Raw genomic sequence first — 57,671 nt, 5'->3', positions numbered from 1 at the left:
TGTTTCCTAAAGGATTCAGAAGCGTAATTTTATTTTCCAGCCCCGCTTTTTTTATACAGTCCTTCAGATGGTTCCGGTAATCCTGACGGGTCGGCCCGAACATTGTTAAACGGACTTTCTGATTTTGTTTTATAGCTTCAGAAACAGCGGATAATAATAGTTCGACTCCGTTACTTTTATTCAATGTCCCTGCATACCCTACAACCAATTCTGCATCTTTTTGTTTCTTTTCGGGCTCTTTTGCTCCAGAGGCAATTTCCATCAGCATGGAAATCACGACATGTTTACACTTAGAGGAGGTATATTTTTGGTAATATTTCCGGTGTTCGGATGAAATCACAATTAGCACTGAGGCTGATTTCAATATCAGTAAGTCAAAAAATTTCCCAATATTGAAATACACTTTCTTTTTAAAAGTATCCAGTATAGAGGTTCCTTTCAAAAATTCATTGTATTGTATAATATATTTTTTCCTTCTCAATTTAACGGCCAACAGAAAGGGCAGGACATAGTAATGGGGTAATTTATCGCACAAGATACAATCGTAATAAGCTGCCCGCGATAAGACGGTTTTGAAAAACAAGAATGTATAGATAATTGGGGTCAGAAATCGTAATTTCTTCCGGTATGATAGCATATAACTGACAGTTTTGCAGTCTTCATTCTTTCTGTCAGGGGTATTTTTATCAATGTAATAAGAGAATACGGATAACTGGTGACCTTTTTCTTCCAGCCCGCGAATAATAAACCTTGTACGGATAATTTCTGCCTGCCCTAGATCAGAGTGACAAGGTAATTTACCTATGATCATTATTTTCTTCATTCCTGTAATGGAATTAATTTCCTTCCCTGTTTATCCGATGCACTTATACAGAAAGCCGTTTTTTTCCATTTCTTTCCGATCGTAAATATTGCGCCCGTCAATAATGATATGTTGTTTCATGGCCTTTTTTATTACTCCCCAGCTCGGAATCCGGAATTCTTTCCATTCTGTAACAAGTAATAAGGCATCCGCATCCAGTACGGCTTCGTACATATCCTGGGTATAGGAAATACAATCGCCGATACGGCGTTTACATTCCGGAATAGCGATCGGGTCATAAGCGACGACTTCAGCCCCGCTTTCCAGTAAACGTTTAATGAGTACCAGGGCTGTAGCTTCCCGCATATCGTCTGTTTCCGGTTTGAAGGCCAGACCCCATAAAGCAATTTTTTTATTTTTTAAGTCTCCCTGGAAAATTTTGTTCAGCTTCTCGAAGAGTATACTTTTTTGCTTTTCATTGACATCTTCCACAGCTTTAAGCACTTTCATCTCATAGCCTTTTTTTTCTGCCGTTTTTATCAGAGCTTTTACATCTTTAGGAAAACAACTTCCTCCGTAACCGCAGCCGGGATACAAAAATTTACTGCCGATACGACTGTCTGAACCTATACCTTTGCGTACCATATTTACGTCAGCTCCTACCAATTCACACAGATTGGCAATATCATTCATAAAACTAATACGGGTAGCTAACATCGAATTTGCAGCATATTTGATCATTTCAGCCGAAGGTATGTCTGTGAAAATCAGACGGTAATTGTTCATCATAAACGGTTTGTAAAGCCGTTCCATCACTTCTTTTGCCTGCTCTGATTCCACACCCACCACCACCCTGTCCGGCTTCATAAAATCTTCCACAGCATTCCCTTCTTTTAAAAATTCAGGATTTGAAGCCACATCAAACGGTATATTCAGATTTCGTTTGTTCAATTCTTCTTGTATTGTTGCTTTTACTTTCTGAGCCGTACCGACAGGTACGGTGCTCTTGGTGACAACCAATACATAGTGATTTATATTTTGACCGATGGTTCTTGCAACTTCCAGCACATATTTCAAATCAGCACTGCCGTCTTCATCCGGAGGAGTTCCTACTGCACTGAAAACGACTTCGACTTCGTCCAGGCAAGACGTTAGGTCAGTTGTAAATTTCAACCGCTCGGCATGATAGTTTCGTAATACCATTTCTTCCAGTCCCGGTTCATAGATCGGAATAATACCCGCTTTCAGATTTTTGATTTTTTCTTCATTGACATCTACACAAGTGACATCTATTCCCATTTCGGAAAAACAGGTTCCTGTAACTAAGCCGACATAGCCAGTACCGATTATTGCAATTTTCATATTATTCGTTGATATTATAAAATTTTTTAAACCAATTCAAATATTTCCGGATGCCGTCATTTAAACTTGTTGAAGGTTTAAAATGTATTTCCTGTTGTAACGCTGTGGTATCGGCATGGGTCTGAAAGACATCTCCGGCTTGCATGGGTAAAAACTCTTTTTCTGCTTTTTTTCCACAATTTTTTTCAATCGTTTCAATAAAATCCATCAAAGGGACGGGAGCCGAATGACCTATGTTGTAAATCCGATAGGCACAGTTAGAAGAGGATGGATCAGGCCGAGTGGCATCCCATGATGGATCGGGTGCCGGAATATGCTCTATAATTCGTACCACACCCTCTGTAATATCATCGATATACGTGAAATCACGTAACATATTGCCATTATTGAATACTTTAATCGGACGCCCGCTTAAAATGGCATCTGTAAATAAGAAGGGACTCATATCGGGTCTTCCCCAGGGACCGTATACGGTGAAAAAGCGTAAACCAGTCGACGGGATTGAATAAAGATGACTGTAGACATGAGCCATAAGCTCATTTGCTTTTTTGGTTGCTGCATACAAACTGGTCGGATGAGCAATTCCCGCTTTTTCTGAAAAAGGAACATTTCCATTTAATCCATAGACACTGCTGGAACTCGCATAAACTAAATGTTTTATTGCATTATTGCGACATCCTTCGATAATGTGGAGAAACCCCTCAATATTAGAATGAATATAAGCTTCCGGATTTTCTATAGAATACCTGACTCCCGCCTGGGCTGCTAAATGACAGACAACATCAAAGCTTTCATTGGCAAACAACATTTGCATTGCCTGCTTATCCTCAATGTGCATCCGGATAAAACGATAGTGAGGATATTTTTCACTTTGAATAAACTTGTACCACGTAATTGAATCTTTTTTTATACCGCAATTTTCCAGACGAGCATATTTCAGTGTTGTATCATAATAGTCATTGATATTATCTAATCCAACCACCTCATTCCCTTTCCGAGATAAAGCCTGAACTACGGAATATCCAATAAAACCTGCGGCTCCGGTAACTAATATTTTCATTTTCTAAAAGAGAAAGTCCGTTGATTTATTTAATATTTTCGTAGGCTTTTTACATACAGATACTTAAAGTATTGAAATGTATAATTAATTTTGAATAACCACTTATAAACTGATATAGGTTTATACATTATAAATATCTGCCTTGTATTTTTTTAAATTTTCCTGATTTAAAAACCATTCGATCGTTTCCTTAAGTCCTCGTTCGATCGAATACGAAGGCACAAAACCAGTAAGATTTTTTATTTTGGTATTGTCTCCCCATAAACGGAATACCTCCGAGTTTTTAGGCCGTACCCGCTGTTGATCTTCTATAAATTTCACATCGGAATGCATGAGTTTTGCAATAAGTTCCAGTGTATCGCGCATGGATATTTCGTAGTTACTGCATACATTTACCTCTTGACCTACAGCGGCATCACATTGCGATAATTCAATAAAGCCCTTACAGGTATCTTTTACATAATTGAAATCCCGAGTCGGTGTTAGATCTCCCAGCAGGATTTCTTTTTTTCCACTAGCGATCTGGGTAATGATAGTGGGTATGATAGCCCGGGCAGATTGACGGGGACCATAGGTATTGAAAGGACGTATGATAACAACTGGTAATTCAAAAGCATTATAAAAACTCATAGCCATAGCATCTGCTCCGATTTTTGTAGCTGAATAAGGCGACTGCGGCTGTTTGGGATGCTTTTCGTCAATTGGTACATATTTTGCAGTACCGTAGACCTCTGAAGTCGAAGTCACCAAAATTCTTTTTACACTGTTCTCTTTAGCTGCTTGGCAGATATTCAGAGTTCCTTTAATATTAGTATCAACATAACTATCCGGAGCGACATAAGAATAAGGGATAGCAATCAATGCTGCCAAATGAAAAATAATATCAATATCCTCAGTTATATGTTTGCAAAAATACGGATCTCGTATATCTCCAGTAACAACTTCAAGATGCGGGTGTTTTATATCATCAAGCCATCCCCAATAATTGAACGAATTATAATAAGACAAAGCTCGCACCTTATTCCCTTTTTTCAATAACATTTCTGTTAAATGAGAACCGACAAAACCATCAGCTCCTGTAACCAATACTTTTTGCATAGATTCTATTCGTATTGAATTTATAATATAAGCTTTTAAACACTGTTATTTGAAATGCCTACAACGTAAAAATATTTCTAATTTTAAAGCGTAAAATTCTGTTTTTTTTTACAATATAACAAGTAAAAAGCAAATTTCTCTAACCACATAAGCGATCTTCATACATCCATTTTTGTATCGACACAATCTCATTAATCTCTCGTGCATTTTTCTAAAATAACGGCTTGTAAAATGTACATGAAATTACTGCACCATACCTAATTCTGACAAATTCCAAAAAAACAATAAATTTAGCCTGTTGCGTTTAATCCTAATACTTCATCCTTAAATAATCTAGAAAGATTTTCCTTGAAAAAATGAAGTATCAAATTTATAAAATGTAATGACAAAGCGCCCTTTGTATTTTTGATTTTTTTTAGGCACTCATAATTCTGAATTCTCCTCCATATTTTTATACAACTTATAAACAACGAGGAATATATTTTACTCATCTTGTTAATTAACCTCTAATAAAGAAAACTCTCGAACTGCTAATAAATCAAAATATCGTACCTCAAAAACAATATCATCATTTTTTTCACCATTCTCCATCCGAATCAACTCTTCATCAAGATACTTTTCCCATTCTTTAGATGTACAAAAACAATTTGATTCATCTACTGTACTTTGATAAAGTCTCATAGCCAAAAACAACACCCATTTACTCTCACTATTCGATTCATTTATATGATCTTTTAATTTCCAAACAATCTCTTTCGCCAACTCCGCACATTTCTCCTCGTTCGTAAAATAGTAACAACCGCATAACAATCGGTAAGCTTCTGGTGTGTAACAAGGTATTTCCATTTTATTCTCTCCCTGTGGAATAAGTATTTCATAAGTTACTTCCAAAGCCAGCTCTAACGATTCTATGTCTGAATACATTAAGTAAGTATCCATTAGATCCGCCACGTATCCGACTCGTTCTTCCACGGGAAGAGAGTGATCTTTGACAAGAATGGCCAATATTTCTGCAATTTCCCGTATTCGATTATAAATTTTCCACTGATTATCATACGCTCCTTCCAACCATGGGTGTACTCGCACCATGAAATAAACGGAAAGATAACCATGCAATAAACCGGATAAGACTGATGGGGGAAAATCTGTTATCCGCATACTCGACACTTGTTTGTACAAGTCATTAAACTTTTTTGTCTCCATCACTATCTTATTTTTTCTAAGAAAGAACCGGGGATATATGACGTGGCAATAGAAACCACGCCTTCCAGTTTCACGATCACTCGTTTATGTCCTTTAATCCGAATTAATTCGCCCTCAAGACCGCTCAACGGGCCTTTGATTACTCGTACTCGGTCACCACGCTTCAATTCTTTATTGATTACCTCAACTGTACTATCCGAGAAATCGAGCAGAAACATGAAATCCCGCATTTGTTTATCGGGAACAACCAATAAATGACGAGTTGCCAAATCTTTTAAATATACAACATTTATACCTTGCTCGTTCACTAAGGAATAAGCGGTCACTTTATCGGTTTTGATAAAAATCAAATGAGGAATAAGTAGCACTCGCACATGCTTTTTCCCAGAAGGAGTTTCTCGTACTTCGTCCCGCATGGCCAAGTAGTTCTCCACTCCCATCCCGTCTAATCGTTTCTTGATTGTCATCTCCTGGTTGATTTTGGTGTACGCCGCAAACCAGTACAACTTTCTTTCTACACTTGACATGCTTAAAGTTTATCGTTTTCGGTTATTTCTCGTGATTGGTTACAAAAAGAAAATAGGAAAAACGTCCGGACACACTTCGTGCATTGACCTTTTTACATTAGGAATTTACGTTTTTACCATATGCCCCACTTATCATCCTTAAACAGGTACAACTTGTGAGAACTGTCTTTTCTCGGGGAAACCGATCCTTTCAATTATTTGTCACAAATGAACACACGCCAATTTGTTTCAAAAATTGCAATCAATCCGAAAAACTATCCGATTAATGCGTTGCAAATATACCAAATTTTCGGATTACGCAAATTCAAGAGCAATTATTTTTCTTTTTATAGAATCGCTCTAAAATATATTTCAACTATAAAAAAGGAGCAGTCCCAAAAGTAATCTTTGGGACTGCTCCTTTCTAACGATATCGAAATCTAGTATAATTCTTGGAATAATTCAAAGAATGCCTGCGGATGCAAACAAGCGGGACATACTTTCGGGGCTGTTGGTCCCTCGTGGATATAACCGCATTTGCGACAATACCATCTCACGGTTTGCGGACGTTCGAATACCAAATTTTCTTGCAGATTGGATAACAATTTACGGTATCTTGTCTCGTGATTTTTTTCGGCCTCGATGATCATTCTGTACATCACGGAGATATCCTTGAATCCTTCCTCTTCCGCGACTTTGGCAAATTCGGGATACAAGTGATGCCATTCGTCATATTCTCCCTCGGCAGCTTCAATCAAATTAGAAGCCGTGTCGGCAATAATACCCGCGGGATAAGCCGCCGTAATCTCTAACATACCACCTTCCAAACGACAGAAGAAGCGTTTAGCATGAGTTTCTTCCTGCAATGCCGTCTCGTAGAAAATACCGGCGATCTGTTCGTAACCTTCTTTCTTGGCTACTTCGGAGAAAAACGTGTAACGATTTTTTGCCTGTGACTCCCCGGCAAATGATTTCAATAAATTGGCTTCCGTCATGGAACCTTTAACATTTTTTGCCATAGCTTTTTCCTTTTCTATACGAAAAGAAAAAGTTGCAAGTTACAGGTTGACAGGTTGCAAGTTCAAATATAGTTTGTTTCTAAATAACCTGCAACCCGCTAATTTGCAACATATCACCGGAAAGGTATTTCCCGGTGGTATAAATACCATTCACATTTACGCATTTTCATCCTTTAGTTCTCGTTCATTAAAATATAATTTTGTAACCATAGAAATTTATGGAGAATAAATTTTCACACAACAATTAGATATGTCTGAGATATTAAACAAATTACGTGAAGATATTCACTTCATCGAGGGGATGAACAGCTGTATGAATTGCGGGGTATGCACCGCCATTTGTCCGGCCGCGGAATTCTATAATTACGATCCCCGGGTGATCGTGGAAACCGTACAAAGAGGAAACGAGGAAGAGATTGAGGAATTACTGAAAGGAGAAACTATCTGGTATTGCGGGGAATGTATGTCATGCAAAACACGTTGTCCTCGTTGTAATACTCCCGGACTGATTATCATGGCGTTGCGTAAGGCTTCGCAGGAACTGGGCTATTTCGTTTACTCTGAAAAAGGACGCCAGCAATACGCTTTAAAGCACGTGATCGGGGAATCCATTCTGGCTAGGGGCTACTGCGTGACACCCGACCTCGTGAAGCCGGAGATGCATCCGGAACAGGGGCCGGTGTGGGAATGGATTTACGAACATCTGGACGACGTGTACGAACGCATGCACTCGAATTATCGCAAACCGGGAGCGGGCGCCCTTCGGGAAGTAGATAATGAAAGCATGGAAGAGTTAAGAAAGATTTTCGACGTTACCGGCGGTACGGACTTTCTGAACAATATAGACCAATGTTCTCAACGCGAGGCAAACAAAGAAAAGGTTGATTTGGAAGAAGCCTATTTCTTGAAAACATACATGGAGAACACGGGAGAACATCAATAATGCAATTGAAAATTGAAAATGCAAAATTGAAAATGAATCCCCAATTTAAAATCTAAAATTTAAAATCTAAAATTGGAAGATGAATTTAGAGGGAAAACAACAGATATGGAATGATTATCAGAAAGAGATCGCGGATGATCATTATTTCTACGCGAGGAGTTGTATCCGGCAGACGTTCTTCCCGGGTTCGGAATGGGCGTATTTGGACATCATGAAGAACAGACTGGGTAAAGATATCATTGATGACCCGCGCCACACGACATGTACCGGGATCGGGTATCATTCCGATATTGTTCCGGCGGAAACAATCATGACCGTTGTGGCACGCCACTTCGCGCTGATGACAGAGGCGGGATACGAGAACATGACCCCCTCGTGCATTACCTCTTTCGGGATATATACAGAGATTCTGGAAACGTGGGAACACCATCCGGAAATTGAAGAAAAGATCCGCGAATACTTGTGGAAAGCCACGAAACGGGAATTCAAGAAACCGAAAAATCTGGCACACACCTCGGATATCGTCTACAAATTCAGAAACGAAATTGCCGCACAGTCTAAATATAAACTGGTGGACGTCCACACGGGAAGACCGCTAAGAGGAGTCGACCACATCGGGTGCCACTACTCCAAAATGTTCCCCACGAAAGGGATCGGGGGAGCTGAATTTCCCGCCGTACTTTCCGGGTTAATCTACGCGTGGGGCGGCGACGTGATTGATTACCCGGAAAGAAGACACTGTTGCGGGTTCGGTTTCCGCCAATACCTTGTTATGGCAAACCGGGGATACTCGGTAGCGAACTCGAAAAAGAAATTCGAATCCATGCAACCGTATCAACCCGACTTTATCGTGAACAATTGTCCGGGATGCGCCATGTTTATGGATAAATGGCAATACACTATCAGTGAAATGGAAGGAACCACCTACGGGCAGGACGGGTACGGCATTCCCGTGCTGACCTACGAGGAACTTGCCGCGTTGGTATTGGGTTACGATCCGTGGGAAATCGGCTTGCAGATGCACCAAGTATCCGTGGAACCCTTGTTAGACAAGATGGGAATCCCTTACGATCCGGACGCGAAATACAAAAACGTGCGAGGTGAAAACATAGGCACCCCGAAATGTCCCACGTACTTGAGAGTTGCAAATTTATAATGTTAAACCGCGAAATTGAAAAAAGAACCATGAAGTCATTCATTTTCAATTTTCAATTTTCAATTTTCAATTGAATACATGGCAAAAGTCATCATCATCGGTGGAGGTCCGGCAGGCTGCGAGGCAGCACACCAATTGGCAAATCAAGGTGTCGAAGTAGAGTTGGTCGAGAAAAACAACGAAACAGGTGGCAACTTGAATAATTGGTATCAATTGTTCCCTGACCGCAAATACGCTAAAGATTTAAACACGATACTAAAAGGACACTTGGAACACCCGAATATCCGGCTTCATCTCGGGATGGAACCGACCAATATCGAGAAAGATAAAAACGGGAAATTCAATGTTCCCTTGTCAGACGGAAGCCTCTTGGAAGGTGACTCGCTTTTGGTCGCTACCGGATTCAAGATATTCGATGCCCGGCGGAAAGAAGAGTATGGATACGGGATATACGAGAACGTCATCACTTCCGTGGAATTGGAAAACATGTTCTACAATCACGCCATCACGATGGCTGACGGACACACCCCGAAACGGGTTGGAATCATCCATTGCGTGGGTTCCCGTGACGAAAAGGTATGCAATTACCACTGTTCCAAACTCTGCTGTATCACGGGAGTGAAACAAGCTATCGAAATACGGGAGTTGTTACCTGAAGCAGAAATCCTCTGTTTCTACATGGACATGCGTATGTTCGGTCCGGGATACGAGGAAATGTACCGCGATGCCCAAGAGAAACACAACATCAAGTTTATCCGCGGGCGATTGTCCGAGGCCGCCGAGAATATGCAAAAACAACTGCAAATCAAGGTAGAAGATACACTTGTCGGAAAACCGTTACGGATGGCGTTGGACATGATGATATTGTTGGTCGGCATGGAATCCTCGGAAGGCACCCGTCAGACCGCAGAAAAATTAGGTTTGAATCTAGCTCCAAACGGATTTATCCAGTCACAAGACCCGCACTACCGGAATAACTTCACCAACATGGAAGGCGTGTTCGTGGCAGGATGCGGAAGTGCCCCGATGAACCTGACCGATACGCTGGCAGATGCCCGCTCTGCCGCAAGTTCAATAACACAATACTTAAATAATTTATGATTTAGAATTAAAAACGCAAAAAGCGTCAGCCCGTGCGGTTGGAATCTTAAATCTAAAATCTAAAATCTAAAATTTAAAAAGTATGATAAATTTCTGGGGATATAGCATATCGGAAACGAGGAGTATCAATTACGACAGAAACGACAAGGCGATGACAGAATACATTGCCAAGACCGTCCCGAGCAGCAAACTCTGCATCGGTTGCGGGGGATGTACTGCCGGTTGCACTGCCGGGAATCTCACGGACTTCAACATCCGTAAAGTGCAGATGCTCATGAAACGGGGTGAAACGAAAGACGCCAAAGAGCAACTGCAAAAATGTATGCTGTGCGGGAAGTGTATGCTGGTATGTCCAAGAGGCGTGGAAACCCGAAAAATGATACTGGAAATGCTGAATTTCATAAGAAATAACCATAAACTAGAAGATTGAAGCTATGTACTACGACCATTTTGTCCTACCTTTCACGATTGGGCTTATAACGCTACTGGTCTACTTGTGTATCAAATACTACAAGTGGATCAAGAGTTTCCCCAAGGAGGAACGCAAGAAAATCCGTAAAGGGTTATTCTCCTTGCAAACGATTCGTTCCGGGTGGGAAATATTCCGGGAGAGTTTATTACATCACAATATATTCAAAACCAACCCGATGTTAGGTTACATGCACATGACCTTCGCTTTCGGTTGGTTTCTGCTGATAGTTGTCGGGAAAATCGAGTCCATGATATACCATACCAGTGCATTTAATCCCCCCTATTTTGCTATCTTTTTCCGGTATTTCCACCCGGCTAATGAAACCTTCCCTTACAGCGAAACTTTTGCATTCTTGATGGATTTAATCCTGCTATTCTTGTTAATCGGCATAGGATTAGCTGTTACCAAGCGATTCTATTCCCGCCTTTTCGGGATGAAGAAAACAACCAAACAGAGAGCGTACGACTTATTGATACTGACCGTACTCTGGTTGATTTTCCCGGTACGATTTCTGGCAGAAAGTTTCACGAGCGGTTTGAATGGCGGGGGAAGTTTTCTCACGTATAACGCGGGAAACTTCTTTAGCGGTTTCCTCCCGTTGGAACACCTATCCTATCCGGCATGGTGGGTTTATTCATCCCTTCTCGGGTTATTTTTCTTGTTATTACCCTTTTCGCGTTATATGCACATTCCCACGGAAATGGTATATATTTTCTTGAAGAACTGGGGAGTAAAACAAGGTAGAGAATACAACGGGTTCAGTGAAATACAAGTCAACTCCTGCTCCCGTTGCGGAATCTGTATCAACACGTGTCAATTGAACAGCTCATGTGGTATTAATGACACGCAACCGGTCTATTTCTTACGCCGTATTCGTAATCACGAACCACTCTCTCAACAAGCCGAAGATTGCTTGATGTGCGGTCGTTGCGAAGAATCATGCCCCGTGGGTATCAATTTGAACGCCATTCGGCAAAGCCAACGCCCGGATACCATTCGTGTGACGAAAGACACGTACACTTACGTGCCACAACCGCAAGTACAACCGGCGAAAGTAGCTTACTTTGCCGGTTGTATGAGTCACCTCACTCCCGGAATTATCAAATCCATGCAGCAGATATTCGCGAAAGCTAATGTCGATTACTCGTTTATTGACGAAAAAGCCGGAGTCTGTTGCGGACGTCCGTTAGCTCTTTCTGGAAATTGGCAAGCGGCTCAAGTTGTTATGGACAAAAATCAGGAAATGATTGAGGCGTCAAACGCCGATATACTTGTCACCTCCTGCCCGATATGCTACAAAACCTTCAAAGAGGATTATACCCTGAAGGCAAAAGTGATGCATCACACGGAATACATCGAAATGCTACTTCGGGACGGACAACTAAAGGTCAACAACATGGATCTGAAAACCGTGTTCCACAATCCTTGCGAATTGGGACGAGGAAGCCGGATCGTGAGTGCCCCGGAGAACGTGTTGAATCAAGTAAGTTACAAGATAACAACCGTGTACGACGGCAAAAAATCACTTTGTTGTGGTGGTAGTCTGGCAAACACGGCTATTGATTCCAAACAAAAAACAAAAATCAGCGGGGACACGGTAAAAGCTTACGCCGCTTATCATCCGGACGTAATCGTAACGGCATGCCCGCTATGCAAGAAAACATTAAGCAAAACTTCAACCGAGATTCCGGTTCGAGATATAGCGGAACTGGTCGCAGAAGCATGAAAAAAGCCGCAATTGCGGCTTTTTTTATACTCTAATCATCAAGTTCAACCCTCACTCCTTCAATCTGTTCAACATTCAAATCACTCTCGTTACTATTCGATGAGATATCATAATGCGGAAGAGGATTTTTCTGTAACTCGATATTCTGTTCCCGGTGTACAAACACATCCATTGCCAGATAAAGAGCGTTACGCATTCCTTGCTCATCACCTATATTCTGTCCCACGATATCATAACCGGGCTCCGTCAAGGAGGTAGAACAAATCACGGGAAGTCCGGCTACATAACAAGCGGCACTTTCTTCATCTATTGCCTTAAACGCTGCCACTCCTTGATCGTAATACATCGCGAGAACGGCATCAAACTTCTCGTACATCTTCTCGGAGAAGAACCGCTCGGCAGAGAATGGGCCTATTGCCATGATTCCCTCTTGCCGAGCCTGCTCGATAGCCGGCACGATAACATCTACCTCTTCATCACCATTCTGTCCGCAATTCACTTGAGGATTCAAACCCAACACGGCAATTTTAGGTTTTGATATCGTGAAATCAATTCTCAATGTATCATCCAACAACATCAATTTTTTCAAGATATTCTTCCGTGTAATCTGGTGGGGTACATCACGTAATTTTGAATATTCCGTCACGAATCCCATTTTCATCTTCTCGCTCACGAAAAGTGACATGGTCTCGGAAGTATTATAACGTTTTGACAAATATTCTGCCAAAGAATTTGCCTCTTCCTTTAAAAAGCTTTCCGGTCCTTGAGGAGCCAACGTCAACACGTCAATCTCGTTACGCTCCAACTGATCCAGAGCGTATTTTAAAGCAATCATCGAGGCTTGATCTGAATCAGGAGTCTCCTTACCTAAATCCACTTTCACGTTGTCATCCACACAATTGATAATATTAGATCTTTTCCCGTTCGCCTCTCTAGGTTCCCGAATCGTGTTCAAATTAAAATTCTCCACGTTTAATACCTTCCGGTAGTAGGCTGCCACTTTGGGCGACCCGTATAGAATAGGGACACACAACTCACAAATCCGGTTCTCCGCCAACAGTTTTATGATCAATTCATAAGATATTCCGTTTACATCTCCATGCGTGATACCTACATTTAATCTATTTTCCATATTATACAATATTTCATTCGCACAAAGATAAGAAAATAAGTCAAAAGTCCATAAGCACAAACTTTTCTCGTCAAATTAGATGACAACATCCGCAAAAGTTGTTTCTATTAATGTAATTGCTCCTTCTTTCATAAGGGTACAATCAATAATCCATACACACTTCTCCTTCCAAAATTTTTCGCGAAATAGCTCTATTTCCGTCTTATTTTTCATCTTCGCATGCCATTCATTCAAATCGATAACACTTACTTTAGATAAAAATATTTTAGGTAATGTACAAATTACTTGCGTGGGGATAGGTATTATCTTTTCTTTTTGACTATTACTACACATTCTTTCCTCCTTAAAATTAGAATGGTTGAATACGAAATGATAATCATTCACTTCTATGTAATAAGAAATCATGGGAGTGTTCATTTGTATTGTATCGAACCATGCAACACGATAAATTCCCTTTTCTTTTGTTTTAGGGGCTATAAGAAGAAAAATATCATTTACATCTGGAGATTTCACATTATCTCTCGTTTCCTTAACATATTCCCATAAACAAATTGGAATTTGGCACGAATCATTACATATTGAATCTTGCACAGGAGATCCAAAGAAAATCGTAATAAAAGTAAGTAACTTAATCATAGTTTCTATTTCATTATGTTATAATCCTTTTTAATCCATTCTATTAGCTTTTTCTCGCTTTCATGTAATGCTTTATACATATCAGAATCCTCTAATCCTATATAAACAAAGTATTTAGCCAAATATTCATCACATCCAAAAACTTCCTGTATCCATCGATGATACAATGGATCTTCTAGCATTTGTTTATGTTCATCCTCATTTGTACCTTTTTTGGCCAGTACTAAATGATACCATTCATGTAATGCAATTAGACAATATCCATTCCAACTATATTTGCGAATTTCTTCTTTCTTTACAAATATTCTTACCAAAGAGTTTTGTCTATAAACAACTACCGGAAATTCTTGTACCATTAAACTTTCATATATCTTGATCTGAAAAGTTACTTCTAAATTAAATTTTATTTGTATGCCTTCAAATGCCATTTCGAATGAATCTCGAAAATTACCTCCAGCTGGAGCCAATATATTGGCACGCCCTTGTAAGGGAGCCACTTTTTGCTCACTTTCATATTCAATATTATCAGGAATACTTGTACATTTCCAAATTAAATTAATTGATAAAATGAACATCATTATCGGTACACATTGTTTCATAATACCAGTCAATTTACATCTTCCATTTCCGTTATTACTGTCCTCTCACAAAATTAAAGAAAAAATAATATAAATCAAAATCTATTTTCAACTTAGAGTTGAAGGGAATTATATAAAAAACGAAAGGGGCTTAACGCCCCTTTCTATCTATTCTCTATCTCTTCTTTCCGGTCTCGGACCTCTGTCATGGCGAGGACCTCTATCCTGTCTTGGGCCGCGGTCTTGACGATCTCCGCGATCCTGACGATCACCACGGGGACGATCGTTTTGTTGCTCCATCCCTTCGGGTTTCGGAAGCAACACTTTCCGGGAAAGTTTGAACTTACCGGTTTTAGGATCTATATCGATCAATTTCACGCGAACTTTATCACCTTCTTTCAAGGCATCTTCCACTTTTTCAATACGTTTGTGATCGATTTCAGAAACGTGCAGCAATCCGTCTTTACCGGGCATAAATTCAACGAAAGCACCGAATGCAGTGATCGTTTTCACGACACCTTCATAAACTTCCCCGATCTCCGGCTTGCTAGCGATAGCTTTGATACGGGCAACCGCGATCTCGATAGCCTCGGCGTTGCTGGCAGAAATATCCACGATACCTTGATTACCCACTTCTTCGATAACGATAACGGCACCAGATTTCTCTTGAATATCTTGAATAATCTTTCCACCGGGACCAATGATAGCACCGATCTGGTCTTTATCCACCGTGAGAGTCACCATACGCGGAGCATGCGGTTTCAACTCCGGACGAGGCTCAGGTAAGGTTTCTTTGATAATATTCATGATATGCAAACGTCCCTGTTTTGCCTGCTCCAAAGCTTTCTCCAGAATCTCGTAAGGAAGTCCGTCAACCTTGATATCCATCTGGGTAGCGGTGATTCCATCCACGGTTCCGGTTACCTTGAAGTCCATATCCCCCAAGTGATCCTCGTCACCCAAGATATCCGACAACACGGCATATTTTTCATTATCGGTAATCAATCCCATCGCGATACCCGTTACCGGTTTCTTGATTGGAATACCGGCATCCATCAATGCCAATGTCCCGGCACACACGGTAGCCATGGAAGACGAACCGTTAGATTCCAAAATATCCGAAACGATACGCACGGAGTAAGGATAACCATCCGGCAACATACGCTTCAACGCGCGGTGAGCCAAATTTCCATGACCTATTTCACGACGTCCCACACCGCGGGAAGGCTTTGCCTCACCTGTAGAGAACGGCGGGAAATTATAGTGCAACAAGAATTTTTCTTTTCCTTGTTCCGTGGCTTCATCAATAATCTTTTCATCGAGTTTGGTTCCCAGAGTAACGGTAGCCAATGCCTGTGTTTCACCGCGGGTAAAGACAGACGATCCGTGAGGTCCGGGTAGAGGACCTGCCTCACACCAGATAGGGCGAATCTGATCGGTAGTACGACCGTCCAGACGCAAACCCTCGTCCAAAATCATTCTACGTACAGCTTCTTTCTCCACGTCATGATAATAACGACCGACAAGCATCTTCTTCGCCTCTCTCTCCTCTTCCGGAAGAGATTCCAAATACTCATCTTTCACCTGAGTGAACAATCTCTCGCGCAAATGTTTATCCGCGTTGCACTGGCGGGCCATAGCGTAAGCCTTGTCATAGCATTTAGCCCAAATATCTTTACGAAGTTCCTCGTCATTCACTTCATGACTGTAAACCCGCTTCTCTTTACCGACAGCTGCTGCCAATTCCTCTTGCACCCGACAATGATCTTTTATAGCCTCGTGAGCGAAGATAATAGCCTCCAGCATCTCTTTCTCGGACACCTCGTTCATCTCACCCTCCACCATCATGATATTCTCGTAAGTAGCGGCAACCATAATATCCAAATCAGCCGTCGCCAATTGGCTTCTGGTCGGGTTGATCACCAACTCGCCATCCACACGAGCTACACGAACTTCGGAAATCGGTCCGTGGAAAGGAATATCACTCACGGCAATAGCGGCAGATGCTGCCAATCCTGCCAAACAATCCGGCATCGTCTCGGCATCGCCCGAATACAATGTTACCTGCACGAAAGTCTCGGCATGGTAATCATCCGGGAACAAGGGACGCAACGCGCGGTCTATCAAACGGGATACCAGAATCTCGTAATCGGAACTTCTTCCCTCCCTGCGAGTAAATCCTCCCGGGAAACGTCCCAGAGAAGCGAACTTTTCTTTATAATCCACGGACAAAGGCATAAAGTCCACGTCCGGACCTGCATCCTGTGCAGAAACAACCGTAGCCAGAAGCATCGTATCGCCCATCTTCAACATAACAGCCCCATCGGCTTGTTTGGCGAGCTTCCCGGTCTCTAGCGTAATTACCCTACCATCTTTCAGGGTAATGCTTTTTTCAATTACATTCATAGAAATAATAATACTGTTAAAATATAAAACATTTTAACGGAATTCTTTAAGATAAAAGGAGGAGGAGGGGAGGATTTTAATAAAAAGACGCTCCGGGTAACCCGGAGCGTCCGGTATGTAATTACTTACGTAAATTCAATGCTTTCACGATAGCACGATATCTCTCGATATCTTTCTTCTTCATGTAATCAAGCAACGCTCTACGTTTTCCAACCAATTTAATCAAAGATCTTTGAGTAGCGAAATCTTTGTGGTTTTTCTTTAAATGCTCGGTCAAATGAGCGATACGGTAGGAAAATAAAGCTACTTGTGACTCAACAGAGCCGGTATCTTTATTAGACTTCCCGTACTGTGAAAAAAGTTCTTCTTTCTTTTCTGATGTCAAATACATGATGTTCAGTTCTTTAAATTTAAAAATTATTTTAACGCCGCAAAGATATACTTTATTCCGACATCAAACAATCTTTTCCATCCCTTTTTGTATTTTTGTACTCAAAATTACAACGACATGATCAGAAAAGGGAAAACACTAATATACTTCATCATGCTATTCATTCCGGCTCTCGCGTTCGGGCAGAAAGCCAAGATTGCGTTCGAGAAAAACACGATCGATGCGGGTCTGGTACAGGAAACCGGAGGGAAAATCACGTATAACTTCAAATTCGTGAACAAGGGCAAAGCACCGTTACTAATAAAATACGTGGAAACGACTTGTGGATGTACTGTTCCAAAATGGAACCGCCGTCCGATCCTGCCACAGGACAGCGGAACCATCTCCGTGGTCTTCAACCCGAAAGACCGCCCCGGTACCTTCTCCAAGAAAATTATCGTGTACACCAATGGCACCCCGCCCAATCTTGTCTTAAAATTAAACGGAGAAGTCGTGGGCAAACCCGCGGACATAGATAAAGAATATCCCTTCACAGCGGGAGAGTTACGCGTCAACACGGATACCATCTCCATAAACCAATTAAAAACAAAACAACAAATCGTGAATATGATCAATACCGGCAAAAAAAATATATCCATTACATCCATCGTCAAACCCGACTACCTAGAAGTAGATTACACCCCCTTCACCATGGAGAAAGGAATGATCGGCAACCTCATCATCCGCTACACCGGAAACGAGAACACCGCGTTCTCTCCCGCCGATCGACTTGTAATCCAAACCAGTCAAGGCGAGAGCTTCAACTTCTCCCTTGTTTATTAATCATTTTCAATTTTGCATTTTCAATTTTCAATTAGTATGGTTTATCCTGAAAATTTCGAGACAAAAATAAAATTCGACAAAATAAGACAACTTATCAGCAACAACAGCCTGAGTGACATGGGACGTGAGCTGGTAGACAATATCACGTTTTCATCCAACGCGGACTGGATTCGCACCTCACTCTCCGAAACAGCGGAATTTACACGCATCTGTCAGGAAGAAGAGAATTTCCCGGTATCTTATTATCACGATGCCCGTCCTTTTCTCGCTCGCGTAAGAGTCGAAGGGCTATTTCTGGAAGTAAACGAACTGGTAATACTAAAAAACTCGCTGGAATCATTGAACGCCATTACCCGTTTTTTCAACAACAAACAGGAACAATACCCTTCACTGGTCGCTCGTGCCGGGGACATACGTGTATTCCCGTATATATTGCAGCGTCTGGATTCCATCGTTTCCAAATTCGGCACGATAAAAGACTCCGCCTCCCCCGCTCTCGCGAATATCCGGCATAGTATCACCAAAAAACAATCCGGAATATCCCGCCGCATGCAAGCCTTATTGCAGAAAGCACAGGAAGAGGGCTGGGCGGACAAAGACACGAACATATCCATCCGTGACGGCAGAATGGTTATTCCCGTTCCCGCCGCCTACAAACGAAAAATAAACGGTATCGTGCATGACGAATCGACAACCGGAAAAACATCATATATCGAACCCACGGAAATCATCGAAACCAACAACGAGATCCGGGAGTTGCAATTAGAAGAAAAACGGGAAATCACCCGTATCCTCCGCCAGTTCGCGGATGACATACGTCCCTATATCGACGACTTGATCCCGGCATACGATTTCATGGCTTTCGTGGACTTCGTTCGCTCGAAAGCTCTTTTCGCCATTCGGGTAAACGCTATCGTACCCGTCTTCGAGAATCGTCCCGAGATGTTATGGTACAAGGCAAAACATCCCCTGTTATACCTTAGTTTAAAAGCCAACGGCAAGGAAGTCATACCTCTGGATATCGAGATCAACGAGGAACAACGTATCGTCCTAATCTCCGGCCCTAACGCCGGGGGTAAATCCGTTTGCTTGCAAACCGCCGGACTCTTGCAGTACATGTTCCAATGCGGCATTCCCGTACCCGTGGAAGAATCGAGTAAATTCGGGATATTCCGCAAGATACTTATTGACATGGGTGACGAACAATCACTCGAAAACGATTTGAGTACATATAGTTCCCATCTGGTGAACATGAAAAATTTCGTGCGTTACGCGTCAGACGATACATTAATCCTAATCGACGAGTTCGGAACGGGCACGGAACCCATGCTGGGAGGAGCCATTGCAGAAGCAATACTGAACGCTTTGAACCAGAACCAAGTGAAAGGAGTTATCACTACCCACTATACTAACTTGAAGCACTTTGCCTCCTCTGCCCCGGGCATCGTGAACGGTGCCATGTTATACGATTCCCACCGGATGCTTCCCTTGTTCCAATTGGAAATCGGCAAACCGGGTTCCTCTTTCGCGTTCGAGATAGCCAAGAAAATAGGGCTCCCGAAGGAGATTCTCGACGATGCCGCCGGCAAAATCGGGGAAGACAGGGTCAACTTCGACAAGCACTTGAAAGAAATCCTACGGGACAAACGGTACTGGGAAGAAAAACGGAAACGCATTCACGACAACGAAAAACGCCTTGAAGAAGTGCTGGAACGTTACAAGAAAGAACTGGATGATGCTTCCAAATTAAGAAAAGAGATCATCAAGGAAGCGCAGGAAAAAGCAAAGGAAATCATATCCGGTGCAAACAGCACGATAGAGAGAACCATCCGGGAAATCAAGGAAAGCCAAGCAGAAAAAGAGCAAACGAAATTGGCAAAGGCAGCCTTTGAAGAAGAAAAACAACGCCTACTCGCGGAAGAACAAGGCGAAGAAGAACGTCTTCAAAAGAAGATCGAGAAACTGAAGAACCGGGAAAAGAAACGTCAAGAACGGGGAAAACAACCGCAAACCGCCACGCCGGAACAAGAAACCCGAAAAACACTCGCGCTCAATAAAGGAGATCTCGTGCAACTTGACAATAAAGCTATCGGCGAAATTATCGAAATCAATGATAAAAGCGCCGTGATTGCCCTAGGCGGACTGATGACAACCGTGAAAACGGAACGTCTAACAAAAGTATCCAACAGCGTGGCAAAAAAAATAGCACAAAGCAAGCCGCGGCAAAGCACCTCGTCCTATCTGGAAAACATCAGCCAGAAACGCATGGACTTCAAGCCGGAAATTGACGTCCGCGGGTTGCGGGGGGACGAGGCTCTCATGAAAGTAGCCGAATTTATAGACTCGGCTGTCATGCTGAACATGAAAGACTTGCGTATCCTGCACGGGACGGGTACCGGTGCCCTTCGGCAGATTATCAGGGATTACTTGAGAACGAATCCCGTCGTCGGTCATTGCGGGGACGAACACGTGCAAATGGGAGGCTCAGGAATCACGGTTGTCAAACTGGATATCTGAAAAACACGCCAAACTAAAATAGTGGACACGAGAGAACCAAATTTCTCTCGTGTTTAAGTCAAAATAAGTTAAATAATAAATATATTTAATATACGTGACTTGTACTTGATTAATATCAACTCCCATTCAATTCCCATTCAACTCCCATTCATCCCCTATTACAAAGGTTGAATAATAGAATTTAAATTGAATTTGAATAAAATTTAATAATAGCAAAATACATGGTATAACTATAGTCTATTCTAGCCCGATAACTGAATTGGACAGAAATTCACCTCGAACAAGGAAGAAAAACTGTAAAAATTTTTTGACAAGAGTTTATCTTGCATTTTTGAAATAAGCATATACCAATATACAGTATTATCATGACCAATAATAATAAAGTTATTGATCATACCGTGAACACGGGAATTCTACATGAAAAATCAACGACTTAAATCTTTCTTTTTTTCAAACATTTTTTGCATGATTCGGTCATATTCCATATCATCCAATTCCACTTCCAACATGACTTTCCGTTTGGAAGAAGTCGTTTGTAACTCATTCACACGGTCTGCACCAATAACTTTATTCTCCTCTCCTAAACACTCCGAAAATACGCGAAACAGATCGACATTCAACACCATGCAAATTTGATACAACAGATGTGTATCAATTGATTGACGCTTGAAAAGATTGTACACAACTGTCCTCTCCTTATTAATCATCCGAGCGAATTGACTGATACTCAAACCACTCTTCTCAAATTCTTGCCTTATTATCTCTCCTATATCTAATTTCATGGAATAAAAATACGAGAATTATACAGACAAAAGAACCGCCATCTGTATTATATAATCACAAAAATGTTGCACAATTCTTGCATAAGTAAATTTTATACCATACTTTTGTAAAGTTAATACAACAATTCACTTGTTATTGTATAAATAAACCTATAGAATTATTCAATGTTTAATAAAAAAAGTGTTATGAGAAAAATTGGTTTACTAGTTGTTTTAATAACTATGGTAATGTTCTCTTGCGTGGACGACAAAGAATCTGCAACAGTTGAACAAATGCGTACGGCAAAAACTGCATGGTTGCAAGCTCAAGCCGAAATGATAAAAGCACAAGGCGAAGCCCAAAAGATTTTAGCCGAAACAGAGAAATTAAAAGCGGAAAATGACGCCAAAAACGAGGCTGCACGTATCGAAATAGAGAAATTGAAAGCCCAAGCTGAAGCCGCGAAGACCGAAGCCGAGGCTGAACAAATCCGTGCAGAAATCGAGAGAATCAACCAAGAAGTGGAGCAAGCTCGTTTGGAATTCGAATACCAACAACGGTTGAACGAACTGGAATACCAAGTAGCCGAGGCAAAAGCCGCCTACAAATTACAAGAATTCCAAAACAAATTAAACCAAGCTATCATCGATGGCAAATTAAACTCGGGACTTATTGAAGTGTACAATCAATACACTTCAGCATTAAATAAGTTGCGCGGTGCAGAACTTAAAGTTTCCCAAAAACAACAGGAAATTGCCACGAAAGAGAAAACGATTAACAGCGGTTATGATGGCTACGTGAAAGGGCTGCAAACAGAAATTGCCACAGCACAAAAAAATATCGAGGAGGCTAAAGCAGCACTGGAAACATGGATGGAAAACAACACAGATGTGACTAAAGACGAAGCATCTAAAAAAGTTGAAGAATTAAACGCCCAAAAAGAAGCGTTGGATAAAAAATACAGCGATTTAACCTTAAAATTAATCGACTTACAAGCCGACCAAAGCAAATTGCTTGCAGCGCTAGATGCAGCTAAAAAAAATCAAAGCAACGCTAACAATGCAAAAAACAAAGCTGGAGAAGAGCTAGAAAAGGCAACCCAAGCGTACGAGGATGCTGAAAATGGTCTAAATTCAGCTAAACAAGATATCATCAACGAGTTCCCGGAATTTGAATACGGGGTTACTACCAATATCGAGAAAAAACAAGCAGAGTTAGAAAAAGCAACCGCCGAAACGGCAAAAACATTAGCAGAAGCAAAGGTTGCTTTAGAAAAAGCAAAGACCAGTATTCCGGAATTATTCGCCACCAAAGAAAATGCTGAAAAAGCTGTTGAACCTATTCAAAAGGAAGCAGAAAGATTGACAAAAGAATTAGCTGAAGCAACGGAGGAAAAAGCTGTTTGCGAGGGGAAACAAGCTGCATTGAAAGAAAAAATGGAAACAGAAAAAGGCGTGTATGACAACCATCTCGCCGAAGTAAAACGGCTAACCGAGCTTTTAAAAGACGAGTCATTAAGTGCCGATGAAATCGCCGGATACCAAAGAGAGTTAAAAATCGCAGAGGAACTGGCAGCTGAAACAAAAATAACTTACGATGCCGCTAAAAAAGCACACGACGACAACGAAGCCGCACTCAAAGAAGCAAAAGATAGCATCGAAGAGTTAAATAAAGAAATCGAGAAAAATGCAAAAACTTTAGCTGAAGCAGTGGTTGCAATGGAAAAAGCCGAAAAGACTTACAACGACACGATGGAAGCCGTGAAAGAGGGCGGTGAATTGCAAAACAAGATCGCAATAGCGGAAAGTAACGCTAATAACGCAGAAGAAGCTGAAGCTAATTTCAAAGAGAGACTAGAGGCTGCCAACAAAACTCTTACCGATTTCTTAGCTGATAAAGAAAAAGCAGAGAAAGCTTTTGCCACTGCCGAAGAAACTTTGGAAGCATCCGTAAAAGCTGTTGAAGATGCAGAAAAAGCAATAGAAGATTCTGAATACTCGGCTATCAAGAAAGAAAGAGAGAACATCGAGAGTGAAAAAGCTGTTTACGATGCCTTAATCACTAAATACGAGGAGTTAATCAATGATGGTTCTCTGACAGAGTACAAGGAAAGTATCGAAGCTAAAATCAAAGAGTGTAACGAAAATATCGCCACATACACTGAAACCATTGAGGAAAATCAAGCCCTAATCAAAGAATTCGAAGCAGCAGAAGAGGCTGAGAAAGACGAAATCGTTAATAGAGGTCATGAAACCTTGAGGAATGAAATTGCAATACTTGAACAAGAAATCAAGAACCTGCAAGAAATCATCGTATATAACCAAGCAGAAGTTGACCGTTTGAAAGGAGTTATCGACTCTTTGGAAGAAGCTGAATAAAAATACTGACGAACACATCATCGGGCGTTAATCGCCCGATGAAAACAAACACTATTCTAATATGTTAAAAAGAGTATTGACAATTGCCATCATCATGACGGGTTCGGTTCTGCTGGCGAATGCACAAGAGAAGCAAGAAGATGTCACCCCGAAGAAAGGAGACAAGGCAGTTTCCTTGAACTTGGGCGTGGGTTCTTTTGTCGGCATGGAAGCCCCGGCTCCGAATCTAAGCAGCTACAATATCTCTGCACCTCAAACCAGCTGGTTTGACAAACAGCTATCCTTGAACTTCGAGTTCAAATGGATGTTTGCAGAGAAATGGGCATTGAAAGCGATGGGAGGATTCTCATTCAAAAACAACCCCGAGTACAAAGCCGTTCCCGGCAGTAGCACCGAGGGAAAATTTGAAGAAGGGGACGTCCCGGATTACAAATTCGTAACCTCGAAAGATAATTTGAAATATTCCGTGGTACTCGGGGCTGAACGTTACGTGAAAACCAAATACAATAAGTTATTTTTCCGCTACGGGGGTGAGTTCGGGTTTTCCTACGGACGCCAAACGGCAAAAGCCGACGACGAATCTTACTTGGGTAAATCCGTCGGGGAAGCATTCGGCTACCGGGTAGCCGGGGTGACCGGCTTCGATTATTTCGTTTCGAAAGCATTTTTCATTTCAATCGAAATACGCCCGTTGGCATACGACTACACGGTGTACAATATTCGCCCGCAAGTCGGATTAAAACTTCTATCTTCAGACAGACACGGTATCGACTTTTTGTCTAACCCAATGTTGAAAATCGGATTCCGATTCTAACAAATTATATTGCAACCAGAACGTACGGGAGTCTTTCCCGGGAGTAGCAGAGGATGTTTTGACACATCCTCGCTCTTTTATATAAAATATAGCTGACAAAAGATTTTTTACAGGGAAAAGAGTAATATTAATCTGACACGATACAGGCGGCAGAGTCACCATTTCGCAAACGAAATTCCCCAAAGCGATTATGTAGAATATTATTTGTATTTCTAAATTAAATGTTATAATTTTGCGTCGTACGAGTGTTTAGCCTAGTTTTGAAAATATCATGTATCGGATTCCTTTCGAAAAGCCAAGTAGAAAGAGGTATTCATACATTTAAAATATTTGAAAATGCAACCAGCTCGGAGAGGCCGGACAACTCTTCGAGATATTGAAAGGGATACCGAGTGTATCCCTTTCTCCTTTTTTCTCCCGCCGTGCATAATTATTTTCAGCTTTTGCATAATTATAGTGGTGATTTATAAGGTTTATCATTCATTATATCGTATTTTTGTCATGTAATCAAAAAAACCAATTTATGTCTAAGATTGTTGAGGTAAATGTTCAATCCGAAATCGGAAAACTGAATGGAGTTATCCTCCATACACCAGGCGAGGAGGTAGAAAACATGACTCCTGAAAACGCTGAGAGAGCGCTCTACAGCGATATTTTAAATCTATCAATTGCACGAAAAGAATACAAACAGCTCAGTGAAGTCTTGGGTAAGATCACGAAAACTTATCAAGTAAGAGACTTGCTGACGAACATTTTAAAGGACGATGCCATCAAGTTGGAAGTGCTCAACCGCATCGAAAAAATAGAACCTTTTATCGCGGAAGAAACACCCAAAGGTTCGATCAAGGATAAATTATTGGATGAAGATGCAGAAGATTTAGCCCGTTTACTCATCGAAGGGGTGGAAATGAAACGGGACACGTTGACCAAATTCCTGAATAAAGATTGGTATGACCTGCGTCCGTTGCATAATTTCTTCTTCACTCGCGATGCATCCATGAGCATGTATAACGAGGTACTCATCGGCCGCATGGCAAATGCAGTACGCGATCGTGAAGCCGTGATTATGCAGTCTATTTTTGATTTCACCCCCGGGTTCAAAACACGCACCCTTAATTTGAACACGACAAACGACCCCACCCGCAAATTAACAATCGAGGGAGGTGACGTTCTGATCGCTCGTGACGATATTTTAGTAATCGGTAACGGGGCACGTACCACCACTCGCGGTATCGATGCACTGATGTATAACTTCATCAACCGGAACGAAGATAAAGTACAACATATTCTGGTACAGGAATTACCCCATTCTCCAGAATCATTCATCCACTTGGATATGGTATTTACCTTCTTGGATAAAGACAAATGTATGGTTTACGAGCCCCTGATTATGAGCCCGGGCAACTACCAGACCGTGCATATCAAGATTCAACACGGCAAATTAATCAGTATCCGCAGGGAGAAAACCTTGCTACACGCGTTGAAAAAACTGGGAATGGACTTGGAGCCCGTGTATTGTGGCGGCGAGGACGAAACTTGGAACATGGAAAGAGAACAATGGCACAGTGGTGCAAACTTCTTCTGCGTGGCACCGGGTAAAGTCATCGGTTACGCTCGTAACAATTATACCGTGGAAGCCATGAGCAACGCCGGGTTCGAGATTATCCGCGCTTGTGACGTGATTAGCAATAAAGTAGATTTAAAGAACTACAACAAATACATGCTTACCATTGAAGGTTCGGAACTTCCCCGCGGAGGAGGAGGTGCCAGATGCATGACCATGCCGATCAACCGGGATGAAGTAGAGTGGTAAAGAAATGAAAAAAGCCTCCGAACGGAGGCTTTTTTCATTTCTCCCCGATATATAAACTGGCGATTCCGAACGTCAACCGTTGCTGAGAAACATTAGCATAGCCGGAACGACGCATGATTTCCAAGAACTTCTCTCCTTGAGGGAAAGCGAATACCGAAGCCGGCAAATACTCGTAAGCCTTCCGGTTACCGGAAATAATCCCTCCCACGAAAGGCAGTATATTTCTGAAATAAAAATTGTATAGCTGTTTCATAGGAAATCTTTCAGGCGTGGAAAATTCTAAAATAACCACCTTTCCCCCGGGACGCAACACCCGGCACATTTCCGTCAACCCCTGCTCCAAGTGCTCGAAGTTACGTACGCCGAAAGCCACTGTCACGGCATCAAAAGTATTATTCCCGAACGAAAGATTCTCACTATCCCCGTACTGGAAATCGAGTTGGTCTGCCAGTCCCTTGTTTTTCGCTTTCTCACGGGCAACAACCAACATATTCTCGGATATATCCGCCCCAATCACACGCTTCACGCCATGCTTCAACGCCTCGATAGAAAAATCACCCGTACCGCAAGCGATATCCAACACCAACTCTTTCCGCCCGGCTCCTACCACTTTCATCGCTTTTCTCCGCCAACGTTTATCAATCCCCATAGATAACAAGTGGTTCAACAAATCATACTTGGGCGCAATTCCGTTGAACATCTCCTGTACCTTTTCTTTCTTTGCCATTATTTTTTCATTTATTTCAACGGCGAAAATAATCAATTTTTAGCTTCTAAAACAATAACCGCCTGTATAACTCAAAACAAAACATGTATAAAGTACACACGAAAAAATCGTGAGAACCCTTTGCAGAGAGTCCTCACGACACGAAATATAAACTCAAATCAAAACCTCCGAAAGTATAGTTATTTGCTCGATGTACCGCTTTCCAGAATACTGACAATCGAGAACAGGGAAAAGCATATCGCTCCCAAACCGATCAGTACACGCGAAGGTACAAAGAAAGCGTTATCCAGTGACGCCTCTTCAAAAAGGAAGGCTCCCAAGAAAAGAGCAAACAAAGCTGTCATGACCGGAATCAAAGGTATCCGGTTCGCCAATTTACATTCTTGACGCCACACCTTTGCCAATAAAAGAACCTTACTGGAAATACTGAAACAAACCAGCCCGAGGCCAATCAAGATAAAACCGGTAGTATTCACGGGAGCCGCTGCAGCCAACAACTCTACAATTCCCCCTACAATACAGATAGTCCCCATGAAAAATACCAGTCTAGGCCAATTTTTTCTATCTTTTTCCCCGTAATCATTCCTGATCTGACGGGAAATACTTGCAACCAAACCAATCAGACTCGTGCATATACAAGCCAAGCCCGCCATGACACTCCCGGCAACCAGATGATCGCCCTCGGAAGCCCCGGACAATAAAACGATAGCCCATACCCATGCCACCAAAGCCAGCACGATAGTGATTCCAATCAGCGTGGATTCCGTCGTCGCTGAAAAACCTGCCGGGTTAATTTTATCACTCGTCCCGTGGGAATTTCCCGGAATTAATGTAAATTTAGTCGATGAAGTCGCCGCCGTAGAGATACAACCGGCGATTAATGCCACCCCGCAAATCACGTGCCCCGGCACGAACATATTCTGCGGTTCCGCCATGTTCAACAAAGTGATCCCCAAAATCATAGTACCCAAGGCAAACAAATACCCCATGGCAGGCAACAAATACTTCACCACGGGATTATACGTGTGGATCAACTGACGAATGATCGTGGCAGCCGTGGCATAAAGGGCTAAACAAAGAACTCCTAATGAAAACACGACCGGCCCTGCCACCCAACGAGCTTCATCATTCCCGTAACCGAAAATATACCCCCCGAAAAAGAAGCAAATCAACGCCATCAATAAGGGAATTAAACGAAACAAAACACTAATACCGTAATTCATAAGCAATTCATTTTAATACCTATGCATATACGGCGATTAACATATTCGGTTAACCCGTTTCTTTGAAAATTATATTAAAAAACCTAATCATTCAGTACCTTCCACAACATATCTTTCAACTCCGTGATGCCGTTTCCCGTGACGGAAGAAATAAAAACGTAAGGAATATCCGGCAAGTCCTGTTCTATTTCCGCCATGAGTTCCCGGTCTATGAAATCGGACTTCGTGATTGCCAGCAATCTTCTTTTATCCAACAATTCCGGATTAAATTGCTTCAACTCGTTCAGCAATATCCGGTACTCCTCGTGAATGTCCTTACTATCACACGGCACCATAAATAATAATACCGAATTTCGCTCGATATGACGCAAGAATCGCAATCCCAATCCTTTACCAAGGTGAGCCCCCTCAATGATACCGGGGATATCCGCCATAACAAAAGAACGATTATCCCGGTAATTCACGATTCCCAAGTTCGGTACCAACGTTGTAAAAGGATAATTGGCAATCTCCGGTTTCGCTGCCGACACCACGGACAACAAGGTCGATTTTCCGGCATTCGGGAATCCCACCAATCCCACGTCGGCAAGTACTTTCAACTCCATAATCACGGTACGCTCCACGCGCGGTTCCCCGGGTTGCGCGTAACGAGGTGTCTGATTCGTGGCAGAACGGAAATTCCAGTTTCCAAGACCACCTCGTCCTCCGCGAACGGCAATAGCCGTTTCACCGTCCCGGGTAATCTCACAAACCGTTTCACCCGTGTCCGCATCCCGAGCCACTGTCCCGAGAGGCACGTCCACGATTACATCTTCCCCGTCCGCCCCTGTGCACAAATTACCGCTTCCACTCTCCCCGTCGCCCGCGAACACGTGACGTTGGAATTTCAAGTGAATCAATGTCCAATAATTACGATTCCCACGCAAAATCACGTGACCGCCGCGTCCTCCATTTCCCCCGTCAGGCCCGCCTTTAGCGGAACGCTTATCCCGGTGCAAATGCATGGAGCCCGGTCCCCCGGCTCCGCTACGACAGAAAATTTTCACGTAATCGACAAAGTTCGTTGATGCCATCCTTTTTTATTTTAGATTTATGATTTATGATTTTAGATTCCAAATTAAAAATGACATCATTCACTCGTCATTTTCAATTTTCAATTTTCAACTTTCAATTGTATACAAGTCCGGCAGATTTCGTCCTAAACCGTCGTAATCCAAGCCTCGCCCAATCACAAAATCGTTTTCCAGACCTATACACGTGTAATCAAGAGTCAAGTCATACCTCAAAGCCCCCGGCTTATAAAACATAGCCGCAATCTTCACTTGTTTCGGGTTCCTCTCCTCCAACATACGCTTCAAGTATACCATAGACTCTCCCGAATCTACCATATCTTCCAGAACCACGACAGTACGTCCGGCAATATCTTCTTTCAAACCTATCAAGTTCTGCACGTTTCCGGAAGAAGCAAGCCCGTCATACGAGGCAATCTTCACGAAACTGATTTCTGTCCCTTCCACCGTGATTTTCTTCAGCAAATCGGACACGAACATAAAAGCCCCGTTCAGAACACCAATAAACAAGGGAGATTCCCCCGCCAAATCCTTATTCATTTGTCGGGCAACCCGGTCTATCGCCTGCTCAATCTCCTCTGCCCCGATCAATAACCGGAAATCCCGATCATGCAGTCTGATTGTTTTCATATCACAAATATTTCTCCCGAATGACTGTTTTCCGTCTTCGGACTCGTTTTTTTATTTAACTTTGCGCAAAAGTACAACTTTGAATTTAAAATCCGGTAAAAATATGGATCCAAAAGTAAGTATTATCATGGGTAGCACTTCTGATCTACCCGTTATGGAAAAAGCCGCGAAAGTATTGAATGACTTTTGCATACCTTTCGAAATCAATGCTCTTTCCGCTCACCGCACGCCGGCAGAAGTGGAAGCCTTCGCCAAAGGCGCTCGCGAACGGGGCATCGAAGTTATCATCGCCGGAGCCGGAATGGCAGCACACCTGCCGGGTGTTATCGCCGCCATGACTCCCGTCCCCGTTATCGGAGTACCCATCAATGCCTCCCTCGACGGTATGGACGCCCTCTTGGCTATCGCCCAAATGCCCCCGGGCATCCCTGTCGCCACCACAGCCATCAACGGAGCCATGAACGCCGGAATATTGGCAGCACAGATTCTTGCCGTGGGTGACAATGCATTAAAAGCGAAAATCGTTGATTTCAAAGAATCCTTGAAAAAGAAAATCGTTGACGCCAACAATGAACTGGCAAAAGTAAAATACGATTACAAGACGAATTAAGGAGGTGTGTTTTACACACCTCTAGTCTATAAAAGACGAACCTTCGGTTCATAAATACTCTTGACTTTATGACATGATGGACTTTATAGACCTTACAGACCAGAGGATGTGTTTTGCCACATCCTCTTATTAATCGTACTTGATAAAATTCACATTTTCCCCATTTTTATAAGTTATAACTTATAAATTTCATATCTTTGGATATGCGGCTCCAGAGTCGTCTTTCATACCAATAACCTAAACTTCCAAAGATGTGTAGAGCAGTACTTTTCTGTATATTTCTATTCATGCTCCCTGCCATTCTTCACTCGCAGGAAATCACGGATATAGAGAAATTATTGCAAGACAATGACGTGGAAGCTTCCGAAGCTTATTATGAAGATATCGTGGCAACCCTTTTGAATCTGTCCACAAACCCTATAAATATTAATTCCGTACCTTTCGACAGCCTGAAAATGCTCTTTTTCCTGTCAGATGCACAGATTGACAATTTACTGGAATTTCGGGAAAAGCATGGTGCTTTCATGCACCCGAACGAGATTCTATTGGTTACAGGTTTCGGCACTAGAGATTTAGAAAATATCAAACCCTTTATCCGCATCGGGGATTATACTCCCGGTACAACCCGCCTTCCCCGATTGCACCACGAGATACTGGCTCGCGTCAAAACCACACGCCCGAAACAAGCCGGTTACAAGCGATACAGCCGAGATGCATTCATTTATGAAAAAGATTACCTCACCAAAAAAAGAAACCGTTTCCAAGGTCCGCCCGTAAGCACCTTGTTAAAATACAAAGTTACCGCCGGAAACCGCTGGCAAGGGGGTATCACCCTCGAAAACGACGCGGGAGAGAATTATTTCACGAAAAACCAGAAAACCGGATTCGACTTTCTCTCCGCCCACCTCTGCTACACGCCCGGTAATACCATTCAAAAAATATGCGTCGGAGATTATAAAATACAATGGGGACAAGGATTAATCGCGTGGGGCGGATTCTCTACCGGCAAATCATCCGCTTCACTGAGTAACGAAAAATCAGGAAACGGCATCATGCCCTACTTCTCCACCGACGAGAATCGCTTTCTCCGGGGTGGCGCCATCAGCCTACAACCTTTTCGGGATATGACAACAGAAATATTCATCTCCTACAAAAAGACCGACGGCAACCCGCTCGCCACGGATACCCTCACCCCGGATGCCTTACGAACAGCCACACTCTATCAAACAGGTTATCACCGCAACGCACTGGAATCAGAGAAGAAACACACGCTGAAAGAATTTACGACCGGACTCTCCGCCCGCTTGAATCACCGCTACTTTCGAACGGGAATACAAATTCTATATTACAATTTCACCCCCGCTCTCGCCATCGGGAAATCCACTTACCAGCAATACAACGACCGGGGACGCCATCGCACCCTCATCAGCATCGACTATAAAACGGGAGCCCGCCACTGCTTTCTATTCGGGGAAATCGCCCGCGGCGACAATGGCTCATGGGCAACCATCAACGGATTGCGTTACACGGGTTTCCGCCCCGCGGCACTAAGCGTCATTTATCGCCGATACGATAAAGACTTCCGCTCCCATTATAACAGCGGATTCGCCGAATACTCGAATACCTCCAACGAAGAAGGCATATACGCGGGACTGGAATGTACACCTTTCCGCAACTTGAAACTTAACGCGTACTACGACCATTTCCGTTTCTTCGCACCCCGTTATCAAGCAACACTCCCCGGTTCCGGAAACGAGGTCACGGGTGAAGTCACCTACTCCCGTCCCCGCTGGGAATGTAACCTGCGTTTCAAACACGAGGGGAAACCGGAAGATTACAAAGCAGAAAAAATCATCTCCGTCATCCGGACAAAACAAGAATACAGACTCCAATTCTCCTGCTCTTTCATAGAGTGCTTGAAACTACAAAGCCGCGCCACCTATGTCCGCTACGCGAAGCAAGAGAAAAAAGAGTCCGGTTTTCTCGTTTATCAAGACATTGCCTATACATCCCGCGAAGAAAACGTTAAAGCCCAGTTTCGTTTGGCATACTTTGATACAGACAGCTACAATGCCCGCGTATACGCCTACGAACATAACGTACTTTACGGGTATTCTTTCCCGGCATACCAAGAACGGGGTGTACGTTCCTACTTGAATCTGAATTGGAAACCCGTCCGCCGCATCACGCTATACCTCAAAGCCGGCGTAATCTATTATCCGGACAAAACGATTATCAGCTCCTCTTTGACACAAGTGGACGACAACAAATTATTCGATTTTACTTTCCAAGTTCGAGTCAGAATATAACAAACCGGACTCACACCCCTGTATGTCTTCCCCTCAACACCCGTTCCACATCTTCCAACCCGTACCCCTTGGCAATCAACAACACAATATAGTGATACATCAAATCCGCCGCCTCGTTCAAGAACAATTCTTCGTTGTCATCCTTCGCTTCAATCACCAGTTCAACGGCTTCCTCTCCCACTTTTTGAGCGACTTTATTAATACCCTTGCCTATCAATCGTGCCGTGTACGATACCTCCGGGGAATCATTTTTACGTTTTCGCAAATATTGTTGCAAATAATGCAGAAAATCACTCTCCCGGTTAACCTCGCCCCAACACGTGTCGCTCCCCGTGTGACAAGTAGGTCCGGCAGGTATCGCTTTCACCAACAACGAGTCATTATCACAATCAGCGAGAATCTCTTTCACGTGCAAAAAATTACCGCTCTTCTCCCCCTTCGTCCACAAGCGTTGACGGGAACGACTGAAAAAACACACTTTACCCGAATCCAACGTTTTCGCGACAGACTCCGCGTTCATGTACCCTTGCATCAATACTACCCGGGTTTCGGCATCTTGCACGATTGCCGGAATCAACCCGTTCACATCAAATTTCAATTTTTCCAATGCTATCATCTCTCTTTTCATTTTTAACGTACAACAATTCCTTTCTCTTTCAAATAACACTTCAACTCCGGTATCCCGACCTGTCCGAAATGGAATACCCCTGCCGCTAGCACGGCATCCGCCCGCCCGCGAACAAACGCGTCATAAAAATCCTCCATACACCCCGCTCCCCCGGATGCGATAACCGGAACCCGCACCATTTCACCCAGTCGAGCCACGGCATCGCAAGCAAAACCTTGATGTGTCCCGTCATGGTCCATCGACGTGAACAAAATCTCACCCGCACCCCTCTCCTCTGCCTCCCGTGCCCACGAGAAAAGCTCCCGTTCCGTCGCCAAACGACCGCCATGACTATATACCTGCCAACCATCCGCCCCTTGTTTCGCGTCAATCGCCACCACCACACACTGTCGCCCGAATGCCTCCGATAACCGATTAATTAAACCGGGCTCAGTCAACACACTCGAATTTACAGACACCTTATCCGCACCTTTCCGCAACAACACCTCGACATCTTTTTCCGATGATATTCCTCCCCCCACGGTAAAAGGAATATTCACCGCACGAGCCACTCGTTCCACCCATTCCGCCATCGTCTTCCTCTTGTCACAACTCGCCGTTATATCCAAAAACACCAATTCATCCGCCCCCTCTTTCGAATAACGCTCAGCCAGCTCCACGATGTCCCCCGCATCTCGTAAATTCTCGAAATTCACCCCTTTTACCGTCCTCCCGTCTTTTACATCCAGACAGGGAATTATTCTCTTTGCTAAAAACATACCAATTTAAGATTTAAGATTTAAGATTTATGATTTATGATTCACGATTTATGATTTTTCCCACGAACTAATAATCGTAAATCGTAATTCATAAATCATAAATTAATTAGATTTTCCCTTCATACAACGCTTTCCCCACTATGACCTCTGTCACACCCGCACCTGCCAACGCCTTCACGTTTTCTTTTGAACTCACTCCCCCGGAAGCAATCACCGTCAATTCCGGGAAACGGGTCACCAACTCCCGGTACAAAGGCAATGCCACACCCGCCAACATCCCGTCCCGCTCTATATCCGTGCACATCAAATATTTCAACATGGGACGGTACCATTCTACCAATTCAAATACAGTTGTTTCCGTTCCGCGTTTCCACCCGTTGATATACACCCGCTCCCCGCGGACATCCGCACCTACAATCACCCGCTCCCGCCCGTATCGTTCCAACCACAGGGTAGTTTTCCGTCTATCCTGTTGTGCCATACTCCCCAAGCAAACAAATGAAGCCCCGGCATCAAACACCCGGCAAATATCATCCTCCCCTTTTATCCCACCACTAAAATCCACCCGTAAACGTGTATGCTTACATATTCTTTCCAGCACATCGACATTCACGACACGAGAAGCCGCCGCCCCGTCCAAATCCACGAGATGCAACCTCTCCATTCCCGCCGCTTCAAAACGTCGTGCAGCCTCCAACGGGTCATCATGATAAACCTTACTCCTGTCATAATCTCCCTGCATCAAGCGCACACACCTCCCCCCGATAATATCTATCGCCGGAATAATCGTTATCTCCTTTTCCATATCACTCACCATTTTAAAAAGTTCTCAAGTATTCGTACCCCCGTTTCAGCAGACTTCTCCGGATGAAATTGACATCCCCAGAAATTATCCTTCCGGATAGCGGCACTAAATTCCCGCTGATAATCACACGCCGCAATCGTATTTTCACACACGGGTACATAATAGGAATGCACGAAATAAACCCTCTCGCCCTCGTTCACTCCCGTAAACAACGGACTCCTCAACTCCCGAATCCCGTTCCATCCCATGTGCGGCACCTTGCTCTCGCTCCCGAATTTCCGCACCCGTACAGGAAAAATACCCAACCCGTCCGTGTTCCCCTCGTCCGAAGCCTCACACATCAATTGCATCCCCAAACATATCCCCAGCACCGGTACCCGCAATGATGATATTACCGTATCCAGTCCACCCTCTTTCAATTGCCGCATCGCGGCAGCAGCCTGCCCCACCCCCGGGAATATAACCTTATCCGCCGCCCGTATCACTTCCGCATCGGCACTACACGCTACCTCATATCCCAACCGCCGCACCGCCGTTTCCACCGAGAATAAATTTCCCGCACCGTATTCTATGATAACAACCTTTCCCATTTAAGATTTAAGATTTAAGATTTACGATTTATGATTAAAATATTAGTTCATGAAAAATTGAGAAATTCCTCAATCAAAAATCTTCAATCATAAATCATCAATTAATCAGTCTATTAAACTCTTCGTCGATGGCAACTCTCCCCCGTCCTTCTGTTCCACCGCCACACGCAAGCAACGCCCGAAAGCCTTAAAAATAGCCTCTATCGTGTGATGTGTATTCTCTCCCTTCGCCGTCACATGCAGGTTACACTTTGCCGTCTGGCAAAAGGAAGCGAAAAAGTGTTTGGTCATCTCTGTCGGGAAATCCCCCACGTACTCCCGGGTAAACGTCGCATTCCATTCCAACCACCCCCGTCCCCCGAAATCAAGCAACACCTCCGCTTTCGCCTCATCCATGGGTAAAGCAAAACCGTACCGCCCAATCCCCTTCTTACTCCCCAACGCCTCGGCAAAACAACTCCCTAGCACGATAGCCGTATCCTCTATCGTGTGATGTTCATCGACCTGCAAGTCCCCCTTCACGGCAACAACCAAATCAATTTCCCCGTGGCGTGCAATCTGTTCCAACATATGGTCGAAAAAAGCCAATCCCGTCCGTACGTCCCCTTCTCCCGAACCATTCAGGTCAAGCGCAACCTTCACGTCCGTTTCTGCGGTCTTTCTTTCTTTTACTGCCCGGCGGCTGCCTTTTTTCAAAAAACGAACAATCCTTCCCCAAGAACCAGTACACAAAGCCACGGGTAACCCCTCCGGGACCTCCTCGCCCAAATAAATTCCCCGTATCCCCATGTTTTTCGCCAACTGCATATCCGTCACCCTATCCCCTATCACGTAAGAATACTCTCGCTCCAACCCATCACCCAAATACTTCTCCACCATACCAATTCCCGGTTTTCGACAAGGGGAGCCCTCTTCCGGCATACTCTCGTCAATAAGAATCTCGTCAAACACCACGCCTTCACCCGCCAACGTCCGTAACATAAACTCATGGGGTGGCAAAAAAGCCTCCATCGGGAAACGCTCCGTCCCCAAGCCATCTTGGTTACTTACCATAACCAACCGATAATCCGTATCCCTCGCCAACTCCCGCAAAGCCCCGATAACTCCCGGCACGAATTCCAATTTCGACATATTATCCACTTGAAAATCACCGGGCGGTTCCTTGATAATCGTTCCATCCCTATCTATAAACAAAATCTTCTTCATACATCTTGTCATCTAAAATCCTTTAATACCCGAATCAATAAATCATTCTCCTCCCTCGTCCCAATCGTGACGCGTAAGCCCCCCTCCAACCGGGGCGGAATATGCCGCACCCGGACAACCAGCCCGTGAGCCAACAAATAATCATACACTTCCCGATAACGAGGCGTACACGCGAGTAAGAAATTCGCCTCCGAATCATACACCCGCTCAAAACACGCCATACCCCGCAATGCCACAAACACCCGCTCCCTCTCCCGTTTGATTTCCTCGACTCTCTCCCGGAACAAATCCACGTTCTTCAACGCCTCCAACGCCATTCGTTGCGTCACCGAACCGATATTATAAGGCGGCTTTACCTTATTCAGATACTTCACCAATCCCGGTTCCGCCATACATATCCCTACACGCAATCCCGCCAGTCCCCACGCTTTCGACAACGTCTGCAACACCACGACATTCGGGCACTCTCCCCGTAAACTTGTTGCCGACGGCACATCCGCGAAGTCGATATACGCCTCATCGACCACTACCAACCCGTCAAACCGCAACGCAACTCGCCGAATCTCATCCAAGGGAATGACATTCCCCACCGGATTATTCGGGGTACAAAAGAAAATAATCTTTGTCCGTTCATCCACCCGCTCAAAGATACGCTCCCATTCCGGCATAAAATCATCGTCCAGCACCAAGTTCCGCACCTCCGTGCCATTCACCCGGGCGCTCACCTCGTACATCGAATACCCCGGAGAAAACACGATTATATTATCCCGTCCCGGTACACAAACCGTCCGTATCAACATATCAATCAACTCGTCACTCCCGTTCCCCAACACCAACCGTGACACATCCCCCCCCTTCAACCGGGCAATCTGCTGTTTCAGTTCCCGCTGATACGGGTCCGGATAACGGTTATATTCCGACGCGAACGGATTCTCATTCGCGTCCAACAACACCGCCCCCGCTCCCTCGAACTCCCCGCGGGCACAAGAGTACGCCTCCAGTTCCCGTATATTCTCTCTTACCAAATTCTCAAACTCCATTTTCATGTTTGTTTATAAAGTTTATAATGTTCGTAAAGTTTATAAAGTATTCCGGCAGCCTCGCTGCCGAGAACAAAGTCCCCATACAGCCCATAAACCTCATAAATCTTATGAACTTTATGAACCTTATGAACTTTATAAACCTTACAAACTTTCAACTCGAACCCTTACCGCATTCCCGTGCGCCGTCAAATTCTCGTTATCAGCCATCATCTCTATCGTCTTCCCCAGATAAGCCAATCCCTCCGGGCGAATCTCTTGAAAACTAATCTTCTTCATAAAAGAATCTACCCCGACACCGCTATACGCCCGTGCATACCCGTTCGTCGGCAACGTGTGATTCGTCCCCGAAGCATAATCCCCCGCGCTCTCCGTCGAATAATTTCCCAAGAAAACAGAACCGGCATTCCGTATCCGCGGCACCCACGCCATGTAATCCTCCACGCACAACATCAAGTGTTCCGGGGCATAAAGATTCGCCATCTCCACGCACTCCTCCCGACTATTCAACACCACGTACTTCGAGCATTTCAACGCCATTTCCGCTATCGATTTGCGAGGCAATCTATCCAATTGCTCCCGCAACTCTCTTTCCACCTCTTCCACCAACCTCTCCACGCAAGTAACAAGCACCACCTGACTATCCGGACCGTGTTCCGCCTGTGATAACAAATCTGCCGCCACAAAACGGGGACAGGCAGTTCCATCCGCCACAATCATTAATTCCGACGGACCAGCCGGCATATCAATCGCCACCCCGTAACGCCCGACCATTTGTTTAGCCGCCGTCACGAAACGATTGCCCGGTCCGAAAATCTTATCTACCCGGGGTATCGTCCCCGTCCCCAACGTCAAAGCGGCAATCGCCTGAATCCCCCCAACTTTATATACCCGACTCACGCCACAAAGTTTCGCCGTCCACAAAATCACCGGATTCACCCGTCCATCCTGTCCCGGAGGCGTACAAATCACAACCTCCCGACATCCGGCAATACGTGCGGGTATAGCCAACATCAACACGGTCGAGAACAACGGCGCACTTCCTCCCGGCACATACAACCCCACGCGTTCAATCGCTCTCGCCTCCTGCCAACAACGGAAACCATTCGCGTTCACGTATTCATTAATACCCGGTAGCTGCACCTCGTGAAACCGTTCTATATTCTCCTTCGCCAGCCCAATAGCCTCTTTCAAATCCGCAGCTACCTCCCGGTCAGCAACTTCAAACTCTTCGTTCGTTACCTCAAAATCAGCCATCTTCACCCTATCGAAATACCACGTGTACTTCTTCAACGCCTCATCCCCATCACGAGCCACCTCATCAAACACAGCCCGACACACCTTTTCCAAATCCTCGCCCTTATTTACCGGACGTTCCAATATCTTCGCCCAATCTTCTCTTTTCGGATATAATATCTTATTCATAACCTTATTACATTAATTTTACTCAATCATTTTTTCAATCGGCACCACCAGTATCCCCTCCGCTCCCGCGGCACGCAAAGCTCCTATCGACTCCCAAAACCGATTCTCGTTCACCACCGAATGAAGCGAGTACCACCCCTTCATCCTCAACGGCATCACGGTCGGACTTTTCACCCCCGGCAACACCCTGCAAATCTCTTCCAACTTATCCTCCGGAGCGTTCAACAAAATATACTTGTTACATTTCGCCGCCAACACCGCTTTAATCCGAAACATCAATTGCTCCAACAACGTCCGTTTCTCCTCGTCCAAATTCGGGTTCGCCACCAAAACAGCAGTAGACTTAAACAACGTGTAAACCTCCGTCAACCCGTTTTTGAAAAGCGTACTCCCCGAACTCACGATATCACAAATCGCATCCGCCAACCCAATCCCCGGCGCAATCTCCACCGACCCTGTAATCACGTGAGCCTCTGCCTGTATGTTATTCTGCTGTAAAAAATCATTCAATGTATTCGGGTACGACGTCGCAATCTTCTTCCCCTGCAACCACTCCAATCCCGTAAACTCCTCCGACTTCGGAATCGCTATCGACACCCGACATCCGGAAAAGCCCAAATCCAACAACTTCAATACATTCGCCCGTTTCTCTATTATCGTGTTCTCCCCGATAATCGCCACGTCAACCACCCCATCCTCCACGTAATGAGGAATATCCGAATTTCGTAAATAAAGCACCTCCAACGGGAAATTGGAGGCCTGTGCCATCAACTGCTCTTTCCCGTTATTAATAGAAATACCACACTCTTTCAACAACTCGAGGGAATCCTCGTTCAAACGTCCTGACTTCTGAATTGCGACTTTCAATTTTACCATCTTCATTTGATTTTATCGTCGCTCTGAATCCGGAAAGGCTATTTATGATATCGAAAAAAACAAAACGAGCCCGCCTGATTCAGGCGAGCTCGTTTATACTTTCTTTATCTCTAATTACAGCACAACAGCATCATCTCACCTGAAAACAGTGATGGCAATGATGATGCATATGATGTAACGTACTATTCATATTTTTGTCTTTTTCGTGCTGCAAATATAAGAACTAAAAATTATTCCGCAAATTTCTGCATGAATTTTTCAACTGACTGAGGCAATACCATTGCTGCTGGTGCAGGAGCTTCTTCTACATAAGGAACTAGATGCAAACCGATTTCGGTTTCATTGCTATTCTCAATAAGAGGTACAATCATACCTACTAAAGAACTTACCAATTCTTTCATATCACCTAACTGCTCCCCAAAAGTTTCTAACAAAGAAGGTAGCATTTTCACGACAGGTAGCATCATTTCTTTATTTACATATACATCAACACCATCATCCGTCTTTCTCATCAACAAAGGTAATCCCTCATTTGCTGCAGCAGCCAATTGAAGCAAAGGATTTACCGACTCTGAACGCCCAACATTAGATTGCTTAGGAGAAGTCGCATCAGCAATAATTCCATTAATATTTAAAGCAATGTACAATTTATTATCTACAACATTATGTAGCGCCATTCCTTTTGGAGAATCACCAAATTTTGGATCAGTAAACAATTTATCCACATCTTGAATATAAGATGCAATAACATTACCATCTTCTTCCAAAGAAAGAGATTGTAATAACTTAGGTAAAATCCAATTAACCAATCCACTCATTTGTTCCACAAATTCATCTACCGGAATTGCATCCTCACCTGAACCAATCTCTTTTTGATCTGTTTCTACATTAAAAATAAAAGACTTAATACCCCATTTAGCTGTCATTGAAGATTTCATCTTCGCAGTCAAATTCAGACCTAATTTATTTCCATCAATTACTCCTTCAAGAACTACGTCTCGATTCGCATTAGAATTGGAACCAACAATTTCACTTCCTGTCCGAGTAACAGCAAACACTGTTTCAGCCTCTCCCGGCAATGCTTTTTTCACTGTCAAAACTGCACCATCCAAAACAGCCTCTTTACCCGAAAGAACAAAATCACCAAGAGAAAGAGATAAATTTTCTCCGTTGTAAGTTACTGCTTTCTTATCATCATCGTCATCACTACAAGCAGTAAATAATGCCATCCCTAAAATCAACAACCATAAAAACCGATTTTTCATACTTCATTAAATATTAATTAGACATCTTTTTATAACCAAACGTGCTATCAACAAACCTTCGTTTATTACGCCACGTAGCTATTTACCCAGCAAAAAACGTGCAATTTTAATCAGAAGTTACAAGTGATTTGCAATTTTAACACTTCAAGATTCACAGATGTTTAATTATCACCTCTTTAAAAATTTAAAAATTCAACAAATTATAGCCATATAGTGCCATACTTCTTTTTGATTTTACTTGAAAAATATTTATTCATACGCTATTAATAAACGAAGGTTTATTGATATTACACAAATTTGATTATAAAAAGATGTCTAATTAATATTTAATGAAGTATGAAAAACAAACTTTTAATGCTATTAGCTTTAAGTATCGCATTCTTTTCCGGTTGTAAAGACGATGATGATCCGGTGCCACCCACAATAGATAAAGTTGTCGGTCAATATTCCGGGGAAAAACTAAAAGCTACTATTGACGGTGTTGCTGCGACAGAAAATGCCTCTGTACAAATCATTCAAAATGAAAACAATACCACCTCTTTTAAATTAATAAATATAGTTCCCGGTTTCACCGAATTTGAAATTCCCAATGTTACTTTTGAAGCCCTCAGTCGTTCTTACTACAGTCAGTTATCAGGCTCTATAACAGATAATGTCAGTGGTTACGCGGTTCAAGCACAAGCAAACGTAGAGGATGATATCATGGAAATCAACATCACAATTAAAGAAATTGAAGGAGAACCGACAAGTGCCGAAACGTTCTATAATAAAACATTCAAAGGAGAGATGGCTATCAGTCTAGGCATGGAGCCTATAACCATGACTCAACGCATATACGTGAGCAAGCCCTCCAAGAATGCCCCAAATTGTCTTAGCTTGAAAATTGAAAATTTCTCTTTCCAAGGCATCAATTTAGGAACAATCCAATTGGATACGATTCCATTTGTTAAAAGAGGAGATGTATACGGTTTCACCGCAAAAGACAGAGAAATTTCTGATCTGGAAATCCCCGGAGTAACAGGAGTAAAACTAACCGCACGCGGAGCCATTATTGAAAACCATCTCATGAAATTGAATCTCGTTGTCGATGCAACACCACTAACTGTCAACGTTACTTTCACGGGTGACACGGTTACAGAAAGTACAGATACGAAAATTCAACTAACTGTTAAAGGAGATGCCGTAGCTAGTCAACCGGATAATTCGAAAACAGCTTCCATTTATATTTTCAAAATCTGGGAAACGGCTACTACCAGTCAATTAATGTTAACCCCGGAAATCAAACTTCCAAAAGGAGCAACCTTGGATTCCGTAGTTGCCCGCTATTCAGACGGAACAAAAGCAATACTTGGGGAAAAAGACGCTATAGACTTTTCCAAAATCGAAGGAGAAAAATATGACGTAAGATATTATATCACCCCGGAAGATGTACGTTATCCCACCACAAAAACTCTCCGCCTGGAGAAAATGCCGGAATTCAAGTCAGTTTACAAAATGGAAAACTGGATTACTCCCGAAGAAGCCAAATACCAAGTGCCTGTAAATATGGCAAGTTCTAATGCCGCCGCAGATTTTTTTCCCTTATCGGGAATGTTTATTGGTCAAACTCTAACAGCAGAACCTTACCCCGTAAGTCAAGACGGCGATGCAGCCAAGATCCTGACAAGAGACACTTACGGCGGATACGCTTTAATTGCTGTATTGCCTAAAGTTACAGCAGGCACCTTATTTAACGGTACATTTGAATTAGATGCATTAGCACCCCTAAAAAGTACTCATTTCGGAGAAGCTTATCGAGGTACAAAAACACCCGCAACATTCAAATTCACCTATAAATACACACCGGGACCTAAATTCTTCAACACGATAATCACCGGTGAAGGAACAAATACAAAAGTCACCGCACAAGAAGTACCCGATAAAACTGACGAATGTTCTCTGATTGCCTATGTGTATGAAGTGGATTCCTATGATGATTATCTGGATGGAACAAACATTAACGATTCCAAGAAAGTCATCTTAAAAGCTGCTTTCAGTAGTGGAGTACAAAACAGTTTTATTGAAAAAACAATCAATTTTGAACCTACGGGAAACGGTTCATTCGACCCAGCTAACAAAAAATACAAAATAGCCATCGTTTGTACCCCAAGTAAAGAAGGTGATGCTTATAAAGGTGCACCCGAAAGTACTCTATGGATAAAATCGCTGGAAGTAACTTATCAATAAAGTCCACTTTAGCTACAGATATATTTGAAAAAACAAGGTGTATCATTTCAATCAATGATACACCTTGCAATATATTTAGAATTGAATCAAATTATTCTGCCGGTACAAAATTCAAACCGACTTGCATCTCAGTAGTAGCCTCCAATGCTCCCGGCAAATTTTCCATAATAGGTCCGAGTTCTACAGCTACTCCCATATACTCAAACGAAGCATCATCCGGAATCAAACCACTAACTAACGGAATAATAGGCCCCAACTGTTTTAACAACACTTCATCAACATACACTTTCAACGCACCTGTTTCTGTTGTCAACTCGAAATGAACAGGCACTCCCCCATCCAGTAGTTGAGCAAGAATATTCTCTAACGAACTACCGCCCGTGGAACGTCCTGCATTATCCTTTTCTACTTGACGCATAATCATCTCCAAGTTCAAGAAGACATAACAGATCCCGTCTTTCACGTAATAATGAGCTAAATTTAACGGGGACAATTGCCAGTCGGCTTCCGGCTCCGGATTATCCTCCGTGGCTGTAGCCGCATTATAAGTTGCAACAATGTTACCATCTTTCTGGAAAGTCACATTTTGTAAATAATTTTTCAACTCTGTTCCCAACATACCGGGAGCCATTGTCGCTATCAACCCTGTCGTGATAGTCATCTCTACCGGACGTCCAAAAATTTGTACAGTTATTGTTGTCAAAGGATAATCATGAGGTTTCCATGTCATACTGACAGACGACATATCCCATTTACCAATCAAATCATTCTCCTTAAATTCAACATTAACACTTAGAGCTAATTTACCCTTTTCAATCGAACCATCCAACGTTACCTTACGGGCATCATTTTTATTCTCTGCAACAAACGTGTAAATAGAATTATCACGATTCAAAACGATATCCGAAAATACCGTTTCTTTTTCCCCCGGAACAACATTGTTCAATTTTAAGGTAGCTTTTACACCATCGGCAGAATTAAAATCTACACTTTTCCCAGCTAACACGGAATTACTATATTTCAAATCTAAAACATTATCCGTGCTTGCCTCTGAATAGGTACCATTAAAGTCCTTGGGACTTTTTTTGTTATCGTCATCACTACATGCCGAAAATAACACAACTCCCAAAAACAGCACTAAAAATAAAAAATTGTTTCTCATCATAACTTTAAATTACCCGATTATTTATAACACTCTATTTGATAACAGGAATTTTATAAACACTTTCACTTCATGTTCGTCGGAACAAATTCCTAGGTTTTCTTTTACAACAAAGACCAAGCCCGCGTTACAAATTATCGCCTCTATCTCCGCAACAGAACAAGAATTAACATGTCTATTCCCGCAAATATAAAAATTAACACTTTATTTCACTACCTTTGTTTCGGATTAACGGCTAAAAAATAAACATATGAAATCCCATTACCCGGCCCCGCGAAGCAGAAGCTTCGAAGTCAAAGAGGAGAATACTCTCATGCCTTTCTTGTTACAAGCTCTGCACGACCAAAGTAGAACTACCGTAAAATCACTACTCGCTCACAGACTTGTACAAGTGAACAACCGCCCCACCACACAATTCGACACACCCCTGCACCCGGGCGACACGGTCACCGTCGGCATGAACAAAACGGCAGCCCCTTTCCACCACCCGATGTTGACCATCCTGCATGAAGATGATGATTTAATCGTCGCTGAAAAAGCGAGCGGTCTGCTCTCCATGGGAACGGAACGGGACAAGACGAAAACAGCGTATCATATATTGAACGATTACGTGAAAAACAAAAATCCCCGGAACCACGTTTTCATCCTTCACCGTCTGGATAAAGAAACATCCGGAATTATGATGTTCGCGAAGAACGCTAAAGTACAGGAAAAGCTACAAAAAGACTGGAACAACATGATTCTGGAACGAAAATACGTGGCTATCATAGAGGGCTGCCCGCAACAAGAGCAGGGACAAATAAAATCATACATATCAGAAAACCGAGCCTTTGTCGTTCACTCCTCCAAAGACGGCAAACTGGCAATCACGAACTACACCGTATTAAAATCCGACAGGCAATTCTCGCTCGTCGAATTGGATCTAGAAACCGGTCGCAAGAACCAAATCAGAGTACACATGCAGGAAATAGGACATCCGGTCACCGGGGATAAAAAATACGGTGCCACGAAGAATCCTTTGCGCCGCTTGGCATTGCACGCCTTCAAGCTCCATTTCATTCACCCCGTCACCGGAAAAGAAATGAATTTTGAAACTCCCGTACCCGCCAAGTTCACCGCCTTATTCAAATAAAAGAGCGACACGAGAATTAACAACCTTATTTCAAGGGACGACCTACCTTTTCGGACAAGTCTAGAGTGACTTTTGGGCGGGTTGTAGGCGGCATCGCCTACTATTCGCCCACGCATTGCCCACACTTCGCCCACGTTTTAACAGATTGTAAACAGACTCGCTACCCGCATGCCATTCGCACACCCAAGCAACAAAAAAGCAACCAGAAACCTATTCCCGGCAAATCGGGTATAAACGGAGTTATTCCGCGTGTACTTATCCCTTGAAAACAAAACGGGGAATGCCCGTGAAAAGCATTCCCCGCCAATATCAAAATATTATGATTAAAATAACGATTCTATTAACTGGTCATCAGCGTAGTTCGGCAACGTCACTTTCAGATTCGGATTTGCCTCCATCGCACGTTTGATAGCGAACACGGCACCCTCGTTACGCGCCCAGCTACGACGAGAAATTCCGTTATTCACGTCCCAGAACAACATGCTCTTCAGACGTCTGTCGCTATCGGCAGAACCATCCAACAACATCCCGAAACCGCCGTTAATCACTTCTCCCCAACCGACACCGCCACCATTGTGAATGGATACCCAAGTCGCACCGCGGAAAGAATCCCCGATCACGTTCTGGATTGCCATATCGGCAGTGAAACGAGAACCGTCGTATATATTGGACGTTTCGCGATAAGGAGAATCCGTACCGGACACGTCATGATGGTCACGTCCCAGAATCACGGGAGCGGAAATCTCACCGGCAGCAATAGCCTTGTTGAAAGCCTCGGCAATCTTGATACGACCCTCTGCATCCGCGTACAGGATACGAGCTTGAGAGCCGACAACCAAATGATTTTCCATCGCCGCCTTGATCCAACGGATATTATCCGCCATCTGCTGTTGAATCTCCTTCGGGGAGTGAGTCATAATCTCTTCCAACACACGAGCCGCGATTTCGTCGGTCTTAGCCAAATCCTTCGGGTCGCCACTGGAACATACCCAACGGAACGGGCCGAACCCGTAATCGAAACACATCGGTCCCATGATGTCCTGCACGTAAGACGGGTATTTGAAATCACCGTTCGGTTTCAAAATATCCGCACCCGCACGGGAAGACTCCAGCAAGAACGCGTTCCCGTAATCAAAGAAATAAGTATTGAAACGAGCCACACATTTATTGATAGCCGCCACGTGACGACGCAAAGATTCCTGCACCTTCTGTTTAAACAGTTCGGGTTCTTCCGCCATCATACGATTAGCATCCTCGAAACTAACGCCCGCGGGATAATATCCGCCTGCCCAAGGATTGTGCAAAGAAGTCTGGTCGGAACCTAACTCGACAGGAATATCTCCTTCCGCGAAATGTTCCCAAACATCCACGATATTACCTTGGAAAGCGATAGAAACAACTTCTTTCTTCTCGCGAGCTACTTTCACGCGCTCCACCAACTTATCCAAATCATCAAACACCTCATCCACCCAACCTTGAGAATGGCGAGTATGTGTCGCTTTCGGGTTAATCTCGGCAGTGATACTGATGCAACCGGCTATATTTCCGGCTTTCGGCTGTGCCCCGGACATACCGCCCAACCCGGCAGTGATAAACAATTTCCCGGCAAGTCCCTCGCCATGTTTGGAAATCTTGCGACCTGCATTCAAAACCGTGATCGTCGTACCGTGCACGATACCCTGCGGTCCGATATACATGAATGAACCGGCAGTCATCTGCCCGTATTGAGAAACTCCCAGAGCGTTGAAACGTTCCCAATCATCCGGCTTGGAATAGTTCGGGATAACCATACCGTTGGTCACAACCACACGGGGAGCATCCTTGTGAGAGGGGTACAGTCCCATCGGGTGACCGGAATACAACACCAGCGTCTGCTCGTCCGTCATTTCCGACAGATACTTCATCGCCAGACGATACTGCGCCCAGTTCTGGAACACGGCACCATTCCCCCCGTAAGTAATCAACTCGTGAGGATGTTGTGCCACGGCATAATCCAAATTATTGCTCATCATCAACATAATCCCCGCGGCTTGCAAACTCTTGTGCGGATAATCATTGATATTACGAGCGAACATCTTGTAGTCGGGACGAAAACGGTACATGTAAATACGCCCGTATTTTTCCAACTCCTCGGCAAATTCCGGGGCTAACACAGCGTGATGTTTCGGGTCAAAATACCGCAAGGCATTACGAATCGCTAATTTTTTCTCTTCTTTCGTGAGAATATCTTTCCGCTTGGGAGCATGGTTGATCTCCGGCTCGTACGTTTTGGGAGCCGGTAACTCCGCCGGGATACCTTCCCGGATTGATTGTTGAAACTCTTGTAATGTCATTATAATTATATTTTACTATCTATTATTTCAATAACCACACGGCATACAAACTAGTACCGCTATCATCCGATTTTCAGCGTATAGCCTACTTATCAGTTCGCTAAATTAATACATTCCAATGGTTTTTTCCATTAATTGGGGCATTTTTTTGCTATACGCTTTCAAATCATTCACTCCAACATCTCGTAATAAAGAGATAAAACACTACTTTTGTAGGACAAAAAAGCACATATCATGAATGTAAGAATAGGAGATATCGTTCGGTTTATATCCGAAAAACTAGAAGGAAAAGTAACGGGCATCATAGATAATAACACGGTAAACGTGTTCTGTGACGAATATGGTTTCGAGATACCCGCCTCGACCAATGACCTTGTCGTGATACACACGGATTCTGCCCCGGTAAACAAAATCAACGAATCACCCGCGGTAAAACAAAAAAACGTGGTGATGCAATCAGCCGATACCGTCTACCTTGCATTCGTACCCGAGAACTTCAATGATCTCACGGGTAGCCGTTTCGACATTTATCTCGTGAACGATACCACGCAGACAAGCTTGTATTCCATTTCGTTCCATGACGGGGAAAAATACACCGGTATCACGGCAGGCAACAGCAATCCGGACACCACTTACCTGATTGGTAATTATTCATTGAAAGAACTGGACAACATCAAAGGAATTCATGTACAAGCCGTCTTTTATCAAAAGGGTGTTCACCAGTTGAGAAACGCCATAGACTCGCAAATCAAGATCGTGCCCGCCAACCTCTGCAAAACGGGGGCATACAAGCATACCCGCTGGTTCAACACGATCACCTTGCTCCGCCCGCTTGACAAAGAAAGCATTGTTAAAGAAGAAGGTCTGGAAGTTATCCCGGAGCAATTCTTGGAAAAAGCCGCTCCGAAACCGGAAGACAAACAACACGAACGTCCCCATAAACAAATGGTCGGCAACATACTTGAAGTAGACCTCCACATTAGCCAGTTACTGGAAACCACTGTCGGAATGGATAATAAAGATATGTTGGAATACCAAATGGACGTTTTTCACAAGACATTGGAAGAGTATAAACTGCGGCGGGGTATGAAAATCGTGTTCATACACGGAAAAGGCGACGGCGTGTTAAGACAACGCATTCTCTGGGAACTGCAAACCAAATACAAACGGTTCAACCATCAGGATGCCTCTTTCAAACAATACGGTTACGGGGCTACAATGGTCACGATCAAGTAAATTATATATTAAAGGAATATCAAAACAATCCCGTATTTCATAAGAAATCAATTGGGGATTAAAAAAAAGCTGTTCGAATATTATTTCAAACAGCTTTTCTATTTTATTAGAAGACGATTCTATTCAATGGTTAGAATATTCACGCATTCAATTCGCCCAAATAACGTTCCACGTCAATAGCGGCACGGCAACCGGTTCCGGCAGCAGCGATACCTTGACGATACGTCGGGTCCATCACGTCACCGGCAGCAAATACCCCGGGAACATTTGTCTTGCAAGACTTACCCTCGGTGATGATATACCCTTGTTCATCCAACTCGATGAATTTCTTGAATACATCCGTGTTCGGGGTATGACCGATAGCCAAGAAGAATCCGTCGATTTTGATTTCTTTGGTTGCCTCTTCCGGGGTACCTTTTTTGTACACAAGACGAGCTCCCTCTACCCCCATATCAGAACCGAGTAACTCCAACGTGTTGTGCTCGAACAATACTTCGATGTTCTTCGTGTTAAACACACGTGCCTGCATAGCTTTTGAAGCTCTCAAGTAATTCTTACGAACGATCAAATATACCTTACGACACAATCCGGCCAAATAAGTAGCCTCCTCGCAAGCAGTGTCACCACCACCTACCACGGCAACATCTTTCCCGCGATAGAAGAACCCGTCACAAGTAGCACAAGCGCTCACCCCGGCTCCCCGGAACGCTTCTTCCGACGGCAATCCCAAATATTTAGCGGTAGCACCCGTGGCAATAATCACGGCATCAGCCTCGATTACTTTCTCCCCGTCAACCGTCACTTTATGAGGATGCCCGGAAAAATCCACATCACTCACGATACCGAAACGGATATCCGTACCGAAACGCTCGGCTTGTTTTCTCATATCCTCCATCATCACCGGTCCGGTAACACCTTCCGGGTACCCCGGGAAGTTTTCTACTTCGGTCGTGGTCGTCAACTGTCCACCCATTTGTATTCCCGTGTAAAGCACCGGGTTCAAATTAGCTCTTGAAGCATATATCGCGGCAGTGTATCCGGCAGGTCCTGAACCTATAATCAAACACTTAACTCTTTCTATTGCATTTTCTGTAGACATAAATTATTCCTTTTATTAATTTACAATGTATCTATTCCACGTAACGATTCGCAAAGTTACCAAAAAAAAATTGTACCTCCAATCTTTTCCACCCCACTCTCTTTTTTCTCCCCGCAATTCTCTGAAAGCCTACACCATAAGCGATATTTACATTTTTTTTCGCATCAACGTGCATCATTACAAAAATTCTTACTATATTTGCATCCGAATTCGGGATGTAGCTCAGCCCGGTAGAGTCCACGTCTGGGGGGCGTGTTGTCGCAGGTTCAAATCCTGTCATCCCGACAGAAAGCGGTTTAGTAAATTGAAAAACAATTTATTAAACCGCTTCCCCATTTTACAGCCGGGACAAGAACGGGACAAGATAATATTACATATATTTCTTTGCATACTTACAACTGATGCGAGAGAGCAAAAAAAAATGACAAATAACGAAAAAACACGAATTGACGAGATCGTTTCCTCCCCCCCACAACTTTACACGGGGTCAGGCCTGAAGAGTTGGGATTTCCGCCACTGTAGACGCAGATTCGACTTTCGTTGTTGGCATAACTAAAAGTTTTAAGAATTAAAAAAAAGAGAGGCAGTCGCTACCAGCAATATCAACCAAAATTGATAAGTCTCGCGGTTTGCACCCGTACGCTGCCTCTATATTATAAGAATACTTCTTTGCATGAATACTTTGATTTAATGTTGTTGGTAGTGCATAGATAAGAAAAGAACCGGAACCTATTGCAATTTGTCTCTAAATTTACTCCATTTTTTACACAAAAATCCCGCCATTCTCATGGCGGGTTTCCCTCTAAAGTTGTAAAAGTTTCAGAGATGCTCTATGACCAGAGCCGTACGTTTAATATTATTACTCAAATCGAGTAACGCATTCAATAATATCTTTTTTTCATCTGCAGTAAACTGCACTTCTTTATTCCTAATCTTCAGACCATTTATACGCTGACTTAACCACGAGCGACTTTTACCAAAATAATGTCGGGCAACATAAGACCATGAAATAGATTCATATATCCCATCCAAATAGGCACGTAACGTGTCGTCATACACTTTCTCTGCCTGCTCACAGGCTTTAGCAGCACCATCAATAAATGCTTTGGCGAGAACCTTACGATCTTCTGTTGACTTCGAAGCAACAAATGCCTCCATCTCTTCACGAAACTCACGTTCCTCTTCCCCGGAAGAAAGAACCATAAACTTCGCTTTCATCTGCTCCAATTCATTGTTCAATTTTTCGTAATTTGCCATATCTTAAACATTTTAAATTGTAAAGTTTCTTTGGGACACCCCAAAAGGGTGTCCTGTTTTTAACCTTTCAACCGAAGTAAAACAATCAAACGATCTAAATGAAAGTCAATCGCTCTCTCCAGTTCTCCTTCTGACATATCTTTCAACAAGATATCCCAGTAAAGAGCATAGAACTTGAGATTTCTCATCTCATGTTCTATTCGAGCCTTTAGCTCTTGGTCTGAAAACATTCAAAGAAACTTTTACACTACAAATGTAGATAAACATTTGTTTATCACAAAACATTTGTCGAATTATTTTTATGAATTTGCTATTTTTTCTATCATAGCCAATAATACCGCACACCTCGAAAGCGTAAGATTATCAATCAATTCATTTCACTCCGCGCACTTTTAATAGCCCTTTTCAACGAAGACCGGACGACGAGTCCGTGAAAAGGACGAATCACAAAGAAATAGACTTTCCCCAACCGGTTATTATACTTCACGAGAGTATTCACGTAAACGCTCTTGCTGTCACCTACCCGAACCGAGATATACGCGTCCAGATGCTTATCTTTCATCAACATCACGGTTTCCCGTTCATCCTTTGCCAACATTTCAATAAAATGATACTTTCCACCATTACGTATACAATGTTTGAACTCTTCAAGACTATCTCCTTCCGCCCCTTTCAACCCGACAAATCTCACGAGGAAATTACGCAACTTGAAAAGAACATTCACCCACCCCGGCATCTCCGTCCAAAAACGAACCATCAAATCATCGGGTGCAATTGAAATGTTTTCACTCGATATCACACGGAACGAGTCTTTATAATCCGCCGGAAAATATTTCACGGTAAGACTATCGGCTGGGGTTTCACTCTTTTTTACTTTCATCATGTCATAATCATTTCACGAAAATACACATTCCCTCTCACAAAAATCACTCCTTATGAATAAATTCACGACTAAAAAATTGATTTTGTACCATTTTTCTCAAACCTTTACACTATTCAACTAAAAATGGTACCATGAAAAAGATCATATTCCTGATTGTTGTTCTATTCAACATCGAAAAGCTAGAGAAAAACAGCTGACATTGACAGATATCAGCTGTTCTAAATTCATCAACGCACCCTTATTCCACCGGGATATAAACCTCTGTCACCAAATCCTCCGGTTTCACGTGATCCGGATGATTCAAATACTTCTCGAAACCGGGAGTATTCCCCAGTTTGTATCCCCTTTCGGGTATCCATTTCAGATAGATAGTGTCATAAACAGCATGAAGATTCGAGTACGGTCCCCGGTAACGGAATATGGCATACTTTCCACCGGCGACCTCTTTCACCCCGACTTCTCCTTTCGGTTTCCCGACACGAGGCAACGCCAAGCATACATCCGTACGTAACTTATCCGGTTCCGTCACTTTCGGATCATCGTGATATATACAAAGATGCCCGACTTCCGGTGCGAAAAGATTCTCCTCCCGCACGTGATTCCACAAACGTTGCCACGCGGCGCTATAATCCAGATTAACATACGCTCCCGCCAGTCGCACGTAAATCACTTGCTGGGGTGCCAGTACTTTTTCCTCTATTTCCAACGGTAAATCCGGTCTTAATTCAATAGGTTTCATAATCGTGTAATTTTTATTTTTACGGTATTGATTCGGTGAAATACCATAAAACAGTCTGAAACTCTTTGATAACGAGGAGGGAACGTCATACCCCACCCGGAAAGCAATATCCTGTACGGGTAATTCGGAATAGCGCAATAATCGAGCTGCAGTCTCGACACGCATCCTCGTGATGAAAGCCCCGATCGGTTCACCCAAAAAAGCCCGCACGATCCGGTGGAAATGCCAAGGTGAAAAACCGGACATCTCAGACAAGATTCCCAAGTCGATATTCTCACCCAAATGATTGTTGATATACTCCACGATCACGTTGATTCGTTTCACGTATTCCTCCTTTGTCGATAACTTTTGTTCCATAGTTTTTTGTATTTCAACGCGAAAATAACCACCAAAAACAAGACGGACTTTTCCCGGATTGCTAAATTACAAACGATAGCCGGATTCTTTAGAAATAAATAGGAAAACCCTCACCATTCATACTACAAGCTAAAAGGAACTTTCACTCATACAAGAAGTTGGTTGGGTGATACTTCTATCATACACCCATCACACTTCCATAAAACTCCTATCAGCATAGTCAAAGCATTGATTATAAACAGATTTTCCAAAAATTCTATTCTCAATCAAATGTATTTTATACCTTTTATAAATAAAAGGCACCCGTGGGAAATGATGCCTTTTACCCTCCAATTCGTTTAGTTTGTCTACAGTTCAGCGTGTTCGAACTTAAAATCAAGCCAATAAGTAGCCCGCTTTGCCGTAAACTTCAACACGCAATAAGTGGGGTCATCCTTTCCGCCGGGGAAATGCTGGATAAACCAATCCTGCCATAACGCGTCTTTCTCCGCCTTGTCGGTAACAACCTCGATATCTCCGGTCAGCACGACACTATTGATTTCCTTCTGGAAACACACTCCCGCTTTCGGGTTCACCTCAAAATGTTTTGTTTTCTCGGAATAGGTTCCCGTCGAGAACCAGATCGTGGTAATTCCCTCGTTTTTCACCTTGGACATGGGTACCGGACGGGGATAACCATTCTCGTCCACGGATGCCAGCACCACGCTATCACACTGTTCCAACAATAATTCCGCCTTACGTTTAAATTCTTCCATTTTCAATACATTTAAAAATTATACTTGCAAATATAAGAGAGGGAACACTCTAAGCTCTTGTAAAAAATCGACTTTTACCCGTCTAAATATGTAATCGGAATACCTTTCGGCAAAGAGGCAAACACGGAAGGCGGACTTCCGGACAATCGCTTGAATTCTTTTACCAGATGCGACTGATCATAATAACCACAATCTATCGCCACGGAGAAAAGATTGTCACGAGTTACTTGACGCAACACATCCATGGTGCGGCGAAATCTCACGATACGGGTATATTCTTTCGGGGTATACCCGGTCGCGTGCTTAAAACGACGTTCAAAATGCCGTTGACACAAACAAACTTGCTCCATGAGTTCCCGCACGGGAATTTTTCCATCCGCTTGATGCATCAACCCGACCGCCTGCGCCACCTGCTTATCCACCTCCCCGGAATAACGTAAACAAAACAACAAATATCTCTCGATTATCAGCAAACGTTCCTTCAAGGTGTTCTTCTCCCTCAAAATTGCAGCAAAACCAGCGTTAAACAAAACATCCAAATCCGGTAGAAACACCCGCTGATCGGTAAACTCACTCATGGGAATCTTCGTGAAAACGGTCAACCCACAGGGAGTAAACCTCACCCCGATCAAGTGTATCATCTCGGAACAAACCTGCAATTCGGAATACGCCCGCATGGGACCGACAAAATAAGCCTGCATACCTCCTATCTTCATCCCGTTTTGATCTGCCAAGTTAGCCGACTCATCCAGATTAAATATAAAATCAGTACACCCGTCCGGCAAAATTTTAATGCGCTCCTCCGGCTCTAACGTACCCTCCATCACCCAATACTTATCTATATAGGGTGCCAATATTTCATGAGGCTGATATTCTTTATACATCGGTTGGTCTATATATCGGTTTCTCCAAAAACAAATCTACACAAAAAAATCCGGACTATCCACATGATTCCACGCCAATACTGGGGAGAAATTCCACACGTGAGGCAATTAATTCCCCATATTCCACAATATCACGAATCGACACATTCGCTGTATATCAGCCATTTAAATATAATAAAATACAATGGCATACCAGTTGTTTTATTTAAGACATAGAATAAAACATCAAAAACAAAAAAACTATGAGAACGTTTATCTTTTTAACGATTAGTCTGTTTTCTATCGCTTTTCTGGGCAGTTGCGTGGAAAGTTCACAAAAATATAAATCAGCGTTAGCGAAAATTGATTCACTACAAGCCATCAGCAACACTCAAGGCGATGAAATGGAGAAATTACTGACCGATCTGAATGACATTTCAGCCGGAATGCAATCTATCCGGGAAGCGGAACATATTCTTGCTGTTGAAGCACAAAGCGACAGCAAGAGTAACAAGAGCAAAGCACAAATCACCGCTTTAAAGAACGACGTGCAAGCCTTGGCGGATGCTATTGAAGGTTACAAGACTCAAATAGCCAAGTTGGAAAAATCCAACAAAAGCCAATCGGCACAATTCAAGAAATTGATCGCCGGACTGAACGAAGAATTGGCTATCCGCGACCAAAAACTCAACGAACTCAACCAAGTTCTCGCCGCAAGAGAGAAAGAACTGGGTATCAAAACGAAACAAATTGCAGAATTGAATCAAAACGTGGAGAACCTGCAACAAGAATCAACCTCACAAAAAGAAACGATCTCTCAACAGGATCAAACGATGAACACCGTTCACTACTTGTTAGGTTCCAGAAAAAACCTGAGAGATGCCAACGTGATCACACGGCAAGGAATCTTTTGCCCGCCAATCGTATCCACCCAAGCACAAAACGCTGCATTCGTGGACGGTGATATGCGCGAGTTGACCACGATAGCGTTGAACTCCAAGAAAGCAAAAATCCTTTCCGTTCACCCAAGCGATTCATACGCCGTGGAAGAGGGAAACGACGGTATGCAAACCTTGAAAATCAGCAACCCGAGTGCATTCTGGAAACAAACCAAATACTTGGTAGTGATGATTAACGAGTAACTTCAAATTCACACACTCATATACACACAACACACACAGGCAAGGTGCTCCGGATTCTCCGGGGCATCTTTTTTTTATTTGCATCTTCTCGTATTTTTTCAGAACTTTGTACACGACACGAAAAGAAAAGACTATGAAAATGCTCCTTCTCATCTCATTATGCTTGTTTATGGAAAACGAACCAGATTTCGTGAAGCAACAAAAAAAATATCCCCGCGTGCGGAATGCTTACCAAGAAAAAGAAACTTTGTTAAGACAACGATTACAAGATGCAGGGTTATCGTTTGACAATATACATATCCTTATCACGGCTTATAAACAGGAAGAGAGCTTGACGGTCTACGCTAAAGCACCTAAAGACTCCGTGTACAAGAAAATCACGACCTATCGCATCTGCGCCCGCTCCGGTCGCTTAGGCCCTAAACGCCGCCAAGGTGATCTCCAAGTACCGGAAGGCTTCTATCACATCAGCCATTTCAACCCTGCCAGCAATTACCACCTTTCACTGATGATAAACTACCCGAACCGGTCGGACAGACTGAAGAGCAAAGCATCAAACCTCGGGGGAAGTATTTGCATTCACGGCAATTGTGTCACGATCGGATGTCTCCCGATGACCGATAATCAT

The 57,671-nt window shown here is 43.3% G+C and carries 52 protein-coding genes and 1 tRNA gene (2 of these 53 cut by a window edge); 18 read left to right on the top strand and 35 right to left on the bottom strand.

Features of this window, described 5'->3' with window-relative positions:
* The 7 genes from Q5866_RS03190 to rbr form a co-directional block, all read right to left on the bottom strand.
* On the bottom strand, positions 1-823 hold the 5' portion of the coding sequence (locus Q5866_RS03190) for a glycosyltransferase (protein ID WP_303178739.1). The gene continues 347 nt to the left of window position 1, outside the view; the window shows 823 of its 1,170 coding nt (coding positions 1-823); it begins with the start codon at positions 821-823; the stop codon falls past the left edge of the window.
* 30 nt (positions 824-853) lie between these two features.
* Entirely contained in the window at positions 854-2,164 is a 1,311-nt protein-coding gene (locus Q5866_RS03185) for a UDP-glucose/GDP-mannose dehydrogenase family protein (protein WP_303178738.1), read from the bottom strand.
* A 1-nt stretch (position 2,165) separates the two neighbouring features.
* Positions 2,166-3,224, bottom strand: a complete 1,059-nt coding sequence (locus tag Q5866_RS03180; RefSeq protein WP_303178736.1) for an NAD-dependent epimerase — start codon at positions 3,222-3,224, stop codon at positions 2,166-2,168.
* 120 nt (positions 3,225-3,344) lie between these two features.
* A complete protein-coding gene (locus tag Q5866_RS03175; RefSeq protein WP_303178734.1) occupies positions 3,345-4,322 on the bottom strand; it encodes an NAD-dependent 4,6-dehydratase LegB in 978 nt (325 codons plus the stop codon).
* Positions 4,323-4,817: 495 nt separating this feature from the next.
* A complete protein-coding gene (locus Q5866_RS03170; RefSeq protein WP_303178733.1) occupies positions 4,818-5,525 on the bottom strand; it encodes a hypothetical protein in 708 nt (235 codons plus the stop codon).
* A gap of 2 nt (positions 5,526-5,527) precedes the next feature.
* Positions 5,528-6,052: a UpxY family transcription antiterminator gene (locus Q5866_RS03165; protein ID WP_303178731.1), complete on the bottom strand. Its 525-nt coding sequence runs from the start codon at positions 6,050-6,052 to the stop codon at positions 5,528-5,530.
* Positions 6,053-6,471: 419 nt separating this feature from the next.
* Positions 6,472-7,050 carry a rubrerythrin gene (gene rbr / locus Q5866_RS03160; protein WP_303178729.1) on the bottom strand — a complete coding sequence of 193 codons (579 nt, stop codon included), beginning with the start codon at positions 7,048-7,050 and terminating at the stop codon, positions 6,472-6,474.
* Positions 7,051-7,300: 250 nt separating this feature from the next.
* Here rbr and Q5866_RS03155 point away from each other — a divergent pair, with 250 nt between their 5' ends.
* From Q5866_RS03155 to Q5866_RS03135, 5 genes are all read left to right on the top strand, one after another.
* Positions 7,301-7,993, top strand: a complete 693-nt coding sequence (locus Q5866_RS03155; protein WP_292266176.1) for a 4Fe-4S dicluster domain-containing protein — start codon at positions 7,301-7,303, stop codon at positions 7,991-7,993.
* A 79-nt stretch (positions 7,994-8,072) separates the two neighbouring features.
* Complete coding sequence (locus tag Q5866_RS03150; RefSeq protein ID WP_099293728.1) at positions 8,073-9,149, top strand: CoB--CoM heterodisulfide reductase iron-sulfur subunit B family protein; 1,077 nt, start codon at positions 8,073-8,075, stop codon at positions 9,147-9,149.
* A gap of 78 nt (positions 9,150-9,227) precedes the next feature.
* A complete protein-coding gene (locus Q5866_RS03145) occupies positions 9,228-10,250 on the top strand; it encodes an FAD-dependent oxidoreductase (protein WP_186976272.1) in 1,023 nt (340 codons plus the stop codon).
* Between the two features lie 82 nt (positions 10,251-10,332).
* Entirely contained in the window at positions 10,333-10,680 is a 348-nt protein-coding gene (locus Q5866_RS03140) for a 4Fe-4S dicluster domain-containing protein (RefSeq protein WP_303178726.1), read from the top strand.
* 4 nt (positions 10,681-10,684) lie between these two features.
* Complete coding sequence (locus Q5866_RS03135) at positions 10,685-12,448, top strand: (Fe-S)-binding protein (protein WP_303178725.1); 1,764 nt, start codon at positions 10,685-10,687, stop codon at positions 12,446-12,448.
* Positions 12,449-12,479: 31 nt separating this feature from the next.
* On the opposite strand, the gene Q5866_RS03130 is transcribed toward Q5866_RS03135, so the two are convergent.
* From Q5866_RS03130 to rpsO, 5 genes are all read right to left on the bottom strand, one after another.
* Positions 12,480-13,580 carry a PdxA family protein gene (locus tag Q5866_RS03130; protein WP_303178723.1) on the bottom strand — a complete coding sequence of 367 codons (1,101 nt, stop codon included), beginning with the start codon at positions 13,578-13,580 and terminating at the stop codon, positions 12,480-12,482.
* Between the two features lie 75 nt (positions 13,581-13,655).
* Complete coding sequence (locus Q5866_RS03125; RefSeq protein WP_303178722.1) at positions 13,656-14,216, bottom strand: hypothetical protein; 561 nt, start codon at positions 14,214-14,216, stop codon at positions 13,656-13,658.
* Between the two features lie 5 nt (positions 14,217-14,221).
* Complete coding sequence (locus tag Q5866_RS03120) at positions 14,222-14,815, bottom strand: hypothetical protein (protein ID WP_303178721.1); 594 nt, start codon at positions 14,813-14,815, stop codon at positions 14,222-14,224.
* A 147-nt stretch (positions 14,816-14,962) separates the two neighbouring features.
* Complete coding sequence (gene pnp, locus Q5866_RS03115; RefSeq protein ID WP_303178719.1) at positions 14,963-17,200, bottom strand: polyribonucleotide nucleotidyltransferase; 2,238 nt, start codon at positions 17,198-17,200, stop codon at positions 14,963-14,965.
* 121 nt (positions 17,201-17,321) lie between these two features.
* On the bottom strand, positions 17,322-17,591 hold the full coding sequence (gene rpsO / locus Q5866_RS03110; protein ID WP_099293740.1) for a 30S ribosomal protein S15: 270 nt from the start codon (positions 17,589-17,591) through the stop codon (positions 17,322-17,324).
* A gap of 117 nt (positions 17,592-17,708) precedes the next feature.
* Between rpsO and Q5866_RS03105 the strand changes: the two genes are divergently transcribed.
* Both Q5866_RS03105 and Q5866_RS03100 read left to right on the top strand, forming a co-directional pair.
* Complete coding sequence (locus Q5866_RS03105) at positions 17,709-18,413, top strand: DUF1573 domain-containing protein (RefSeq protein ID WP_303178716.1); 705 nt, start codon at positions 17,709-17,711, stop codon at positions 18,411-18,413.
* A 36-nt stretch (positions 18,414-18,449) separates the two neighbouring features.
* Complete coding sequence (locus Q5866_RS03100; protein ID WP_303178714.1) at positions 18,450-20,930, top strand: endonuclease MutS2; 2,481 nt, start codon at positions 18,450-18,452, stop codon at positions 20,928-20,930.
* Positions 20,931-21,355: 425 nt separating this feature from the next.
* Here Q5866_RS03100 and Q5866_RS03095 read toward each other — a convergent pair whose 3' ends face one another.
* Complete coding sequence (locus Q5866_RS03095; RefSeq protein WP_176555135.1) at positions 21,356-21,712, bottom strand: helix-turn-helix transcriptional regulator; 357 nt, start codon at positions 21,710-21,712, stop codon at positions 21,356-21,358.
* A gap of 186 nt (positions 21,713-21,898) precedes the next feature.
* On the opposite strand from Q5866_RS03095, the gene Q5866_RS03090 reads away from it, so the two are divergent.
* The 3 genes from Q5866_RS03090 to Q5866_RS03080 all read left to right on the top strand — a co-directional run bounded on the left by Q5866_RS03090 (position 21,899) and on the right by Q5866_RS03080 (position 26,697).
* Entirely contained in the window at positions 21,899-24,070 is a 2,172-nt protein-coding gene (locus Q5866_RS03090; protein WP_186976265.1) for a hypothetical protein, read from the top strand.
* A gap of 61 nt (positions 24,071-24,131) precedes the next feature.
* The gene (locus Q5866_RS03085) at positions 24,132-24,884 is read left to right on the top strand and encodes a BT1926 family outer membrane beta-barrel protein (RefSeq protein WP_099293748.1); all 753 of its coding nucleotides are present in this window, start codon (positions 24,132-24,134) and stop codon (positions 24,882-24,884) included.
* Positions 24,885-25,407: 523 nt separating this feature from the next.
* On the top strand, positions 25,408-26,697 hold the full coding sequence (locus tag Q5866_RS03080) for an arginine deiminase family protein (RefSeq protein ID WP_099293750.1): 1,290 nt from the start codon (positions 25,408-25,410) through the stop codon (positions 26,695-26,697).
* Positions 26,698-26,731: 34 nt separating this feature from the next.
* Here the strand turns inward: Q5866_RS03080 and ubiE are convergent, their stop codons facing one another.
* The 4 genes from ubiE to Q5866_RS03060 form a co-directional block, all read right to left on the bottom strand.
* Complete coding sequence (ubiE, locus tag Q5866_RS03075; protein ID WP_303178708.1) at positions 26,732-27,424, bottom strand: bifunctional demethylmenaquinone methyltransferase/2-methoxy-6-polyprenyl-1,4-benzoquinol methylase UbiE; 693 nt, start codon at positions 27,422-27,424, stop codon at positions 26,732-26,734.
* 179 nt (positions 27,425-27,603) lie between these two features.
* A complete protein-coding gene (locus Q5866_RS03070) occupies positions 27,604-28,647 on the bottom strand; it encodes a DUF2776 family protein (protein WP_303178706.1) in 1,044 nt (347 codons plus the stop codon).
* Between the two features lie 83 nt (positions 28,648-28,730).
* On the bottom strand, positions 28,731-29,720 hold the full coding sequence (gene obgE / locus Q5866_RS03065; RefSeq protein ID WP_303178704.1) for a GTPase ObgE: 990 nt from the start codon (positions 29,718-29,720) through the stop codon (positions 28,731-28,733).
* 87 nt (positions 29,721-29,807) lie between these two features.
* Positions 29,808-30,347 carry a phosphoribosyltransferase gene (locus tag Q5866_RS03060; protein ID WP_303178702.1) on the bottom strand — a complete coding sequence of 180 codons (540 nt, stop codon included), beginning with the start codon at positions 30,345-30,347 and terminating at the stop codon, positions 29,808-29,810.
* Between the two features lie 103 nt (positions 30,348-30,450).
* On the opposite strand from Q5866_RS03060, the gene purE reads away from it, so the two are divergent.
* Both purE and Q5866_RS03050 read left to right on the top strand, forming a co-directional pair.
* Positions 30,451-30,957 carry a 5-(carboxyamino)imidazole ribonucleotide mutase gene (gene purE / locus Q5866_RS03055; RefSeq protein WP_099293760.1) on the top strand — a complete coding sequence of 169 codons (507 nt, stop codon included), beginning with the start codon at positions 30,451-30,453 and terminating at the stop codon, positions 30,955-30,957.
* Between the two features lie 251 nt (positions 30,958-31,208).
* On the top strand, positions 31,209-33,266 hold the full coding sequence (locus Q5866_RS03050) for a helix-hairpin-helix domain-containing protein (protein WP_303178700.1): 2,058 nt from the start codon (positions 31,209-31,211) through the stop codon (positions 33,264-33,266).
* Positions 33,267-33,276: 10 nt separating this feature from the next.
* Here Q5866_RS03050 and hisIE read toward each other — a convergent pair whose 3' ends face one another.
* The 9 genes from hisIE to Q5866_RS03005 all read right to left on the bottom strand — a co-directional run bounded on the left by hisIE (position 33,277) and on the right by Q5866_RS03005 (position 41,859).
* Positions 33,277-33,882 (bottom strand): bifunctional phosphoribosyl-AMP cyclohydrolase/phosphoribosyl-ATP diphosphatase HisIE, encoded by a 606-nt coding sequence (hisIE, locus tag Q5866_RS03045; RefSeq protein ID WP_227215947.1) that lies wholly within the window; start codon positions 33,880-33,882, stop codon positions 33,277-33,279.
* A gap of 14 nt (positions 33,883-33,896) precedes the next feature.
* Positions 33,897-34,652 carry an imidazole glycerol phosphate synthase subunit HisF gene (gene hisF / locus Q5866_RS03040; RefSeq protein WP_303178697.1) on the bottom strand — a complete coding sequence of 252 codons (756 nt, stop codon included), beginning with the start codon at positions 34,650-34,652 and terminating at the stop codon, positions 33,897-33,899.
* Between the two features lie 106 nt (positions 34,653-34,758).
* The gene (hisA, locus tag Q5866_RS03035) at positions 34,759-35,457 is read right to left on the bottom strand and encodes a 1-(5-phosphoribosyl)-5-[(5-phosphoribosylamino)methylideneamino]imidazole-4-carboxamide isomerase (protein WP_255302080.1); all 699 of its coding nucleotides are present in this window, start codon (positions 35,455-35,457) and stop codon (positions 34,759-34,761) included.
* A 5-nt stretch (positions 35,458-35,462) separates the two neighbouring features.
* Complete coding sequence (gene hisH / locus Q5866_RS03030; protein WP_099293770.1) at positions 35,463-36,047, bottom strand: imidazole glycerol phosphate synthase subunit HisH; 585 nt, start codon at positions 36,045-36,047, stop codon at positions 35,463-35,465.
* A 105-nt stretch (positions 36,048-36,152) separates the two neighbouring features.
* Positions 36,153-37,253, bottom strand: a complete 1,101-nt coding sequence (gene hisB / locus Q5866_RS03025) for a bifunctional histidinol-phosphatase/imidazoleglycerol-phosphate dehydratase HisB (protein WP_099294703.1) — start codon at positions 37,251-37,253, stop codon at positions 36,153-36,155.
* An 8-nt stretch (positions 37,254-37,261) separates the two neighbouring features.
* Positions 37,262-38,293, bottom strand: a complete 1,032-nt coding sequence (hisC, locus tag Q5866_RS03020) for a histidinol-phosphate transaminase (RefSeq protein WP_255302081.1) — start codon at positions 38,291-38,293, stop codon at positions 37,262-37,264.
* 144 nt (positions 38,294-38,437) lie between these two features.
* Positions 38,438-39,718, bottom strand: coding sequence for a histidinol dehydrogenase (gene hisD / locus Q5866_RS03015; RefSeq protein WP_303178693.1), 1,281 nt, complete (start codon positions 39,716-39,718; stop codon positions 38,438-38,440).
* Between the two features lie 18 nt (positions 39,719-39,736).
* Positions 39,737-40,594, bottom strand: a complete 858-nt coding sequence (gene hisG, locus Q5866_RS03010) for an ATP phosphoribosyltransferase (RefSeq protein ID WP_292266125.1) — start codon at positions 40,592-40,594, stop codon at positions 39,737-39,739.
* 230 nt (positions 40,595-40,824) lie between these two features.
* Positions 40,825-41,859, bottom strand: a complete 1,035-nt coding sequence (locus Q5866_RS03005) for a hypothetical protein (RefSeq protein ID WP_303178689.1) — start codon at positions 41,857-41,859, stop codon at positions 40,825-40,827.
* A 336-nt stretch (positions 41,860-42,195) separates the two neighbouring features.
* On the opposite strand from Q5866_RS03005, the gene Q5866_RS03000 reads away from it, so the two are divergent.
* Positions 42,196-44,085, top strand: a complete 1,890-nt coding sequence (locus Q5866_RS03000; RefSeq protein WP_303178688.1) for a PCMD domain-containing protein — start codon at positions 42,196-42,198, stop codon at positions 44,083-44,085.
* Positions 44,086-44,176: 91 nt separating this feature from the next.
* Here the strand turns inward: Q5866_RS03000 and Q5866_RS02995 are convergent, their stop codons facing one another.
* Positions 44,177-45,250 carry a DUF4925 domain-containing protein gene (locus Q5866_RS02995; RefSeq protein WP_303178686.1) on the bottom strand — a complete coding sequence of 358 codons (1,074 nt, stop codon included), beginning with the start codon at positions 45,248-45,250 and terminating at the stop codon, positions 44,177-44,179.
* A 247-nt stretch (positions 45,251-45,497) separates the two neighbouring features.
* On the opposite strand from Q5866_RS02995, the gene Q5866_RS02990 reads away from it, so the two are divergent.
* Positions 45,498-46,379, top strand: a complete 882-nt coding sequence (locus tag Q5866_RS02990) for an RluA family pseudouridine synthase (protein WP_303178684.1) — start codon at positions 45,498-45,500, stop codon at positions 46,377-46,379.
* 323 nt (positions 46,380-46,702) lie between these two features.
* On the opposite strand, the gene Q5866_RS02985 is transcribed toward Q5866_RS02990, so the two are convergent.
* On the bottom strand, positions 46,703-48,712 hold the full coding sequence (locus tag Q5866_RS02985) for a urocanate hydratase (RefSeq protein ID WP_099293778.1): 2,010 nt from the start codon (positions 48,710-48,712) through the stop codon (positions 46,703-46,705).
* 234 nt (positions 48,713-48,946) lie between these two features.
* Between Q5866_RS02985 and Q5866_RS02980 the strand changes: the two genes are divergently transcribed.
* Positions 48,947-49,948 (top strand): DUF2027 domain-containing protein, encoded by a 1,002-nt coding sequence (locus tag Q5866_RS02980; protein ID WP_303178681.1) that lies wholly within the window; start codon positions 48,947-48,949, stop codon positions 49,946-49,948.
* Between the two features lie 139 nt (positions 49,949-50,087).
* On the opposite strand, the gene trxB is transcribed toward Q5866_RS02980, so the two are convergent.
* Entirely contained in the window at positions 50,088-51,047 is a 960-nt protein-coding gene (gene trxB, locus Q5866_RS02975) for a thioredoxin-disulfide reductase (protein ID WP_099293780.1), read from the bottom strand.
* A 211-nt stretch (positions 51,048-51,258) separates the two neighbouring features.
* Here trxB and Q5866_RS02970 point away from each other — a divergent pair.
* A tRNA-Pro gene (locus tag Q5866_RS02970) sits at positions 51,259-51,332 on the top strand.
* 534 nt (positions 51,333-51,866) lie between these two features.
* On the opposite strand, the gene Q5866_RS02965 is transcribed toward Q5866_RS02970, so the two are convergent.
* The 6 genes from Q5866_RS02965 to Q5866_RS02940 form a co-directional block, all read right to left on the bottom strand.
* Positions 51,867-52,304 (bottom strand): DUF5053 domain-containing protein, encoded by a 438-nt coding sequence (locus tag Q5866_RS02965; RefSeq protein WP_186978391.1) that lies wholly within the window; start codon positions 52,302-52,304, stop codon positions 51,867-51,869.
* Between the two features lie 59 nt (positions 52,305-52,363).
* Positions 52,364-52,492 carry a hypothetical protein gene (locus tag Q5866_RS02960; protein ID WP_255302084.1) on the bottom strand — a complete coding sequence of 43 codons (129 nt, stop codon included), beginning with the start codon at positions 52,490-52,492 and terminating at the stop codon, positions 52,364-52,366.
* A 179-nt stretch (positions 52,493-52,671) separates the two neighbouring features.
* The gene (locus Q5866_RS02955; RefSeq protein ID WP_303178677.1) at positions 52,672-53,187 is read right to left on the bottom strand and encodes a DUF2867 domain-containing protein; all 516 of its coding nucleotides are present in this window, start codon (positions 53,185-53,187) and stop codon (positions 52,672-52,674) included.
* A gap of 238 nt (positions 53,188-53,425) precedes the next feature.
* Complete coding sequence (locus tag Q5866_RS02950) at positions 53,426-54,283, bottom strand: GyrI-like domain-containing protein (RefSeq protein WP_186978393.1); 858 nt, start codon at positions 54,281-54,283, stop codon at positions 53,426-53,428.
* Between the two features lie 347 nt (positions 54,284-54,630).
* Positions 54,631-55,038, bottom strand: a complete 408-nt coding sequence (locus Q5866_RS02945; protein WP_186978394.1) for a pyridoxamine 5'-phosphate oxidase family protein — start codon at positions 55,036-55,038, stop codon at positions 54,631-54,633.
* Positions 55,039-55,112: 74 nt separating this feature from the next.
* Positions 55,113-55,922, bottom strand: a complete 810-nt coding sequence (locus Q5866_RS02940) for an AraC family transcriptional regulator (protein ID WP_303178674.1) — start codon at positions 55,920-55,922, stop codon at positions 55,113-55,115.
* A 242-nt stretch (positions 55,923-56,164) separates the two neighbouring features.
* On the opposite strand from Q5866_RS02940, the gene Q5866_RS02935 reads away from it, so the two are divergent.
* Together Q5866_RS02935 and Q5866_RS02930 are read left to right on the top strand one after the other, a co-directional pair.
* Positions 56,165-57,043: a hypothetical protein gene (locus tag Q5866_RS02935; RefSeq protein WP_099293794.1), complete on the top strand. Its 879-nt coding sequence runs from the start codon at positions 56,165-56,167 to the stop codon at positions 57,041-57,043.
* Between the two features lie 169 nt (positions 57,044-57,212).
* Positions 57,213-57,671, top strand: the 5' portion of a protein-coding gene (locus Q5866_RS02930) for a murein L,D-transpeptidase family protein (RefSeq protein WP_218014309.1). Its footprint extends 246 nt past the window's final position; 459 of the gene's 705 nt are visible here — the first part of the coding sequence; its start codon is at positions 57,213-57,215; its stop codon lies off the right edge, out of view.

Source organism: uncultured Butyricimonas sp. (assembly GCF_959596855.1).
Lineage (GTDB): Bacteria > Bacteroidota > Bacteroidia > Bacteroidales > Marinifilaceae > Butyricimonas > Butyricimonas muris.
The sequence above is the reverse complement of the archived record's forward strand: the minus strand, read 5'-3'. Positions and strand labels throughout refer to the sequence as shown.

Bases quoted from the DNA above. Each gene is read 5' to 3' on its own strand.
- ubiE (WP_303178708.1), bottom strand. From the start codon at position 27,424: ATGGCAAAGAAAGAAAAGGTACAGGAGATGTTCAACGGAATTGCGCCC.
- Q5866_RS03125 (WP_303178722.1), bottom strand. From the start codon at position 14,216: ATGATTAAGTTACTTACTTTTATTACGATTTTCTTTGGATCTCCTGTG.
- Q5866_RS02955 (WP_303178677.1), bottom strand. From the start codon at position 53,187: ATGATGAAAGTAAAAAAGAGTGAAACCCCAGCCGATAGTCTTACCGTG.
- hisH (WP_099293770.1), bottom strand. From the start codon at position 36,047: ATGGGAAAGGTTGTTATCATAGAATACGGTGCGGGAAATTTATTCTCG.
- Q5866_RS02995 (WP_303178686.1), bottom strand. From the start codon at position 45,250: ATGATGAGAAACAATTTTTTATTTTTAGTGCTGTTTTTGGGAGTTGTG.
- rpsO (WP_099293740.1), bottom strand. From the start codon at position 17,591: ATGTATTTGACATCAGAAAAGAAAGAAGAACTTTTTTCACAGTACGGG.
- Q5866_RS03150 (WP_099293728.1), top strand. From the start codon at position 8,073: ATGAATTTAGAGGGAAAACAACAGATATGGAATGATTATCAGAAAGAG.
- hisA (WP_255302080.1), bottom strand. From the start codon at position 35,457: ATGGAAAAGGAGATAACGATTATTCCGGCGATAGATATTATCGGGGGG.
- Q5866_RS03140 (WP_303178726.1), top strand. From the start codon at position 10,333: ATGATAAATTTCTGGGGATATAGCATATCGGAAACGAGGAGTATCAAT.
- Q5866_RS03050 (WP_303178700.1), top strand. From the start codon at position 31,209: ATGTGTAGAGCAGTACTTTTCTGTATATTTCTATTCATGCTCCCTGCC.
- Q5866_RS03100 (WP_303178714.1), top strand. From the start codon at position 18,450: ATGGTTTATCCTGAAAATTTCGAGACAAAAATAAAATTCGACAAAATA.
- Q5866_RS02985 (WP_099293778.1), bottom strand. From the start codon at position 48,712: ATGACATTACAAGAGTTTCAACAATCAATCCGGGAAGGTATCCCGGCG.
- Q5866_RS03180 (WP_303178736.1), bottom strand. From the start codon at position 3,224: ATGAAAATATTAGTTACCGGAGCCGCAGGTTTTATTGGATATTCCGTA.
- Q5866_RS03185 (WP_303178738.1), bottom strand. From the start codon at position 2,164: ATGAAAATTGCAATAATCGGTACTGGCTATGTCGGCTTAGTTACAGGA.
- hisG (WP_292266125.1), bottom strand. From the start codon at position 40,594: ATGGTAAAATTGAAAGTCGCAATTCAGAAGTCAGGACGTTTGAACGAG.
- Q5866_RS03060 (WP_303178702.1), bottom strand. From the start codon at position 30,347: ATGAAAACAATCAGACTGCATGATCGGGATTTCCGGTTATTGATCGGG.
- Q5866_RS02965 (WP_186978391.1), bottom strand. From the start codon at position 52,304: ATGGCAAATTACGAAAAATTGAACAATGAATTGGAGCAGATGAAAGCG.
- Q5866_RS02990 (WP_303178684.1), top strand. From the start codon at position 45,498: ATGAAATCCCATTACCCGGCCCCGCGAAGCAGAAGCTTCGAAGTCAAA.
- Q5866_RS03135 (WP_303178725.1), top strand. From the start codon at position 10,685: ATGTACTACGACCATTTTGTCCTACCTTTCACGATTGGGCTTATAACG.
- rbr (WP_303178729.1), bottom strand. From the start codon at position 7,050: ATGGCAAAAAATGTTAAAGGTTCCATGACGGAAGCCAATTTATTGAAA.
- Q5866_RS02945 (WP_186978394.1), bottom strand. From the start codon at position 55,038: ATGGAAGAATTTAAACGTAAGGCGGAATTATTGTTGGAACAGTGTGAT.
- hisF (WP_303178697.1), bottom strand. From the start codon at position 34,652: ATGTTTTTAGCAAAGAGAATAATTCCCTGTCTGGATGTAAAAGACGGG.
- Q5866_RS03175 (WP_303178734.1), bottom strand. From the start codon at position 4,322: ATGCAAAAAGTATTGGTTACAGGAGCTGATGGTTTTGTCGGTTCTCAT.
- Q5866_RS03170 (WP_303178733.1), bottom strand. From the start codon at position 5,525: ATGGAGACAAAAAAGTTTAATGACTTGTACAAACAAGTGTCGAGTATG.
- Q5866_RS02960 (WP_255302084.1), bottom strand. From the start codon at position 52,492: ATGAGAAATCTCAAGTTCTATGCTCTTTACTGGGATATCTTGTTGAAA.
- hisB (WP_099294703.1), bottom strand. From the start codon at position 37,253: ATGAAGAAGATTTTGTTTATAGATAGGGATGGAACGATTATCAAGGAA.
- pnp (WP_303178719.1), bottom strand. From the start codon at position 17,200: ATGAATGTAATTGAAAAAAGCATTACCCTGAAAGATGGTAGGGTAATT.
- Q5866_RS03095 (WP_176555135.1), bottom strand. From the start codon at position 21,712: ATGAAATTAGATATAGGAGAGATAATAAGGCAAGAATTTGAGAAGAGT.
- Q5866_RS03070 (WP_303178706.1), bottom strand. From the start codon at position 28,647: ATGAATTACGGTATTAGTGTTTTGTTTCGTTTAATTCCCTTATTGATG.
- hisC (WP_255302081.1), bottom strand. From the start codon at position 38,293: ATGGAGTTTGAGAATTTGGTAAGAGAGAATATACGGGAACTGGAGGCG.
- purE (WP_099293760.1), top strand. From the start codon at position 30,451: ATGGATCCAAAAGTAAGTATTATCATGGGTAGCACTTCTGATCTACCC.
- Q5866_RS03130 (WP_303178723.1), bottom strand. From the start codon at position 13,580: ATGGAAAATAGATTAAATGTAGGTATCACGCATGGAGATGTAAACGGA.
- Q5866_RS02935 (WP_099293794.1), top strand. From the start codon at position 56,165: ATGAGAACGTTTATCTTTTTAACGATTAGTCTGTTTTCTATCGCTTTT.
- Q5866_RS02980 (WP_303178681.1), top strand. From the start codon at position 48,947: ATGAATGTAAGAATAGGAGATATCGTTCGGTTTATATCCGAAAAACTA.
- Q5866_RS03165 (WP_303178731.1), bottom strand. From the start codon at position 6,052: ATGTCAAGTGTAGAAAGAAAGTTGTACTGGTTTGCGGCGTACACCAAA.
- hisIE (WP_227215947.1), bottom strand. From the start codon at position 33,882: ATGATAGCATTGGAAAAATTGAAATTTGATGTGAACGGGTTGATTCCG.
- Q5866_RS02950 (WP_186978393.1), bottom strand. From the start codon at position 54,283: ATGGAACAAAAGTTATCGACAAAGGAGGAATACGTGAAACGAATCAAC.
- Q5866_RS03105 (WP_303178716.1), top strand. From the start codon at position 17,709: ATGATCAGAAAAGGGAAAACACTAATATACTTCATCATGCTATTCATT.
- Q5866_RS02940 (WP_303178674.1), bottom strand. From the start codon at position 55,922: ATGTATAAAGAATATCAGCCTCATGAAATATTGGCACCCTATATAGAT.
- Q5866_RS03145 (WP_186976272.1), top strand. From the start codon at position 9,228: ATGGCAAAAGTCATCATCATCGGTGGAGGTCCGGCAGGCTGCGAGGCA.
- Q5866_RS03080 (WP_099293750.1), top strand. From the start codon at position 25,408: ATGTCTAAGATTGTTGAGGTAAATGTTCAATCCGAAATCGGAAAACTG.
- Q5866_RS03005 (WP_303178689.1), bottom strand. From the start codon at position 41,859: ATGAAAAATCGGTTTTTATGGTTGTTGATTTTAGGGATGGCATTATTT.
- Q5866_RS03000 (WP_303178688.1), top strand. From the start codon at position 42,196: ATGAAAAACAAACTTTTAATGCTATTAGCTTTAAGTATCGCATTCTTT.
- obgE (WP_303178704.1), bottom strand. From the start codon at position 29,720: ATGGCATCAACGAACTTTGTCGATTACGTGAAAATTTTCTGTCGTAGC.
- Q5866_RS03155 (WP_292266176.1), top strand. From the start codon at position 7,301: ATGTCTGAGATATTAAACAAATTACGTGAAGATATTCACTTCATCGAG.
- trxB (WP_099293780.1), bottom strand. From the start codon at position 51,047: ATGTCTACAGAAAATGCAATAGAAAGAGTTAAGTGTTTGATTATAGGT.
- hisD (WP_303178693.1), bottom strand. From the start codon at position 39,718: ATGAATAAGATATTATATCCGAAAAGAGAAGATTGGGCGAAGATATTG.
- Q5866_RS03120 (WP_303178721.1), bottom strand. From the start codon at position 14,815: ATGAAACAATGTGTACCGATAATGATGTTCATTTTATCAATTAATTTA.
- Q5866_RS03090 (WP_186976265.1), top strand. From the start codon at position 21,899: ATGAGAAAAATTGGTTTACTAGTTGTTTTAATAACTATGGTAATGTTC.
- Q5866_RS03085 (WP_099293748.1), top strand. From the start codon at position 24,132: ATGTTAAAAAGAGTATTGACAATTGCCATCATCATGACGGGTTCGGTT.